The sequence below is a fragment of the Parachryseolinea silvisoli genome (genome assembly GCF_021190955.1).
GTDB lineage: Bacteria > Bacteroidota > Bacteroidia > Cytophagales > Cyclobacteriaceae > Ohtaekwangia > Ohtaekwangia silvisoli.
Genome location: NZ_JAIOAO010000001.1, coordinates 2249191 through 2306861, shown reverse-complemented (window position 1 = coordinate 2306861; position 57671 = coordinate 2249191). Strand labels below are relative to the sequence as shown.

General features: G+C 46.5%; 53 protein-coding genes (2 of these 53 only partly in view). 34 read left to right on the top strand and 19 right to left on the bottom strand.

Features of this window, described 5'->3' with window-relative positions:
• From K7P01_RS09565 to K7P01_RS09495, 15 genes are all read left to right on the top strand, one after another.
• Window positions 1-310: the 3' portion of a DinB family protein gene (locus K7P01_RS09565; RefSeq protein ID WP_267292239.1), read on the top strand. The gene continues 185 nt to the left of window position 1, outside the view; the window shows 310 of its 495 coding nt (coding positions 186-495); the start codon falls outside the window, past its left edge; the stop codon is at window positions 308-310.
• Window positions 311-476: 166 nt separating this feature from the next.
• Complete coding sequence (locus tag K7P01_RS09560) at window positions 477-1502, top strand: sensor histidine kinase (protein WP_267292237.1); 1026 nt, start codon at window positions 477-479, stop codon at window positions 1500-1502.
• Window positions 1499-2191 (top strand): LytR/AlgR family response regulator transcription factor, encoded by a 693-nt coding sequence (locus K7P01_RS09555; RefSeq protein WP_267292235.1) that lies wholly within the window; start codon window positions 1499-1501, stop codon window positions 2189-2191. The genes K7P01_RS09560 and K7P01_RS09555 overlap by 4 nt, the downstream gene beginning before the upstream one ends.
• Before the next feature lie 130 nt (window positions 2192-2321).
• The gene (locus tag K7P01_RS09550; RefSeq protein ID WP_267292233.1) at window positions 2322-4643 is read left to right on the top strand and encodes a TonB-dependent receptor; all 2322 of its coding nucleotides are present in this window, start codon (window positions 2322-2324) and stop codon (window positions 4641-4643) included.
• 3 nt (window positions 4644-4646) lie between these two features.
• Entirely contained in the window at window positions 4647-5438 is a 792-nt protein-coding gene (locus tag K7P01_RS09545; protein ID WP_267292231.1) for a DUF4249 domain-containing protein, read from the top strand.
• A 19-nt stretch (window positions 5439-5457) separates the two neighbouring features.
• Window positions 5458-5667 (top strand): hypothetical protein, encoded by a 210-nt coding sequence (locus K7P01_RS09540; protein ID WP_267292229.1) that lies wholly within the window; start codon window positions 5458-5460, stop codon window positions 5665-5667.
• A 211-nt stretch (window positions 5668-5878) separates the two neighbouring features.
• Window positions 5879-7819 (top strand): TonB-dependent receptor plug domain-containing protein, encoded by a 1941-nt coding sequence (locus K7P01_RS09535; protein ID WP_267292227.1) that lies wholly within the window; start codon window positions 5879-5881, stop codon window positions 7817-7819.
• Window positions 7820-7937: 118 nt separating this feature from the next.
• Window positions 7938-8267: an ArsR/SmtB family transcription factor gene (locus tag K7P01_RS09530; RefSeq protein WP_267292225.1), complete on the top strand. Its 330-nt coding sequence runs from the start codon at window positions 7938-7940 to the stop codon at window positions 8265-8267.
• A gap of 46 nt (window positions 8268-8313) precedes the next feature.
• The gene (locus tag K7P01_RS09525) at window positions 8314-8940 is read left to right on the top strand and encodes a low molecular weight phosphatase family protein (RefSeq protein WP_267292223.1); all 627 of its coding nucleotides are present in this window, start codon (window positions 8314-8316) and stop codon (window positions 8938-8940) included.
• Window positions 8937-9986, top strand: coding sequence for an ACR3 family arsenite efflux transporter (gene arsB, locus K7P01_RS09520; protein WP_267292221.1), 1050 nt, complete (start codon window positions 8937-8939; stop codon window positions 9984-9986). The genes K7P01_RS09525 and arsB overlap by 4 nt, the downstream gene beginning before the upstream one ends.
• Window positions 9987-10051: 65 nt before the next feature.
• On the top strand, window positions 10052-10552 hold the full coding sequence (locus tag K7P01_RS09515) for a GNAT family N-acetyltransferase (protein ID WP_267292219.1): 501 nt from the start codon (window positions 10052-10054) through the stop codon (window positions 10550-10552).
• A gap of 61 nt (window positions 10553-10613) precedes the next feature.
• The gene (sigZ, locus tag K7P01_RS09510; RefSeq protein WP_267292217.1) at window positions 10614-11147 is read left to right on the top strand and encodes an RNA polymerase sigma factor SigZ; all 534 of its coding nucleotides are present in this window, start codon (window positions 10614-10616) and stop codon (window positions 11145-11147) included.
• Window positions 11148-11200: 53 nt separating this feature from the next.
• On the top strand, window positions 11201-12100 hold the full coding sequence (locus K7P01_RS09505; RefSeq protein ID WP_267292215.1) for a phosphatase PAP2 family protein: 900 nt from the start codon (window positions 11201-11203) through the stop codon (window positions 12098-12100).
• A gap of 149 nt (window positions 12101-12249) precedes the next feature.
• Window positions 12250-12795 carry a sigma-70 family RNA polymerase sigma factor gene (locus K7P01_RS09500; protein ID WP_267292214.1) on the top strand — a complete coding sequence of 182 codons (546 nt, stop codon included), beginning with the start codon at window positions 12250-12252 and terminating at the stop codon, window positions 12793-12795.
• 58 nt (window positions 12796-12853) lie between these two features.
• Window positions 12854-13765: a phosphatase PAP2 family protein gene (locus tag K7P01_RS09495; protein WP_267292212.1), complete on the top strand. Its 912-nt coding sequence runs from the start codon at window positions 12854-12856 to the stop codon at window positions 13763-13765.
• A 278-nt stretch (window positions 13766-14043) separates the two neighbouring features.
• Here K7P01_RS09495 and K7P01_RS09490 read toward each other — a convergent pair whose 3' ends face one another.
• Both K7P01_RS09490 and K7P01_RS09485 read right to left on the bottom strand, forming a co-directional pair.
• Entirely contained in the window at window positions 14044-15381 is a 1338-nt protein-coding gene (locus tag K7P01_RS09490; RefSeq protein ID WP_267292210.1) for an NAD(P)-binding protein, read from the bottom strand.
• A gap of 190 nt (window positions 15382-15571) precedes the next feature.
• Entirely contained in the window at window positions 15572-16867 is a 1296-nt protein-coding gene (locus tag K7P01_RS09485; RefSeq protein ID WP_267292208.1) for a spondin domain-containing protein, read from the bottom strand.
• Between the two features lie 117 nt (window positions 16868-16984).
• Between K7P01_RS09485 and K7P01_RS09480 the strand changes: the two genes are divergently transcribed.
• The 5 genes from K7P01_RS09480 to K7P01_RS09460 all read left to right on the top strand — a co-directional run bounded on the left by K7P01_RS09480 (window position 16985) and on the right by K7P01_RS09460 (window position 25303).
• On the top strand, window positions 16985-17695 hold the full coding sequence (locus tag K7P01_RS09480; RefSeq protein ID WP_267292206.1) for a response regulator transcription factor: 711 nt from the start codon (window positions 16985-16987) through the stop codon (window positions 17693-17695).
• Between the two features lie 10 nt (window positions 17696-17705).
• The gene (locus K7P01_RS09475) at window positions 17706-19211 is read left to right on the top strand and encodes a HAMP domain-containing sensor histidine kinase (RefSeq protein WP_267292204.1); all 1506 of its coding nucleotides are present in this window, start codon (window positions 17706-17708) and stop codon (window positions 19209-19211) included.
• Window positions 19212-19507: 296 nt separating this feature from the next.
• The gene (locus tag K7P01_RS09470; protein WP_267292202.1) at window positions 19508-20476 is read left to right on the top strand and encodes a hypothetical protein; all 969 of its coding nucleotides are present in this window, start codon (window positions 19508-19510) and stop codon (window positions 20474-20476) included.
• A 118-nt stretch (window positions 20477-20594) separates the two neighbouring features.
• Window positions 20595-22568 carry a PKD domain-containing protein gene (locus tag K7P01_RS09465; RefSeq protein ID WP_267292200.1) on the top strand — a complete coding sequence of 658 codons (1974 nt, stop codon included), beginning with the start codon at window positions 20595-20597 and terminating at the stop codon, window positions 22566-22568.
• Window positions 22569-22576: 8 nt separating this feature from the next.
• A complete protein-coding gene (locus tag K7P01_RS09460; protein ID WP_267292198.1) occupies window positions 22577-25303 on the top strand; it encodes a CHAT domain-containing protein in 2727 nt (908 codons plus the stop codon).
• A 12-nt stretch (window positions 25304-25315) separates the two neighbouring features.
• Here the strand turns inward: K7P01_RS09460 and K7P01_RS09455 are convergent, their stop codons facing one another.
• From K7P01_RS09455 to K7P01_RS09445, 3 genes are all read right to left on the bottom strand, one after another.
• On the bottom strand, window positions 25316-26041 hold the full coding sequence (locus K7P01_RS09455) for a tetratricopeptide repeat protein (protein ID WP_267292196.1): 726 nt from the start codon (window positions 26039-26041) through the stop codon (window positions 25316-25318).
• Window positions 26042-26043: 2 nt separating this feature from the next.
• The gene (locus tag K7P01_RS09450; protein ID WP_267292194.1) at window positions 26044-26619 is read right to left on the bottom strand and encodes an RNA polymerase sigma factor; all 576 of its coding nucleotides are present in this window, start codon (window positions 26617-26619) and stop codon (window positions 26044-26046) included.
• A gap of 339 nt (window positions 26620-26958) precedes the next feature.
• Complete coding sequence (locus tag K7P01_RS09445) at window positions 26959-27768, bottom strand: hypothetical protein (RefSeq protein WP_267292192.1); 810 nt, start codon at window positions 27766-27768, stop codon at window positions 26959-26961.
• A gap of 233 nt (window positions 27769-28001) precedes the next feature.
• Between K7P01_RS09445 and K7P01_RS09440 the strand changes: the two genes are divergently transcribed.
• Window positions 28002-28751, top strand: coding sequence for a ThuA domain-containing protein (locus K7P01_RS09440; protein ID WP_267292190.1), 750 nt, complete (start codon window positions 28002-28004; stop codon window positions 28749-28751).
• Window positions 28752-28848: 97 nt separating this feature from the next.
• On the opposite strand, the gene K7P01_RS09435 is transcribed toward K7P01_RS09440, so the two are convergent.
• The 8 genes from K7P01_RS09435 to K7P01_RS09400 form a co-directional block, all read right to left on the bottom strand.
• The gene (locus tag K7P01_RS09435; protein WP_267292189.1) at window positions 28849-29274 is read right to left on the bottom strand and encodes a DUF1801 domain-containing protein; all 426 of its coding nucleotides are present in this window, start codon (window positions 29272-29274) and stop codon (window positions 28849-28851) included.
• Window positions 29275-29550: 276 nt separating this feature from the next.
• A complete protein-coding gene (locus K7P01_RS09430; protein WP_267292187.1) occupies window positions 29551-30456 on the bottom strand; it encodes a helix-turn-helix domain-containing protein in 906 nt (301 codons plus the stop codon).
• Window positions 30446-31729, bottom strand: a complete 1284-nt coding sequence (locus tag K7P01_RS09425) for an MFS transporter (protein WP_267292185.1) — start codon at window positions 31727-31729, stop codon at window positions 30446-30448. Before K7P01_RS09425 ends, K7P01_RS09430 begins: the two co-directional genes overlap by 11 nt.
• Before the next feature lie 22 nt (window positions 31730-31751).
• On the bottom strand, window positions 31752-32531 hold the full coding sequence (locus K7P01_RS09420) for an SDR family oxidoreductase (protein ID WP_267292183.1): 780 nt from the start codon (window positions 32529-32531) through the stop codon (window positions 31752-31754).
• A 24-nt stretch (window positions 32532-32555) separates the two neighbouring features.
• Window positions 32556-34907: a TonB-dependent receptor gene (locus tag K7P01_RS09415; RefSeq protein WP_267292181.1), complete on the bottom strand. Its 2352-nt coding sequence runs from the start codon at window positions 34905-34907 to the stop codon at window positions 32556-32558.
• Window positions 34908-35105: 198 nt separating this feature from the next.
• On the bottom strand, window positions 35106-35915 hold the full coding sequence (locus K7P01_RS09410; protein WP_267292179.1) for a lipopolysaccharide kinase InaA family protein: 810 nt from the start codon (window positions 35913-35915) through the stop codon (window positions 35106-35108).
• Window positions 35916-36476: 561 nt separating this feature from the next.
• Window positions 36477-37535, bottom strand: a complete 1059-nt coding sequence (locus K7P01_RS09405) for an LLM class flavin-dependent oxidoreductase (protein WP_267292177.1) — start codon at window positions 37533-37535, stop codon at window positions 36477-36479.
• A 79-nt stretch (window positions 37536-37614) separates the two neighbouring features.
• Window positions 37615-38268, bottom strand: a complete 654-nt coding sequence (locus K7P01_RS09400; protein WP_267292175.1) for a hydrolase — start codon at window positions 38266-38268, stop codon at window positions 37615-37617.
• A gap of 438 nt (window positions 38269-38706) precedes the next feature.
• On the opposite strand from K7P01_RS09400, the gene K7P01_RS09395 reads away from it, so the two are divergent.
• From K7P01_RS09395 to K7P01_RS09345, 11 genes are all read left to right on the top strand, one after another.
• A complete protein-coding gene (locus K7P01_RS09395; RefSeq protein ID WP_267292173.1) occupies window positions 38707-39291 on the top strand; it encodes a Crp/Fnr family transcriptional regulator in 585 nt (194 codons plus the stop codon).
• A 516-nt stretch (window positions 39292-39807) separates the two neighbouring features.
• Window positions 39808-40110 (top strand): GNAT family N-acetyltransferase, encoded by a 303-nt coding sequence (locus tag K7P01_RS09390; protein WP_267292171.1) that lies wholly within the window; start codon window positions 39808-39810, stop codon window positions 40108-40110.
• Between the two features lie 241 nt (window positions 40111-40351).
• Window positions 40352-41719 (top strand): alginate export family protein, encoded by a 1368-nt coding sequence (locus K7P01_RS09385; protein WP_267292169.1) that lies wholly within the window; start codon window positions 40352-40354, stop codon window positions 41717-41719.
• Window positions 41720-41835: 116 nt separating this feature from the next.
• Window positions 41836-43638 (top strand): amidohydrolase, encoded by a 1803-nt coding sequence (locus tag K7P01_RS09380; protein WP_267292167.1) that lies wholly within the window; start codon window positions 41836-41838, stop codon window positions 43636-43638.
• A 569-nt stretch (window positions 43639-44207) separates the two neighbouring features.
• The gene (locus tag K7P01_RS09375) at window positions 44208-44570 is read left to right on the top strand and encodes a nuclear transport factor 2 family protein (protein ID WP_267292165.1); all 363 of its coding nucleotides are present in this window, start codon (window positions 44208-44210) and stop codon (window positions 44568-44570) included.
• Between the two features lie 186 nt (window positions 44571-44756).
• A complete protein-coding gene (locus K7P01_RS09370) occupies window positions 44757-45389 on the top strand; it encodes a Crp/Fnr family transcriptional regulator (RefSeq protein ID WP_267292163.1) in 633 nt (210 codons plus the stop codon).
• A gap of 132 nt (window positions 45390-45521) precedes the next feature.
• Window positions 45522-45905, top strand: coding sequence for a YybH family protein (locus K7P01_RS09365; protein WP_267292161.1), 384 nt, complete (start codon window positions 45522-45524; stop codon window positions 45903-45905).
• A 67-nt stretch (window positions 45906-45972) separates the two neighbouring features.
• Window positions 45973-46941 carry a zinc-binding alcohol dehydrogenase family protein gene (locus tag K7P01_RS09360; RefSeq protein ID WP_267292159.1) on the top strand — a complete coding sequence of 323 codons (969 nt, stop codon included), beginning with the start codon at window positions 45973-45975 and terminating at the stop codon, window positions 46939-46941.
• 12 nt (window positions 46942-46953) lie between these two features.
• Window positions 46954-47208, top strand: coding sequence for an L-histidine N(alpha)-methyltransferase (locus K7P01_RS09355; RefSeq protein ID WP_267292157.1), 255 nt, complete (start codon window positions 46954-46956; stop codon window positions 47206-47208).
• An 85-nt stretch (window positions 47209-47293) separates the two neighbouring features.
• Window positions 47294-47509 (top strand): hypothetical protein, encoded by a 216-nt coding sequence (locus tag K7P01_RS09350; RefSeq protein ID WP_267292155.1) that lies wholly within the window; start codon window positions 47294-47296, stop codon window positions 47507-47509.
• A 207-nt stretch (window positions 47510-47716) separates the two neighbouring features.
• The gene (locus tag K7P01_RS09345; RefSeq protein WP_267292153.1) at window positions 47717-48244 is read left to right on the top strand and encodes a hypothetical protein; all 528 of its coding nucleotides are present in this window, start codon (window positions 47717-47719) and stop codon (window positions 48242-48244) included.
• Between the two features lie 24 nt (window positions 48245-48268).
• Here the strand turns inward: K7P01_RS09345 and K7P01_RS09340 are convergent, their stop codons facing one another.
• Entirely contained in the window at window positions 48269-50155 is a 1887-nt protein-coding gene (locus K7P01_RS09340) for a hypothetical protein (protein ID WP_267292151.1), read from the bottom strand.
• Window positions 50156-50825: 670 nt separating this feature from the next.
• Here K7P01_RS09340 and K7P01_RS09335 point away from each other — a divergent pair.
• Window positions 50826-52376 carry an alpha-L-fucosidase gene (locus tag K7P01_RS09335; protein WP_267292149.1) on the top strand — a complete coding sequence of 517 codons (1551 nt, stop codon included), beginning with the start codon at window positions 50826-50828 and terminating at the stop codon, window positions 52374-52376.
• A 188-nt stretch (window positions 52377-52564) separates the two neighbouring features.
• On the opposite strand, the gene K7P01_RS09330 is transcribed toward K7P01_RS09335, so the two are convergent.
• The 5 genes from K7P01_RS09330 to K7P01_RS09310 form a co-directional block, all read right to left on the bottom strand.
• Window positions 52565-53815, bottom strand: a complete 1251-nt coding sequence (locus K7P01_RS09330) for a styrene monooxygenase/indole monooxygenase family protein (RefSeq protein WP_267292147.1) — start codon at window positions 53813-53815, stop codon at window positions 52565-52567.
• Complete coding sequence (locus K7P01_RS09325) at window positions 53812-54276, bottom strand: nuclear transport factor 2 family protein (protein ID WP_267292145.1); 465 nt, start codon at window positions 54274-54276, stop codon at window positions 53812-53814. The genes K7P01_RS09330 and K7P01_RS09325 overlap by 4 nt, the downstream gene beginning before the upstream one ends.
• Window positions 54277-54300: 24 nt before the next feature.
• Window positions 54301-54822 (bottom strand): YybH family protein, encoded by a 522-nt coding sequence (locus K7P01_RS09320; protein WP_267292143.1) that lies wholly within the window; start codon window positions 54820-54822, stop codon window positions 54301-54303.
• A gap of 67 nt (window positions 54823-54889) precedes the next feature.
• Complete coding sequence (locus K7P01_RS09315) at window positions 54890-55711, bottom strand: helix-turn-helix domain-containing protein (protein WP_267292141.1); 822 nt, start codon at window positions 55709-55711, stop codon at window positions 54890-54892.
• 358 nt (window positions 55712-56069) lie between these two features.
• Window positions 56070-56204 (bottom strand): hypothetical protein, encoded by a 135-nt coding sequence (locus K7P01_RS09310; RefSeq protein ID WP_267292139.1) that lies wholly within the window; start codon window positions 56202-56204, stop codon window positions 56070-56072.
• 1372 nt (window positions 56205-57576) lie between these two features.
• On the opposite strand from K7P01_RS09310, the gene K7P01_RS09305 reads away from it, so the two are divergent.
• Window positions 57577-57671, top strand: the start of a protein-coding gene (locus K7P01_RS09305) for a hypothetical protein (RefSeq protein WP_267292138.1). Its footprint extends 838 nt past the window's final position; 95 of the gene's 933 nt are visible here — the first part of the coding sequence; its start codon is at window positions 57577-57579; its stop codon lies beyond the right edge, outside the window.

Here is a 57671-nt window from a genome sequence, read left to right as displayed (position 1 = left end):
TGCCAGAGGTGAGATGAATGAGTTTAACACGCCGGTAAGAGAGCATGCAGTCGACGAGGTTATGGCCGATCTTGTTATAAGCTCACAGCAGTTGGTGGATAGCCTTTCCGTACTAAATGAACAACAGTTGATTGAAAGTATTCAGGTTTCTGACAGCACGCAAAGCCGGTACGAATATATCCTGCACGTCGTCAATCACAGTTCGTACCACCGGGGGCAGGTCGTTACCATGTGTCGTGCGCTGGGAGTAACAGTAGAAATACCCGTAACGGACTATGACGCATACCTTTGGTGGATAGAAAATGTCTAATGGACGGGCATCCGTTCAGTGATCTCTATGGTTTTGTTAATCTGTTGAAATTCAGTTTATTGAATGGCCTGTTGCGTCATACTTCTTCAAACTATCCTCCTTTATCTCAAATTTTTTGAGACGAAAGAAACATACCTTTGGTTTGTACATTACTTACCAGGTAGTTATGAAAATTAAACGGCTCGCCATTGCTGTACACATCTTAGTTTGGGTATTGTTGCTGGTTATTCCCTACGTTTCAACCGATCAGATTTTTAGTTCGTTGGATCCCGAGTCAGACACAAAGTATCTTTTGCTTTGCTTTGTTTTAAGTGCTGTGTTGTTGGTAATTTTCTATTTCAATTATTTCCTGCTCATACCCCGGTATCTGCTGGCAAAGAAATACTGGCGCTATTGTTTATTTCTATTGCTGGCAATAGTGATCGCATTTTTGCTTTTAAGTACCACATTTTTGCTTTCTGATTTTAATCCCGAGACATTGGCCCGAAAACATCCGGCGAGTGAAAAGATTATTCCGGTTATCATCATCAATGCCCTTTCGTTGTGGCTCCTGGCCATTGTTTCATCTGTTTTATGGACCGTATATAACAGATTAAAACAGACGGAAAGTGAGAAGCTTTCTGCGCAAATAGCGTCGCTGAAGTCACAGATCAACCCGCATTTCCTGTTTAATACCTTGAACAACATCTACGCGACGGCCATTGATGACTCCCCCAAAGCGGCCGACATGGTGGACAAGCTGTCGGAGATGATGCGTTACACCATGAAAGACATACAACAGGATTTTGTTTTGCTGGAGGACGAAATAAATTACATCAGTAACTTCATTGAATTACAAAAGATTCGTCTCGACAGAAGTGTCAGGCTGGAGTATCATAGCCTGGAAACCATCCCGCCCTTGAAAATCGCCCCCATGCTACTGATTCCTTTTATCGAGAATGCCTTTAAACACGGGGTGAACTCCGAGCAGAAAAGTCGCATCAAGGTGAAGATAACCATGAACAACAACGAAATTCAGTTAAAGGTGTTGAACAATAAAGTGAATGTTCAGCGTGACATTTCTGAAAGGAGCGGGTTGGGGATAGAAAATACAAAACACCGGCTGAATTTGATTTATCCTTCCAAGAATTTGCTGGTTATTAACGATTCTGAAAAGGAATTTTTCGTTTCTTTATACATCAACCTACAATGATCAATGCGATTGCCATAGACGACGAACCGTTAGCACTGACCGTGATTCAATCGCTATGCAATAAAAGTAACATCATCAATCTGCAAAAAACATTCACCCAGCCCAACGAAGCATTAAAGCACCTACGGAAATTTCCGATTGATCTGATCTTTTGCGACATACAGATGCCGGCCATGACCGGCATTAGTTTAGTAAAGTCGCTGCAGCAGAATACGATGGTGATCTTTACCACTGCGTTTAGTGAATACGCCGCCACCAGCTACGAGCTTAGCGCCATTGATTATTTACTGAAACCTATTAATCAAAAGCGCTTTACCCAGGCTATTACCAAAGCACGGGAATATTTTGAATACATTCATAGCAAGAATCAAAGCGCGGATAAAAACATCTTTGTTCGTGCCGATTTTAGTTTGGTGAAAGTTCCATTGGCTGATATTCTATACATCGAAGGGTTGGCAGACTATCTCAAGATCTACATCAAGGATCGAAAAACCATCGTGGCGCGGATGCCCATGAAGGATATGATGGAAAAGTTGGGCTCTGTAGATTTTGTTCGTGTTCACCGTAGCTTCATTTTGCCATTCAGTAGAATCGAAGCCGTAAGAGGAACTACGATTTTTCTCGGCGACAAGGAGTTTCCAATCGGCAGAACGTATGCCGACGAGTTTTTTAATCGCTATTCCCACTAAGCGATCTGTGCCGGAGGCTGCATTCTTCGCATAACTCTTCCTCTTCTTCTCAAAAAATTTTACAGGGTTTCTTTTGATCCCACCTTTGTGTCATGATCATCATGCACATCCATTATTCTAATTCAAGATTATGTATAGGAAAATTGTAATAATCGCGATAATAGAGCTTCTTATTCTTTTAGGCAGCACGACGCTATTGTTAGCGCAATCGAAATATACCGTCAGCGGCACGGTTAAGCAGAAATCGTCCGGCGAGACACTCATAGGGGCAAGTGTGGTCGTGGTTGAGAAGCCTGGTGTTGGCGTCATTGCCAATACCTACGGCTTTTATTCGTTGTCACTGCCGCAAGGCAGTTACACATTACTCGTGTCGTATGTTGGATACAAACAGGAACTGATCCCCGTTGAGTTGAACTCAAACGTTATGATAAATATCGATCTTTCTGACGAGGTCTTGTTGGAGGAGGTAGTAATAAGTTCCAAAAGAAACGATGAGAACCTGACCACAGCAACTATGGGGACGGAAGTGCTGGATATTCAAACGGCCGCAAAGATTCCAGTGGTGTTTGGTGAAAAGGATTTAGTGAAAACCATCCAGCTGTTGCCCGGCGTGAAGTCGAATGGTGAAGGGAGTAACGGGTTTTCGGTAAGAGGTGGCGCTACCGATCAGAACCTTATATTATTAGACGAGGCGCCCGTATACAATGCGTCGCACATGCTGGGCATTTTCAGCACGTTCAATAGCGATGCCATTAAAGATGCCACCATTATTAAAGGCAATAGCCCGGCACAGTTTGGTGGCCGTCTCTCTTCTGTGTTGGATGTAAAAATGCGGGAAGGGAATAATAATAGCTATCGGGTGAGTGGCGGCATTGGGTTAATAAGCAGCCGATTGACGGTGGAAGGGCCTATTCAAAAGGAGAAATCATCGTTTATAATTTCAGGCAGGCGCACGTATGCGGACCTTTTTGCGCGGCTCTCATCTGATTTTAAGGGAATTCAATTATACTTCTATGACTTGAACGCCAAAGGAAACCTGCAAATCAATAGTAAGAATAAGCTATTCTTCTCGGGTTATTTTGGAAAAGATGTACTCGCTGTATCCAATTTTCTGGGGAGTAAGTGGGGCAACTCTACAGGTACGTTGCGGTGGAATAGTTTGGTGAGTAGCAAGTTGTTTTCCAATACTTCGTTCATTTACAGTGACTATGATTTTAATGTGAGCTTCAAGAGTGATGGTAACGAAGTGAACTATAACTCCAATATCAGGGACCTGAACTTGAAACAGGATTTTTCGCTCTACCCAAATTCTAAAAACACCCTGCACTTTGGCTTTAATGTGATACACCATACCATTACCCCCACAAAGGCGGAGGGGACGGATATTGTACGCGATAAGAAAGGACGCAAGGCGCTGGAAAATGCGGTGTATGTGAGCAATTCGTATGAGGCTTCGGACAGAATCAACCTCGACTATGGCGTACGGTTTTCATTTTACAATATTTTGGGCGGCGATACATACCATATTTACCGGGATAATCGGTCTGTCGAAACTATAACCTTGGACGACGGGGAAGTCGGCAAGACCTATTACAATTGGGAACCTCGACTATCCATGAATTTTATCGTGAATCGTACTGCAAGCTTGAAAATGGGATATGCCCGTAATACGCAAAATCTTCATCTCATGAGTAATTCTACCGGTGGCAGTCCAACAGACCAATGGATCGGCAATAGCTACAACATAAAACCGGAGGTGGCCGACCAGGTGAGCTTAGGATTCAGTAAGAACTTTAAGGACAATGCTTATGAGCTAAACGCGGAGACCTATTACAAATCGATGAAAAACCAAATAGACTTCAAAGATGGAACAGACATTAATACTGTTCCCGATATAGAAAGCGAATTGCTGTTTGGTAAGGGCCGGGCCTATGGCCTGGAGATTTTGTGGAAGAAGAAGGAAGGAAAACTCACAGGATGGATCGGCTACACCCTTTCCAAAACGGAAAGAAAGATCAATGGAATCAACGACGGTCAGTGGTACAATGCCAAACAAGACCGAACCCACGACGTATCAATCGTCGCGGTTTACGAGCTTAAGCCCCAATGGACACTATCGGGTACATTTATATACACCACGGGGAATGCCGTTACATTTCCCACCGGCAAATATGTGTTGAACGGCATGACGATGTACCAGTATGGAGGGCGCAATGCAGATCGCATGCCGGCCACACATCGACTGGATCTTAGCGTTACCTATGAAAGGCCGGCGAGAAGAAAATATCAAAGCTCATGGAGCTTTGGTCTGTACAATGTTTATGGGCGCCAAAATCCTTACAGCATAAGTTTCGAAGAGAATAAGAAGAATCCACAAAAAATAGATGCTGTACAAAGCTCACTCTTTCGTTGGGTGCCCAGTGTAACGTATAACTTTAATTTTAGAGAATAAATCATGAGAGATGTCATCAGCATACTATCCGCCGCCTTACTTTTTACAAGTTGCGAGAAGGTAATAGAGTTGGATTACAAGGGTAATCAGTCCCGGGTCGTGATCGAAGGTAATATCACCAATGAACCCGGTCCATATTTCGTGAAAATATCGAAATCCATTGGTTTGTCAGAATCGGGAACCTATCCTGCAATCGACAATGCTGTAGTTGTTGTTCGCGACGATTTTGGGAACAGCGAAACCCTCACTCGTCAAGGAAGTGGCGTGTACGCGACCAACACACTGCAGGGAGTAGAAGGCAGGACATACACACTACTTGTGGAAGCGGAAGGCCAGTCCTACACGGCGCAAAGCACCATGCCTCCGCATGTTCCATTCGATTCTATTAAAGTCGGTGAAGTTACGATTGGTGGCGATATAGAATATCAGCTGATACCGGTGTACAAAGACCCGGCTGTAAAAGGCAATAATTACAGGTTCGTGTTATCGGCAAATGATAAGCTCGAAAATCAGCATCTCGTTCAAAATGATGAATTACGAAATGGTCTTGTAAATACCATCCGGCTGGAAGTAAATGACGATGATCTGAAGTTAAAGCCCGGCGATTTGATCACCCTAACGATGCAATGCGTAGATGCGAATGTAGCAATGTTTTATACAACGTTGGCATTAATGGGCGATAGTGGACCTGGTGGTGGCACCACTCCCAGTAATCCGCCGGGTAATATTTCGAACGGGTCATTGGGCGTGTTTTCCGCGCATACTGTCGAAGTGAAAAGTGTTACGATTCCCTAAATGACCCGAAGTATTTAGGATGGATATATTTCTTTTCACTACGAACATACAAAAGTCGGATCTGGAAAGACTGCGTGCTTTGCTGGAAGGTACTTCCGGCATAAAAAAATGGACGATCGACCTGGATGACTGTGATCATGTGTTGCGCATTGTCTGCCAGGGAATTGATTCAGACGCGCTGCAGGACAAATTGAATGAAATGGGTTTTAACTGTCAGTGCATGCTATAGGCGTGGTGTCGCGATGACAGTTAATCCTTTCCTCAGGTGGTGATTATCTGCTTTACGTAGTCAGTTATAAAACAACAGTTCTATCGCTTGGAAATTGATCTCCCAAATTGGACATACAGCGCGTGCTTTTGTTGCTTTAAACGGTTGAGAACGCATAATTATTTGGCGGACCAAAATTTGGAAGGTATCCAAAAAAATGTAATCGCTGAATATGAAAAGAATTTTGCTCGCAAGCTGTTTGATACTGCAGTGTTATCTGGTGGGATTTGCGCAGGAAGAAATGTCTCTTGATACGCTTTATTCGCTCTCGCTCGAAGAGCTTATGAACATGAACATTGTGACGGCGTCGAAGGTCGCCGAGAAGGCTTCGGATGCGCCCGGCATTATCTCGACCATTTCGGCGCGCGAGATTGAGCAGTTCGGAGGGTTAAGTCTGGCTGAGATCCTGGAACGGGTGACAGGTGTAGTAAACGTGAGTACGAACTCGAATCCCCAAAACATCGTTTCGTTTCGAGGCGATCTTTCCGGAGAAAGTAACAACCATACATTGCTTTTGATCAACGGTCGGCCCAACCGCGAGAGTATCTATGGCGGGATAGACTACGCGGTGCTCCTCGGTATACCGGTAACCGCTATTGAAAGAATAGAGGTTATTCGTGGGCCAGGCTCAGTGCTGTATGGGTCCAATGCATTTTCGGGCGTTGTGAATATCATCCTGAAAAAAGGTGGCGACCAAAACAAGGTGAGCACGTATTTGGGTTCATTTGGTGGCGCCAGTGTCGACGGCTCTGTGAATATTGATAAAGGCGGCGTCAATGTTATGATCGGTTACAAAAATTTTGAAGAAAAGGGATGGAGCTTCAAGGCTACCGATGCCATGGGCGCAAAAGATACTGCCAATTATGAGGAAAAAAACAATGGTCTTGCCGTTCGGGTGGGCTACAAGGGGTTAACGATCAACAGTCTGATTACCGAGAGCACGCAGACAATTTTCGGGTTTGGCAGTCCGATTTGGTTTAATATGCCTAACAAAACAACCTTTTCGCGAAGAGTGTCGACCGATATCGGGTATGAATTGAAATTTTCCGAAAAGGTCACGACAAAAGTAAATGCCACGTTGAACAGCTTTGACCTGAAATTAATAGGGCCGGCGGTGGCCAGCGGCAACAGTGATGATATCATCCTGGAAGTGTCCAACTTCATTCGTCCGACAGACAAATGGAATATAGTGTTTGGCGCATCAGGTTATAAGCAAACCGGTGAGCTTGTAGGATCAGTGCCGAAGTATAACAAAGGATGGTACAACGGTTATGTGCAGGCAGATTATCGTCCTGTTGCACCTTTAAAATTGATTGGCGGATTCCAGGTGAATAAAATTCAAGGAGTCGATGTAAACCTTGTCCCCCGTGTGGGCGCCATCTACAACTTTACGAAAAACCTGGGTACGAAAGTTCTGTATGGGCAGGCATTCCGTGCTGCATACGCCATTGAAACCAATATTAAATCAGCCGTAATCGAGGGCAATCCGAACCTGAATCCGGAAATTCTGAAAAACCTCGATGTGCAGGTGTTCTATTCCAGAACAAAACTGGAGCTGGCGGCCACCTATTTTGACAATCGTAAGGAGGATAACATCACTCGCTTAAATGGAAAATTTGTCAATGCAGGCCGTAACGAAGCCCATGGTTTTGAGCTGGAGGGTAAATATGTTCCCAATGCCAGTGTGTATGCAAACGGCTCTTATGCCTACCAGACCAATAAGCTGGTGGCCGACAACGGTGCGGTTACAGAACATGCGTCGTTAATGCCGAACCATGTTGCTAAGCTTGGCGTCGGGTTTCAAAATCGCCGGGGGCTTTCACTAGGGCTGTATAACATGTATGTATCGAAGTTTCATTCGTTTACTGGTCAGGATGCACTGCCGGGGCATAACGGCGAAACCAAAAGTTACAACACCTTATCGGCAAACGTAAACCTGAGCATCCCCAAGATCTTCGCATTGGATATGCAGGAAGAAATAATTCTTAGCGTCTACGGTACGAACCTGCTGGATGAAAAGATCAACATTCCCGATGTTGCGTCCAGGATGGTGTATTCTCTGCCAGGCAAATCCGGCAGAGCAATATATGCGTCTGCGATAGTGAAATTCTGATGATCGGGGCACAAAAGAGATGCTTAAACATAGGCCCTAAACTTGGCCTGTGTTTAAGTATCATTCAGATACAATTTGGCAATTTGGAGTAAGTAACGTAATATTGCGTTATAACGATATGGGAATAACCAAGTCTGACTTATTTAAGAAGCGCCAGAACAGGGTAGCAACACTGGCGAAGGCTTTCGATCACCCGGCACGGGTGGCGATCCTGGAATATATACTGGCGAACGAGACTTGTATCTGTAACGACCTTGTGGACGTACTACCGCTTTCGCAATCGACGATCACACAGCACCTAAAGGAGCTGAAGCAGATCGGGATCATCAAAGGCGAGGTCGAGGGACCGAAGGTGAACTACTGTATCGATGAAAAAGTATGGGAAGAGGCGAGGGATATATTTATCAATATGTTTTCCAAGTATGTAAAAAAGAATGACTGCTGCTGAGTCATTTTTTTTGCTTAGTCGTAACGTAATATTACAATAATACAATATGAACCTCCATACCGACTTATCGAAGACTGTATCGCAGCTTACTGCGGAATTTAGCGAGATACCTGCCGCGCGTAGGCCAGTGATTAATGAGCTGACGCAATTTGTGCAGGAAAGAGTAAACGCAAAGTTGCCGGTATACCTGAATTTCATCTGTACGCACAACTCCCGCAGAAGCCATCTGTCACAACTTTGGGCTCAGGCGGCTGCGTACTATTACGGTATACAGAATGTGTCTTGTTATTCGGGCGGCACGGAGGCAACGGCTTTTAATCCACGTGCAGTAAAGGCGATGCAGGATGCTGGCTTTAAGATCGTGACACAGAAGGATGGAGAAAATCCAATATATGAGGTCAGGTTTGCTGATGAGGCACCGCCGGTTATTGCTTTCTCGAAAACGTATGGCGATCCGTTTAACCATAACCAGGACTTTGCGGCGGTGATGACTTGTTCTCATGCTGACGAGAACTGCCCGCTGGTGCTGGGCTCGTCAGCGCGTATAGCGTTGCGGTATGACGATCCGAAGGCCTTTGATGGGACGGCACTTGAAACTGCTAAGTACGCGGAGCGCGTACGGGAGATTGGGCGGGAAATTTTATTTGCGTTCTCACAAGTGAAAAAGTCATGAGCAATAAAAAACAACTTAGCTTTCTGGATCGATATCTGACGCTGTGGATCTTCATAGCGATGGCGATTGGCGTGGCACTGGGAAACTTTCTGCCGGTGGAGCAGCTGATGGGCGCCTTTCAGGTGGGAACGACGAATGTATTGATAGCGGCGGGGCTGATTGTAATGATGTATCCGCCGCTGGCGAAAGTGCGGTATGAGCATTTGGGAAAGGTGTTTAGGAATGTAAAGGTGATTAGCCTGTCGCTGGTGCTGAATTGGGTGATAGGCCCGGTGCTGATGTTTGTGTTGTCGCTGGTGTTTTTGAGCGACAAGCCGGAGTATATGGTGGGATTGATCCTGATCGGGCTGGCGCGCTGTATTGCGATGGTGCTGGTGTGGAATGACCTGGCGAAGGGTGATAAAGAATATGCGGCGGGGCTGGTGGCGTTGAATAGTATCTTTCAGGTGATCTTTTACAGTGTGTTTGCCTGGCTGTTTATTACTGTGCTGCCTCCGCGATTCGGTATAGCGGGGTCGGTGGTAGACGTGAGCATGAGCGATGTGGCGGAGAGTGTTTTTTTGTACCTGGGCGTGCCGTTTATAGCTGGCTTTCTGACACGTTACTTCTTTAAGAGAGCAAAGGGTGAGGCGTGGTATGTGCAGCATGTGATACCGAAGATCAGTCCGCTGACACTGATTGCGTTGCTGTTTACCATTGTGGTGATGTTCAGCTTCAAGGGCAAGATGATCGTGGATATACCGCTCGACGTGCTGCGAATAGCCGTGCCGCTGGTGATCTATTTCATCGTGATGTTTGTGTTGAGCTTTTTGTTGTCAAAGCGGCTGGGCGCGAGCTATGCAGAAAACGCCTCGGTGTCTTTTACAGCAACGGGTAATAATTTTGAGCTGGCCATAGCGGTGGCGGTGGGTGTATACGGTATTAACTCCGGCCAGGCGTTTGCGGGGGTTATTGGGCCGCTGATCGAGGTGCCGGCGTTGATCTTGCTGGTGAACCTGGCTTTTTGGTTTCGGGATAAATTGTACGCGTCGAAAACGACATCGTGATGGCGGAGAACAGGTACGGGCCGTTATTGGAGGGCACTACAAAATAAGATTACTGGTTTTTAGATATGATTTCAGGTTTTAAAATTCTGGCCTTTGAGCCAGCGCATTGGAATGCCGTTCGCGAGATATATCGCCTTGGGCTGCTTACACGCAATGCTACTTTTGAAACAGAGGTGCCGGATTTTGAGGCGTGGAGCAAGAAATTTCCGGCCCGCTGGTTTTGGGTCATTGAGCAACAAGGTGAGGTTGTTGGTTGGGCGGGGTTGCAGCCGACATCTGTTCGGAAGGCCTACGAGGGGGTGATGGAGGTGACGGTGTATGTGCACCCGGACCACGGTGGGAAGGGCCTGGGAACCAAGTTGATGCAGCACCTGGTAGCAGAAAGCGAAAAGAGCGGTATTTGGACGTTGTATGCTTCGATTTTTGAAGAGAATGAGGCGAGCATTCGCCTGCATACGACGGCCGGTTTCCGACAGATAGGTTTTCGGGAAAAAATAGCTCAATTAGACGGAAAATGGCGGAATACCGTACTCTTTGAGCGAAGAAGTAAAATTATCTGCCTTTAATCTGCGTCTTTTTTAAACAGGTTTCGTCATCGCTACGTAATTAGAATTGTATTTCATTTCTATGGCACCATTAGCAAACGCAAATTTGAGCTTCTTTCAGAACGAGTTGAAAGGCTTTGTTCAGAAGAGAGTCAAGGATAAGACAATTGCGGAGGACATTCTTCACGATGTGTTCCTGAAAGTTCAGGGGAAGATTGGACAGCTCCAGGACACAGAAAAGATTACGAGCTGGATCTATCAGATTACCAAGAATACGATTATCGATCATTTCAGAAAGGAGTCTAAAACGATTCATGCCGGTGACCTGGATTGGGAAAACGACGCGCCCAATTTCAATGCTTGTGTATCGGGGTACCTTCATCGGCTGCTACCGACGCTGCCTGATATGTACCGCGAAGCCTTGCAGCTTACCGAGATTGAGAATCTTTCGCAGACAGAATTGGCTGAACGTTTAGGGATCTCTTATTCGGGCGCCAAGTCGCGCGTGCAACGCGCGCGACAGATGCTGAAGGAAAAGATGGACGAGGTACTTATCGTGCAAACAGATGCTTACGGTAATGCTATAGTTTGTGAAGATCGTAGCAACTGCTGTTAATATACCTGCGTCTTTTTTAGAGCGTTGTCGTCTTGGAAGCAAATCTTCAAGACATGAAAAAAATATATTTTTTGTTTTTCTTTCTGGGTTTAATACACCTTGTTATTGCGCAGAATACCAAGCGTGTACTGGCTCCCGTTTCCGATCACTATAAATCCCTGCAAGCGATTAGTGCAGTGGCAAACCCACAGCGCGCGTGGATGGATACTGTTCACTATCCGCCTGCTGAATACGGATCTTCCTTTGTGTACATGTTGGTCAAGCCGTATTACTTGTCAGATGCGCAAGTGAAAACGCTTAGTGAGAGCGTGAAATTTCCGGCAAACAGTTCAGACCAGGTGCGGAAGGAACTGGATTATATGCTCGAGCTGCAAAGCAAGCGTACTCCGGAACAAATTAAGCGCGTTGAATTCTTAGGTGATATTGGCTATTGGCCATCCATCAACATGGTGCCTTCTCATCTTTCGTATGAAGAGAATTTGCGCAATCTGTTTTTTGAAGGTAGCGAGCTGATGGGTGAGAATATCAATGCAAAGAATTTTCCTAAAATGACCCGGCTGCTGCAAGGTGTTATGCAAGATATGCGCATCATGGAGTTTACGATTAAATACAAATTGTTCCGACCGAGGCCTTATCACTTGGAGCCAAAGCTTCAGCCGCTTACAAAAATCAATTCTCCTTCTTTTGCCAGTGGCCACACGTTGTGGGCCTTTGTTCAGGCATTCACGTGGAGTGAAGTAGTTCCGGAGAAACGACAAGACTTCATTGCGTTGGCGGAGGAGATCAGACGGTCGCGGGAGATCATGGGGATCCATTATCCCAGTGACAACGAGGCATCGCGCGAGGTGTCATTTGCAATGCTCCAGTATTATCTTAAGAACGAGGCATTTCAGAAGGACCTGAAGGAAGCGATTGCTGAATGGAAAACGGTTTCGGCAAAGTATATTCGATAGGCAAATGGTGGACCAAGCTATTTTCCATCCCCGCCTTGAAATACGATCGGAAAACCACTTAAAAACCATTATTTTCACGGAAGCGAAACAATTTTGCATCATTTTGGGGCGCTGCCCGTCTTTGTTATGTTAAGCCAAAACACTTGAGTATGCAGGAATCGCCCGCCATTTCCTGGAACGAACTTCATTCGGAGCTGATCGCTTTTGTGTATCCGAAAGTGAAGGACAAAGCGACGGCTGAAGATATTGTCCAGGATGTATTTGTCAAGGTCCACACGAAAGCTCATCAACTTAAGGAAGCAGATAAGGCTTCGGGTTGGATTTATCAGATAACCCGGCACGCGATTACTGATTACTTTCGTAAGAGTTCAAAGTTGGTGGATGTGCAGCATTTTGAGGGGCCTCAGGTCGATAATTATCTCAATGATTGTGTGGCTAATTGTCTGAAGGAATTGATGAAGGGGCTTCCGGAAAAGTACCGGGTAGCGCTGGAACTTGCTGACCTGGAAGATCTGTCACAATATGACCTGGCGGAGCGGCTGGAGATTTCATATCCGGGGGCGCGATCGCGTGTGCAGCGTGCAAGAAAGATGTTGCGGGATAAAATCGAAGCCATGTACGTGATCACTACGGATTGCTATGGCAATATCATTGCGTGCGATAATCATCCTGGTGGATGTTGTAAGAAATGCTGAACGTGCTTGCATCATTTTAGGCAAGCTGCCGTCATACGGGTGTAAATTCAAAAGTCACATGAGAACAATACACCTGATCATCTTTGCATGTTTATGCTGTGGAACCGTTGCCCTGGGGCAAAAGGGGGAATTGACAACGGCGCTTACGCCTGCGAGGGGACATTACAAATCGCTATCTGTTATTAGTAAAAGCCCAAAGTCGCCCGGTGAAGAAATTGATAAACAGAAATTTCCGTACGACTCAGCTATTGCTTCCCGGAGATTAAGCCTGAAACCTATTTACCTGGAAGGCGTCACGATACGTGATTTCAGGTTTCCAGATCCGCCAGCAAATAGTTCTGCACAGACGCGTGCTGAAATTAATTACCTGCTGGCCTTGCAGTCACAACGTACAACGTTGGATGTACAGTCAAGTCTGTACATGGCGAACGTGTATTATAACCCGCGTGTTAAACCGACAGATTCGACGTATACACGTTTTCGTAGTAACCTTTTTTTTATTGGACGCTCTATCGGTAGCTGGTTTAATCCGATGGACCTGCCTGTGACAGCCGATGTGATGGCGAAAGTCTGGCAAGATGCGAGCTTCTTTATGTGGTCATTCAAATATAAATTTTTACGTATACGGCCATACGTGATAGAGCCGGCGTTGAAAAATTTGGAGAACACTGATTGGGCAGCTTACCCGAGCGGACACGCGTTTAATTCGTACGTGAACGCTTACATCTACCAGGAGCTTGCGCCTGAGTTTACGGACGTCTTTGTAAAGGATGCGTATGATATGGCGCATTCACGCGAGATCATTGGCGTGCATTATCCGTCTGATTCGGAATCATCGCGGATACTGGCCCGGCAGTTTGTGAACAAATTGTTTGAAAACGAGAAGTTCCGGAAAGACTTTGAGCAAGTGAGAAAGGAATGGTTGTTGAAAGCGAAAGAGACATTCCTTTTGCCGTCCGTAACGAAATAACTTTTTGCAGTAGGTAGTAGCCGCAAGAGGTTTATCTCTTGCGACTATTACATTTCTCTACTTGTCACAGCAAGCGGAACCGTCTTGTGGTTGAGCGCAGCATTTGCCGTTGTTTTCTTCCGGCGTTTGGCTCGGCTCACAGCACGCTGTGTTTTCGACTTTTGGAGCGCAGCACGAAGCTGCTGGTGTCTCTGTCTTCGGCGTTGTTGTTTTAGCCTTTTGGAGCACGGGAATGTTTTCAAGGTGTCTGTTCATTTGTCCTGGATTAATATTGTCAGTTACCCGCAGCATGAAGTGGCTGCCTGTTTTTTCTGCACCTCTGTGGCTGTGCCACAGCATGCAGTTGCTTTTACCTTGTCGGCTGTTACGCTGCAGACTCCTGTCTCAGGAAGGTCGAGCTCTACCTTGCGCGCCGCTTCCAGGTCGCCGTCGATGGCGGCGGCAATGGATCGTACTTGCTCATAGCCTGTGGCCATGAGGAACGTGGGCGCGCGGCCATAGCTTTTGGAGCCGGCGATGTAAAAATCATGATCGGGATGGCGGAGCTCTTTTTCGCCATGTGGCCGGACCGTTCCGCAACTATGGATGTTGGGATCTATGAGCTCTGCCAGTTCGGTGACGCATTCGAGTGAGGGATCGATGCTGATACGTACTTCGCGCAGGATACTGAGATCAGGTCGGGAGCCGGTGTTGCTGATGATCTCATCGATGCCGGGGAGTGCAAACTTGTTTTCGGTTTGCAGGCCGACGACAGTAAGGTTTGTGCCGGTATTGACAACTTGCAGGATGTGGAAGGGTGTGTATACGCTGACGCGATTCTGTTGGACGAGCTGCTCGATTTTAATGCCGAGGGCACCGCGTGCCTCGAGGGCATCTTTCTCCTGGCCACCATAAACGTCGTGGATGTTTTGCTTCCGCAGCACCCAGTGAATTTGGGTGTCGGGGTATTGTTCTTTGAGCTTGTCGAGCTCCAGCACGGCATTGATGGACGAGTGGCCGCTGCCGACGACAAGTACGCTTTTGTTCTTGTAACGCCCGACGTGCGTGTTGAGAATGTCGGGAATGCCGTAGAAGATTCTGTTGCTGTTTTCTTGCTCGCCGATGGCGAAGGTACCTCCCGAGCCGATGGGGTTCGGGGAGCTCCAGGTGCCGGAGGTATCAATGACAGCCTTGACGGTGAACTGCTCGACCTGGTTGTTGTGAAGTACCTGGACGGCGTAGGGCAGCCGCTCACGGCCGGAGGTTTTCATTTTGTCGAGACCAACACGGCCGATGGCAATGACCTTACTTTGCAAGTGGAGGTGCGGGCGGAGTGCCGGGTGCTCGGAGAGCGGCTTGAAGTACTGTTCGTACAGTTCTCTGCCCGTGGGCAGGCCTTCGTCGCGGGGTTGCAACCAGCTGGTTTGCGCCAGGAGTTGTTTTGCGGCCTTGTCGATATTATAGCGCCAAGGCGAGAATACGCGGATGTGCTGCCAGGTAAGAATATTGGCCGCTACAGTGTTGCCGGCTTCAAAGAGTAAGAATGGCTGATTCCTGACTGCAAGGTGAGCCGCTGCCGCAAGCCCAACGGGGCCGGCGCCGATAACTGCTACCGGAAGTGAATTTGACTTTTCCATAATCGTGATATAGTTCCGTGCTTAAGACGGGGGATTTAAGAAAAGACGCATCAGTCGAGAATATTGCAGCACTTTGTGCCTGTGCTATGTTAGCGGTTATGAACATTTAGTGGATAAGTTTTGTCCAGCTTTAGAAAGGGTAACCAAGGGGAATCCTTTCCAGGAAAGATTCCCCTTGGTGCTTTTCGATTTACTGTAGTGTGACCTTAATAATACTACTTGTTGCCGGTAGCATTGTAAATTCATTCGTGCCTGGCACGGCAACGATATCCTTGTTCTCCACCAGCGGTGTGCCCGCCAGATTGAACTGGGTAATGCCCGCACCGGGGTATTGATTGATGGCGGTGCCGTTGTCAAACAACCCTATGTTGGAAGAGACGTCGCCCTTCTGCATTGCATCGAGGTCCGCTCCCGTAGTCGCAAAAAACCAATCGTTGGAAAATCCATACATGGTCGCCAGAGCAATCCGGTCGCCTTTGGCAACGGTAAGTTGCTGTGAGACCTTACCACCCGCAGCACCATTGATCCTGGGTAGCAACACCGTGTTGTCTATGTCCTTCAAAAGGTATACTTCCTTCACGCCGGGCGTCATTTCTAACACAGCAGCGAGCATACTCCCATCTCCCTTCTGCGCCAGCTCTTTCAAACCCATGCCCCTGTCTTTCTCGCCGGTTTTATAAAACGGATTTTCAACTCCATTGTACACCACTACAAGCACAGGTGATAACGGTGTGAATGTACCGGTCAATCCGGCGAGGTAAGTATTCAATGCCGCATTATCACCGGCTTCGGCAATGTTGGTAAGACCATTTGCAGCAAGTTTATCCTTCGAATAGACCGGCTCCGGCAATAATAAGTTTCCGCCGGCAACATAGGAGATGGCCCATACGCCAGGGCTAAACGGCGTTTCGTTGTTTGTGCCGCCCGAATTATTCATGATTGTGAGCGTAAACATTGAATTTCCATTGTAGTTCAGCGTTAACTTCATTAGCTGCGAAGCGGGCAGATACGCGTGACCATAGTCGTCGGTGCCGTTTACCTCTTTAATATTCTTTGTGGCAGTCTCGGCAGCACCAGGGTGCGACACATCAGCGCCCGGAGCCTGATTTACGCGAGTTCCATTATCCCACAACCTGACGTGTGATGATACATCGCCGGTGATGGGAGTTCCGTTGTCATTGTATAGTGCAATACCGGGGTTCTCGGGCGCGAAGAAAAGGTCATTACTCCATCCATACATCGTAGCGAATGTGAGCCGCTGGTTCTTCGCGGCGGAAAACGAGAAAGATACCGATTGCCCAGGCAATATCACCGGGGGTGTGCCCGTGCCCTTGAAGCTGCCCGATTCGACAAGTGGTTTACTGTCCAGCACATTTTCTATCGTAATCGTAGTGGACTCCGTCATAGCGTCGTCGTCGTCACTGCACGATGCTCCGGCAAGTGCCACCATAAGCACCGCAATTGATTTAACTATGTTTTGTTTCATGCGTGATTGATTTAATGATTAATGACTCAAAGCAAAAGAAACAGTATCCCATCGCGGTTGCGGAATTGTAACAAAAGTATCACAGCCTGCTATTGCTTTTTTTATCAATTTTGTCGTATGGCCAGCAAGCAGATTTTAATCGTAGAAGACGACAGCGACATCGTAGAGCTGCTCACCATTCATCTTCGCGACCTTGGTTGTGAAGTAACCGCAGCATCATCCGGGCACCTCGGGCTTAATGCCGCAAAAAGCAGTGCCTTCGACCTGATCATTCTCGACATTATGCTACCCGGCCTCAATGGCATGGAGGTATGTCGAAAGATCAGACAGGCCGACCGGCAGACGCCCATCATGATGCTGACGGCACGGTCGGAAGAAATCGACAAGGTTATGGGGCTTGAAACGGGTGCCGATGACTACCTCACAAAGCCGTTCAGCATCCGGGAATTCATTGCACGGGTGAAAGTTATCTTCCGCAGAAGCGAAGGCCACCATAGCCCGGAAGGCGGCCCTTCAGCCTCTTCCATTATGACGTACGGCGATTTAAAAATAGATGCCGATAAGAGGAAGGTGACACTGAACAATGTGCGCATCGAGCTATCACCAAAAGAATTCGATCTCATTACGCTGTTGGCATCAAATCCTGGCAAGAGCTACAGTCGTAAGAATTTATTGAACCTGATCTGGGGCTATGACTTCGAAGGATACGAGCATACCGTAAACAGCCACATCAACCGCCTTCGCAGCAAGATCGAGGGCGATGTTTCGAACCCGAAATTCATTTTAACAACCTGGGGCGTGGGCTACAGGTTTAACGAAGACCTTTAACAACATACCTATGTCGGTCAAAACAATCCGGGGAAATCTTCTCTTCTGGAAAATTGCCGGAGTGTTCACCTTGCTGCTCATCATACTGGGCATTGCATTCGTGGCTATCGCCTCCGGATTTTCAAAGACCTATTACACCACGGCACACCAGCAACTTTACGGCGACCTGGCGCACCATTTAGCGGTATTCACGCAGCCTTTTAAAAACGGCAAACCCGACACCACCGTCACCCACGACATCATCCATTCCACTATGGTCGCGAATCCCAGTGTGGAAGTTTATCTGCTTGATACAACGGGCCGGATCGTGGACTACGTCGTGCCTGATACAACGGTACAGATACATAACGTTGATATGGCCACTATTAGGCAATGGCTTACTACACAGGATAAGGTGTATCCCATGGGCGACAATCCCAAAGACCCGGGCGAGCCGAGTATCTTCTCTGCTGCGCCGGTATATGAGAACAACCACCTCGTTGGGTACGTATACGCTGTGTTGTCTAGTCAAAGGCAAAAGGAGATATTAAGCGCCCTCAATGATCATTTCTATACCCGCCTCAGTATCTACATTTTCTTTTCTGCTCTGCTCGCGGCATTCATTGTAGGTGTCGTGACCTTTTTTCTCATTACCGACAGCATCTGTATCATTGCGGGCACAGTCAAGCGTTTCAAGGAGGGCGACTATTCAGCCCGCATCAAAGGATACGCGCAGGGGAATCTGGGTATGCTAACGTCCACATTCAATGACATGGCCGATGTGATTGTCGACAATATCCAAAAGATCACAGCCACCGACAGGTTCCGTCAGGAACTGATCGCCAATGTTTCGCACGATCTCAGAACGCCGTTGTCAATCATGCAGGGATATGTCGAAACGCTGATGATGAAAAAGGATGTGCTGACACAAAGTGACAAAGACAAGTATTTGGCGGTAGTGCATGACGGTGCGAAGAAACTCTCGGGGCTCGTTGAGCAACTTTTCCAATACGCCAAGCTGGAGGGCAACGTAATTATACCACAAAAAGAGCCTTTTAGACTTGATGAGCTGGCATCCGATATATTGATGGCCTATCAACTCAAAGCCACGGAATGTTCCATCAACTTGCGCTTGAACTCGCCCAGCAACTTAAGTCCCGTGTTTGCCGACATCGCCCTTACCGAACGGGTGTTTCAGAATTTACTTGACAATGCGTTCAAGTTTACACCTGACGGTGGCGATATTACCATCCAACTTACAAGAGATAATAGTGGAGTAAAGGTTCAAATAGTAGATACGGGTATCGGAATTTCATCTGAAGACCAGTTTTATATTTTCGAGCGCTATAAGCAATTGGACGGAGTTCCGACGCCAAAAAAAGGAATGGGAATCGGACTGGCCATCGTCAAGAAGATTCTGGAACTGCATCAGTCGGCTATCGAGGTCATGAGCCAGCCCGGCAAGGGGACTACTTTCAAATTTGTTCTACCGTTCGCTGACAAAACGTTGCCTTCGGCCCCGCTATTACCTCAATAGCAGGAGCGGCTTTCGTAAGGTGTGCATTACGGCATACCTTGGCTTCGGTTGTCCATACTCACGAATTCTAATTGCTTTCATCATACTGCTTGCCATGCTGCAAAGATGATTCGTATGCGAGAACGGAAAGCAAATATGGACCGTCGAAAAGCTTTGCTGCGTTGTTTGAACGCGAAATAAAACTGCTTATTTCACTCAAATTCGCTCCTTTTTGAAGAAATGAGAAGATGGCACACAAAACAGGGGTAACAATTTTCAACCGGTTTGATCTAGGGGTGTAATCAAAAAATCAAACCATGAAAAAGCACAACTATTTTACCTCCTTTTTATTCGCAGGCCTCGTTGCCATGGGCAGTGTAAGCTGCGATGATAATAACGATGACACCTCCCCCGTAATCATCAAGCCAGGAGAAAATGATAAGATCAGCACCGTACATCAGGATCAGGTCGCTGCACTAAAACAGACCTTTACACTCGATGCCGGCGGCGGAGAGATAGAAGGCGAAGATGGTACCATTGTTTCTTTTTATGCCAATACATTTTTCAAATCAAATGGAGATGCAGTAACCGGTAACGTAACCATAGAGTTGGTAGAGATTTATAAGAAATCACAAATGCTGCTCACAAACATGACTACCCAGGGCATAGATGCTTCCGGCAATATAGCCACGCTGATTTCAGGCGGCGAGTTTTTTGTCAACGCAAAGCAAGGTGATGAGCAGCTGGTATTAAATGGTACATTTCAGATCGAGGCCCCTGCCGATAAAACAGGTGGCATCGATCAGGAAATGAAACCTTTTATCGGGGTGGAGCAATGTGAGGATGGAGTTTGCAAAAACGTATGGAGACAGCAAGATCGCGATATGAAAGTTGGCCAGACTACCTATAACATATTCCAGAATCAATTTGGATGGACAAACATTGACCGCTGGTACAGCGATCCACGCCCCAAAACCACACTCTTTGTAGACGTGCCCGAAGGCTATGATAATACCAACTGCTCGGTCTACCTGTCGTACGACGGAGAACCTACCGCGCTGGCCTCGTTCGATCGTTACGATTCAGCCACATCCCTTTTTACGGAACACTATGGCCAGGTTCCGATTGGTCTTGAAGTGCACTTCATTATGGTGTCGGTCATAGACGGGCAGTGGTACTACGCCATCAGGCCTGCAACGATCGGCGCCGAGCATGTAGAAACGTTTACCGAGCTTCAGCCCACTACCGAGGCCGCATTAATCACACTGATCGACGCGCTTCCCTAATACCACCCACTGACTAGTGCTGGCTTAATCAAAAAAAGTCCCTTCTCTGTTTGGAGAGGGGACTTTTGGAATTGGAAAAAATGGAATAACTTGCATATTGCACAATAAAATTATTCTGATGAGAATTACAGTGGTCATCAGTATTTGCCTTCTCTCGTTTTCTGTTTTGGGACAGCATGCTGTCAAACAAGATACGGTCAAAAGAGAAAGTCGCATACAGCCCGCGGGTGACGATAACAAAGTAAAGTTTTCGGCTATAACTCCGCCGCTTCAGCCTATTCCGGGAGCGCCGGCTCCCTTCTATACATTCTATTGGGAATTCGGCGATGGAGCGTATAGCAAAGAGGCATCGCCTGAGCACGTGTATAAAAAAACAGGCGACTACACGGTTCGACTATGGACTACGAATAACTACGACAATGGAAAACCACCGCCAAGCCGGCCGCAGAAGGTGCCTGTAAAGAAAATCACATTTAATGACACCAACCCGGTGCAACCAGTGCTGCCCGATGGATTTGACTTAAAGAGCAATCGAGCGCCGGTACCCGGTGAGGAAATGGTGGTTATCGTACGTTATCAAAATGATAACGACTATCCGGCCCACGGTAAACTATATCTGTTCTTCAACGAAAGAAAATATAAGGCCGATAATTTTCAGCTCACGGAAGTCCGCACACATCACGGGGAGACGGAAGTGCAGGATGTGGTACGAGTTGCTTCTCGTATGGATACAAATGATCCCGGTGCGCTGTGGGCGAGCAATAAGATAACGCTTTTGCCAGAAGCGGATAAGAAATCCGACGAGGGGTCATTATTACAGCTGTCCCTGGCGTTAGAGGCCGCCCGGGCGGAGTATCGCACAGTACATGCACTCGAATTCAACGATATGGGAGCACGGGAAAGTCGCAATGTGTTTTATTCACTCACAACGACGCCCGAAATGCTGAAAGATACCAGTGCAATCATTACCGTAAAAGGTATCTACGTGCCCGATAGGGGAGCGGACAATCATAAAAGCAAAACGCTGGAGATGGAAATCGTTACCTCACACGATCCGAATAAAATGTCTGTATCCGACACCCGGTTAAACTATCGTTTCTATAAGAATAAAAACATCGATTTTAAAATTCGTTTTCAGAATAATGGAGAAGGCCCGGCACATTCAATCAAGCTGCAGGTAGCGGTGCCCGAAGCATATGATCCGCACTCACTCCAGGTAACGGATATGTATCCCGTCTGCCCCGTTTGCCCAGACAAACAATCGACCATCAGCTGCCTGGATACAACTTTTAGTAACAACCAGATTCTGTTTCATTTTAAAAACATTTACCTGCCCGGCAGTAACCAGAAAGAAGAAGTCGATTATGATTCTACGAAGGGGTTTGTAAAATATACGCTGCGCTTCCGCGAATCGATCGCTAAATCGAAAACGCAGAGCCGTACAGCAATCATCTTCGATAAGAATGATCCTATTTTAACGAACCGGGCCACCACGCGTTTTAAACCAGGTCTATCCCTTGGGGCAAAAGCCGGGTATGTATATTACCCAACGTTAAAGAATTCAAAAGGCGGTTTTGTAGGGGTTACACTTTCTCCCTTCAAATCACAGCATGGCTACCTACAGGCCGAATTGATGGTGGGTATTCACACCCATTCCGATTCACTTTATCGCGCCGATACAGCGTCGGTAGACAATGGGGTGGCTAGTGTTTTCGATGTATCGCAGCGAAACAAATTCACCAGCGTACAGCTTTATGTCGTGCCCATATCCTACCGTTACACCATCAACTCGTTTATTGGTGTCGGTACGGGGGTTCAGCTCAGTGTTAATCTTTCGGAAAAGACAAAAGAGGAGGCAATTCATGAGAATTATTTTGTGAGGCAAAAAGAAAATTTCAGAGAGCCAAGGCCCGATCTGAATTTTAATAGCACAGAAGAGACGACCGCTTCCTTCACCAACCTCCGCCCGGCCGTGTTTGCCGATATGACACTGGGTGCTGCCCGGATTGGGCCCACGGCGGGTGTTCGATATGCGTATTATTTCACCGCCCCCAGGGAGCAGTGGCAGTTTTACGTACTTTGGAAGTTTTAACTGCTGCCATGAGATTATCCTGGTATTTGTTGTTGTTGGGTTTTTCAATTACGTCGGGATTGGCCCAATCCCCACCAGCAGCAGATCAAGCGTTTCAAAAAAGCCTTTCGGTGTTGCGCCAAAAAGACGATGTTGAAAATTACACCTATGCGTTTGTCGACGAATATTTAAAGAATCCTACAGAAGAGAATCTTATTCTTTTTACCACCTACGAAAAAGAACGCTGGAGACCGTTAATTTCCCGCGAAGAATACCTGGCCTATGTTGTGCTGCTTTGCAATCAGGGTTATTACCTTACAAAATATGGCAATGTGTATGAAGGCATTTATGCGTACGAAAAAGCCTCCCGTTTATTTTCCAGTCAGGCGCTTACCGGTTTTGATATTATCGAATACTGCCTGAAACCACTGGGTAATAATTATAGTATACTGGGAGACTATACCAGTGCCGCGAACATTGTGAAAGGCTATCTTTACCTGGCCGAACAACAAAGGAATGACGGGCAGCGAATTTCTGCCTGTATTAATCTGTCCATTATTTACCACGACACAGGTAAGTACCAGCAAGCAATACTGTTGTTACAGCAGGCGCTAACCATGTCTCCCGTGCCGGCCGAAAAGAAGATGCTGATTTATTACAACCTGGCCAGAAATCATGCAGATCTTCGAGCGCACACAAAGGCCCGTCAATACGCAAATCTCGCGACTTCAGTATTCCAGCAACACCAGTGGCCCGATGCGCTCCCCACCCTCGTCAATGTGTACACGCTCCTCGCTGCTATTAGCCTTGCCGATGGTCAGTCCATAAAGGCCCTTATGTGGATAGAGAGAGCACAGACGCTGGGCGCAGCCAACAGCAAGCTTTTTAAAAATCGCGAGCTGGCTAAACTCGCCAATACTCATGCAGGCATTCTGGTGGCCTGCGGCCAATACCAGGAAGCGCTCGTCAGATATCAGCGATCATTTACATGGCTCATTCCGCAGTATGATCCAGAAAAAAAAGAATTACCGGACGCAAGCGCTTTCTATGCAGAGAATGCAATAAAAGAAACGTTGGACGGTATGGCTGTGGCATACACGAAATTGAATGCCCCGGGAAAGTCCCTGGCCTGTTACAAACTGCGGTTTAAAGCCGAAGATCTGTTACGCGATACCTATAATTACGATGAAGCCAAATTGATTCAGCAAGCCGAAAATAGAAATGTGACCGAAAAGGCGCTGGAACTTTTGCATGTGCTGTTGGAAGAAACGAACGATAGCCGGTATGCAGTAGAGGCCTTTCAATTTGCAGAGCGAACAAAAGCAATGATACTTCGCGAGAACAGCGAAGATCGTTATTGGCGCCAACGTCAGGAGCAGGATACGCTGGTAAAAGCGGAAACTAAATTACGGTATAAGCAGGCAATTCTCGCCAGCGAGATCGTAACCGAGCAAATGAGGCAAGAACAGGCCGATGTAGCCTATATTCACCAGCTCACAGCGCAACAGACGGCAAATGCCGTCACGCAGAAGGAAATTGCGCAAGCGCTTGAAAAAAAGTATCCAGCGCGGACGTTAGCCGACTCGTTTCAGCCTGAAATAATACAGAATATTCAGCACCGGCTTCAAGCCGACGATGCTACGGTAGTGGAATATTTTTTCGGTACGCGTGCACTCTACATATTTCGTGTCGATCAGAACTCGGTGCAGATGAGTAGAGTAGAAACAATCGGATTGCTGAAACAAAATGTGCTCGCACTGCATGGTTGTTTTGAAAACGCTTCTGTTATCAATAATCAGGTTGAACAATATAAAGATCTGGCGCTTGAAGTAGCCCGGTCGCTTCACCTAACGAAGCCATTTTCCACCCCGCACCTTATCCTTGTGCCCGATGGTGTATTGAGCCTCATTCCGTTCGATGCACTGCTGTACGAAAAGACATCCGGCACTACCTACCAAAATTTTCCGTGGTTGCTGAAAAAATACACGATAGCCTACCAGCCCTCAGCATCTATCTACGCGAGTACCGCCAGGCCTCCTGTTGCGCTCAATAGGAAAAGTGTACTGGGTGTTTTTCCTGTTTTTCACAACAGTGCGCTGCAGCTGGATTATTCCGTAAAAGAGGCTGATGACATTCAGGATCAAACGGATGGCTTGTTTCTACTCAACCGGGCGGCCACGCAACATGCATTTTTAGAACAGGCCAGCCAGTTTCAAATCATCCATCTTTCCACGCACGCCTCATCGGGCACGGGCGCCGCACCGCCATCCATTATGTTTAGCGACAGCACCCTATACTTGCCACGCATCTATGGCCTAAGCCTAAAGGCCGATCTGCTGGTGCTAAGCGCATGCGAAACGGGAGTCGGTGTTTTGGTAAAAGGAGAAGGTGCTATTAGCCTGGCACACGGCTTCCAGTTTTCGGGTATTCGCAATGCCATCTTCTCCCTCTGGAAAGTAAACGACAATTCAACGGCGACCCTCATGGGTAATTTTTATCGTCAGTACTTTTCCAGTGGCAACAAAGCGGAAGCCCTGCGGTTGGCAAGACAAGATTATCTACAAGACGATGCCATCGACAATGCAAGTAAATCACCTTACTACTGGGCCGGCTTTGTGTACTATGGAAGCTTGGAAACGCAACCTATAGATACCGCGTTTACGCCACTGATATTTATATCACTGGCAGTACTCCTCCTTGTTATTTTTGTTTTTATATATAGAACATACAAGCGCAGATACAATACCGCAGCGTGAGATGTATTTTCGTCACAGTTTATCTAATAAATCCTGCGCCTGTTTGTGTTCTGGCGACCCTGCGGGGATTTTATTAAGGAAGGCCTCACACGTTTTATAGTCTTTCTGTTTCAGGGCACTAAGAGCGAGCATCCACAATGCCTTGTCTTTATAGATGGATGATGAATTGCTTACTTCCGTAAACAGGCTATTGGCTTCTGCTACGCGGTCAAGTTCAAGCAGCGAAATTCCTTTGTATATCTTGAGCGCATCATTTTTGTCATCATGTTTCAAGAGGGCGTTGATTGCCTCCATGGCGTCCGCATATCGCCGGGTGTTAAAAGCTTGTTGTGCCTTTAGGATAGATGCGTCTTCATTACCTCTTTCTACCAACGCCAGCGGTTCGTAATGTGCATAGTCACTGTATTCCGGCGTTGAGAAGGAAGTATAAAAGAAGAATGCACAAATGAGCGCAATACTGGCAGCGGCAGCGCCTATATACCAGTTCATCTTCACAGTCCGCCCCGTCCTTTCCACGAGCTCTTCGCTGCCGATCGATGCCAGGTTTTTTCGGAAATCAAATTCCTGTTCCTGTCGCTGGTAGCGAGGTCCCACTATTTCCTGCACCTCCTGATAGATGCGCAGCTTTTCGGCAAGCGTCGTATCCGATTGGAGGGTTAACTCAAAAGCAGCTCGCTCGTCCGCAGGCATTTCATTGGCCAGATAGCGATCAAAAGACAGGTAGGTTTCCTCGTTCATACTCAATTACTTTTTAATGCCTTGTAGGCCGGAGAATTGTGAATCAGTTCCGTCAGGGCTCCCATACACAGCGATTTCTTCTTTCGGACATACCCATAGGTCACGTTTAGTTGACTGGCCACCTCTTCCAGTGAGGATAAGGCAAAAGACAAACGAAGCAATTCCCGGCATTTCTCTCCCAGTTCCTCGAATTTGGACTCGAAAAGATCTTTTTTGGCTTCAAAGGTCTCGGTTTCCAATACATGTAGCAGGCTGTCATCATGAACAGATAAAGCCTCCTCGGTGATTGTTACCCCTTTTTTCTCTTTTAATTTATTGAACCATTTGCGTTTGCAAAGCAGGAAAAAGTAGGCATCAAACGGGCACGTTAGCGTTAGGCTGTTGCCCGCTTGCTGATAGATGGTAATCAGGGTTTCCTGTATAATGTCTCTGGCCTCATCGGTATCTCCATTGTTTTTATGAATAAAGGCGACCACTTTACCGGAGTATTTTTTATAGATTTCCCGAATCACGTCACTGTTATTTTCACGTATAGCGTCGATATAACGCTGGTCAGCGTGTGGCTTCTTTCCGTCCATAAAAAAGTTCTAAATTGAGGCGATATACATCGCGTATAAAGATAGATTCAGTCTCCTTCAGAACCAAATTGTAGATCAATAGATCGTTTTAGGGAATTCTGGTGGATCCCAGTCCTTTTTGACAAATTTGTCTGATTTTACTACGGGTGTGCTATGCGGGGGGAGTGCTACTATAACAAGAGATTGTTGTGGTGAGCTTTGACGATGCGTGCAAAATCCCCGACCATTTTCGGCCAATCAGCTTCATCAGCGATCACCAAGCAAAATGTAGTTCTTCATCGGCTTACCTCGTAGATAAACGAGTGGTTAGGATAAGATAGCGCCCAATTGTACCCGTCTTTATTTTAGTCTTACTTCCACTAGACGTCCATGGATATCCAAATCTCTCCTTTCTTTTTTCTTACTATCGCTGACTAAAGGATATTCATGTGTTTGGCCTTCTAAAACAAGACTTTTCTTTGCAAGGTCTTCGGTATCGATCTCGTAGGGTTTATCTCTTTCTCCTGGCCCGCCATCGCACCAGTTATCCCACATGGTAATGAGATTGTCTTTGACCTTTGAAATCACAGACCAATGGGCCAGATCTCCTGCCGTTTTTACCTCATGTGTTGATCTTTGCGGTACATTTAAGAGCGTATGACCTATTAGCACCGGATTCTCTGCGGTTTTTTCCAATGCCGCTACCAGCTCGGGGCCATTTTTAAATTCATGGACTACTCCCACAAAATTGTAATATTCTATCGATACTAATAGTTCGTGGATTGTACATATTGAGGTAGCATCATTTGCCAAAATTGTAGGATTCGTTTTTTTAAATTCACTCCAATCTTTTCCACCAAAGTAAGCAGGGTTTAACGCTGTGAATGCAGCGTGGAGTGCCATATAACCGCACACCCCAGAGATATCGTTGGAGATATGATTGATTTCTTTTACAAGTTGTTTTACCTTACTATTATTGTTTCGTAGCGTAGCATAATTGGCAGCCATAGTACGCAATTGAGCCGCCTTCTTAGCCTGTGGACTGTTGTTTGCCATCTCTTGCAGTTTTCTTTGGGCAACAGTGGGGGCATCAATATTTTTATTTTGGAAAACGGGATTGGCTTGCGGTGTGCTTTTGTTTTCTTGCCTTTTACTAACGTGAGTATTCATAATTTCCTTTTTAGGTTTGTGAAATTGCCCATGGTTTGGAAAACTCCGCAGACTTTCTTTGCTGCATTTTTAAATATAGCTCATTTTAAAATGAGGTGGTACTTTTGAACGGAAGTATTCGTTATGATTTAATGGGTTTCGAAGGAGTTTGATCTCCTGTTGGTCAGGTTGCATTTTTAATTATTCCTATCGCCTCCTGATTATTTGGAGTGATTTTTTTGTAGTTTAACTGGATGGAAAAGATTTCATCTTCTGTGGCCGCCTTCATATTCCTCGTTTTGACCGCAGGATGTACCCACTTTTCGTTCGCACAGCAACAAAAGATCAGGGTGCTTATCATCAGCGGCGGGCATGGCTTTAAACACGAAGCATTTTATGATGTTTTCAATTCCATCCCGTCCATTACATACGATACAGTGGTTCAGCCACGAGGCAATGCGCTCATCGCTTCATCCGATGTAAATAAATATGATGTCCTGGTGTTTTATGATATGCTCGATTCCATCGCTCCCGCGCAGCAGGAGGCCTATGTCAGCTTACTAAAAAAAGGCACATCCATGATCTTCCTGCATCATTCGTTGGTGAGTTACCAGAACTGGCCTGAATTCCTACAAATCGTAGGCGGACAATACCACACCCATCCGGTAGTGGTAAATGGCGATACATTAAAAACCAGCTACGAACACGATGTGAACATTCCTGTGAAAGTAGAAAACAGAAAGCACCCCGTGACCCGGGGCATTTCTGATTTTGACATAGTTGATGAAGTGTATGGTGGCGTGGAGATATTACAGCAAGTAAAACCGTTGCTGAGTACTACGCATCCCAAAAGCATGCGCTATCTTGCCTGGATCAATCATTACGGTAAATCAGATGTCCTATATATACAATTAGGCCACGGCCCATCGGGTTATTCCAATCCGAATTTCCGGAAATTGATACAGCAAGCCATTGAGTGGTCTGCCAAACAATCTAAAAAATAGACAGCCCCACGGATGGAATTGCAGCACGTATAGCGATGCCGGTAGTAGCCAACTCCGTTGGGACAAGTCTTGCGCCCGGTGTTGTATACTCCCGATATCAGGACTGTGCCTCAAACCCATCTCGTATTGCCGCTTCAAGTATTTCGATGTTTATATCTTTTAGCGTTTTGAACTTAATGCAATATCCTGTTACACTCGCCTTACCTATTTTTTTGCCATACGTTTTGGCTAAGTATGTCTTATCATTGATACCGAGGATATAGACGGAGGTTCCGGTTGTGTTTGCACTGACACCAATTTGATAAAACTCTTTAGTTTTTCCATCAGCGTATTTTATGGTGTAAAGTCCATACCCTATGTTAGGGTTAGAAACAGTTTTATTTTCACTGTTTTTGCCATCCAGGAACCATAATTTACATCCTGGCATTATTTCGAGAATGATGCGGTGCAACGCTTGCATGTCGCTGCGTTTTGGTTCAGGTTGATTGGTAATATACTCTTTGATTTGTCCTTTTACGTTCATACAGAATGTAAATTAAAGGTCGCTTTGTCCGTGCTGTAACCTTGGCACTAACGTGCATGCATATTTCGCTGGCTGCTGAGGAAGAAATTTAAGCTGTCCAATGGAAAAATAAAGTTGAAAAGCAAGGTATTAGTTACCAATATATCTCACGGAATTCAGGAATCCAAACGCACCCACGTGATCGCCAACGATAAGCATCAATGGCTTCCTGCATATCTACTTCCGTAATTCCGGCTTTCGCAGTCTCGCCGATTATGTTTAAACGATTTCCCTTGTTTAATTGAAAGACTGTCTGAACTCCAAAGGAGAAACGTTTGCTTTTGCTTTGAAAAATTTACTAAACGATTGAGGATGTTCGAACCCGAGCTGATATGCAATTTCACCGACTGACAGGTTTGTCGTAGAAAGTTTTTCTTTCGCTTTTGCAATTAGTTTTTCGTGAATGTGCTGCTGCGTGCTTTGGCCTGTCAATACTTTTAGTAAACTACTCAGGTAGCCCTGCGATACGTTGAGGCTGTCTGCGATGTATTGCACAGACGGCAACCCCTTGGTAACCAAATCGTCACTATTGAAGTAGTCCGAAAGTAGTTTTTCCAAGCGATTCAGGATTTGATGACTCGCTTTCTTCCGTGTGATAAATTGGCGATTATAGAAACGCTCCGCGTAGCTGAATAATGTTTCCAAATGGGCGATGATGATCGTTTGACTGAAGTTGTCAATATTCGCATTGTATTCATGCTTTATATTCGCAATGATTTCATTGATGACAGCTTCCTCTTTTTCTGAAAGGAACAATGCCTCATTTGTCGAGTAGTTGAAGTATTCGTACTCTTTAATTTTTGTTGCAAGCGGTGTGTTCCACAATAAATCGGGATGCACGAACAGCATCCAGCCTGTCATATTAGGGTTTGGACCGCCTTGTCTGCCCTGTGCAACCTGGTTAGGGGCCATAAATGCCATTAGTCCCCCGTCAAAGTCATAGGGTTGGTGCCCGTAGATGAAGCCGTCACTATTTCTTTTCATGGAGATGGTATAAAACTCCAATACCACGCTTACTCCCGGAGCGCCTTTCAGGTCCGCAACATCAATAATGCTAATCAGCGGATGTGCAGGCATCGGAAGTTGCTGCATCCGGTGGCCTTCCGTTATTGTTTTTACTCTGATGATTTTTTTATCCTCCATATGAGACCTCGTTAAAATGCGTTCTTAATTTTCTGCTTATGACAAAGCAGGCGATGCCCGACAGCAGGCTGAAGACGGGCACCACCAACATACCTAACTGCAAGCCGTTTTTATGATTTGCTGCCGTAGCCGCGTCACTGATCATTCCCACCAAAAGTGGCGATAAGGCTGCCGGCAAAAGCCCCGAACCCAACATCAGCAGTCCGGAGGCTAAAGCCTGCTTTCCTGGCCCTGCAACCAAATGACCTGCTCCAAAAGCATGTGGCAGCAAGAAGGCAAACGAAAACATACCGGGAACAAATAGTGCAATAGATACCCAGCTTACCGGTACAAACAACGCCAGCAGGGTAGTGATGGCTGCTACGCTGAAAGCGACAGCCGGCGGATCCAGTAGCCTGTTGGAACGGCGGTTAACGGCGTTGTCAAAAATTCGTCCTCCCAGGAGCGTGCCGATGATCCCCATCAATCCCTGTAAAAGTCCAAATGAAATGCCCACTTCGCTTGCAGTAAGTCCGTGTGTTCTCATTAAAAACGGAGCGCCGAACGTGTAGAAAGGGGCCGATGCAAATCCCAGCAGGTTGGCCGCCAAAAACATCCAGACGAATGCCGGCTTTGATAACAAAGCCCTGCTTGAAACGAAAAAGTTTTCATCGCTACGGGTATGTTTTCTTACCTCACTGGTTTTGCCGATTAACAGCACCACCAAAATAGCCACGATCAACCCGAAAGCGCCTGCAAGGAAGAGCGCATTGCGCCAGCCGATCGTATCACTTGCGCGCCCGCCAATGGCAAACCCAAGCATTGTACCCAATGGGATGCCCATGGCAAACAAGCCGATGGCGCGGCCGCGGACGTGGGGTGCAATTCGCTGCGCGATCAAAGCATGACTCGCAGGTGTTCCGCCGGCTTCGCCAAGGGCAACACCGAGCCTGGACAGTGCCAGTGTCACCAATCCCGTTGCCAGCCCGCCGAGACTCGTCATTGCGCTCCAAAGTAAAACACACCCTAGCAGAATTCTTCTGGCCCACCCGTGGTCCGCTAATCGGGCGAGTGGCAAAGAGGCCAGTGAATAACAAATTGAAAATGCTACCCCCATGATTAACCCGAGTTCTGTGTCACTGAGTTGAAGATCCTTCTTGATGGACTCTGCCAGAATAAATGGTAATATCCGGCCTATTTGGCTAAAAATACTTACAAACAGAAGCGCAGTCAATAATGCCGTTCTGCGCCAGCCGTACAACCAGACTTGTTTATTCGCAGCGAACGTTTTCATACAAAATAATTGAAGTAAATAACTATTGTTTTCCGTATATAAAAGACGCGCCAATCTTGCCGGCTTGCGAAACCAGAAATCTTGGCGCCAGCCGGCTCATAACACGGGCCACTTTTGAAAAGCCCGGAAAGATTTCATCCTTATCATTCATGATTCCCTGGATGCCCTCATCGACAACCTTTTCCGGCGCCATCAGTCGGTTCGGATTGAAGCCGACCTCATTTCTGAACTTATCGTTCAAGGGCGTGGAAGAACCAGGCGCGACCAGTTCAATGACTTTGATAGCGGTATTCTTCAATTGAATCCTTAAAGCCTGGGTGTAGGAGCGAAGCCCTGATTTACTGGCACTATAAATAGGCGCTATAGCGAACGGCATCAGCGCGATGCCTGATGTCACATTGATGATGGCAGCGTTTTTCTGTTTTTTCAAATGTGGCAGGAATTCCTGTATCATCCGTATCGGTCCTATCAGGTTAATCTCTATTTCACGGCTGATCTCATCCAGCTTGTGCTCGTGGTGGACGCTTAGCTTTCGCATCTCTCCTGCATTGTTGATCAAAATATTGAGTTTCGGAAATTCGTGCGTGACCTGTTCATACAGATTGACGATGTCATCGGGGTTACGTACATCGCTCTGTATTGCATGCACCGCGGGAAGCTTGCGTTTTGTCTCCTCAAGTTTCAGCGCATTTCTGCCGGTGATAATCACGGTATTTCCAAGGGTAATAAGCCGTGATGCGAACTCAAAGCCAAAGCCACTTGTTCCGCCTGTTATTAAAATTGTGTTGTCGGTTAATTTCATTTTATGTGACATTCAGATGGGAAACTAAAGCTCTACCCGTACCCCGAACGTGGGGAATACACCCAGTCCTAAGTTGAAAGCCCGACCTGTCTCCGGTAAAAAGATCTCTGAGTTGACGTTGAATCTGTTGGAAATGTTAACCAAATCGAGAAAGGCGGAGAATGTGCCCCTTTTCATCGGAACGTAGTAGTCAACTCTCACATCCAAGCTCACATAGTCGGGAAGTCTATCGCCATTGATCGATGTTATTTCCTGCCCATATCGAAGCTTATCCGGGTTATTAAGAACGTCGGGGTGAACAATATACTCGTCGGTAGGACGGCCTGTGCTATAGCGGAATTTTCCGGAGAAGATCCACTTGTCGTTTGGTTTGTAGCTCAACAGGAGGTTAATGGTATGTGGTGTATTGAATATGTAATCATATTCTCCGAGGTTGTTATTGTCGTCGCGGTTACTGACCATATACGAGTACCCGACCTGACCATAATATTTTCGGGATAATCGTTTAACCAAGCTGACGTCGGCGCCGTAGGCATAACCGTCTCCGGTGTTCATCAAAAAACTCTCCACCCGGTTGGGTTGAACAATGAGATCGTCGAATTGCTTGTGCCAGCCTTCCACCACCAGTTTCAGGTCGGGTGAAAATTGAAGCTTATACCCCAAAATGGATTGTATTGTCCTGCTGTTTTTTAGTTTATTATCTTCGCGCTGCCCCCCGATGTCGGAATACGCTGGGTCCTGGTAATAAACACCTGTTGCGAAATTGATGCTGTGCTTGTCATTCAACTCAACGGCTCCACTCAACCGGGGCGACACAGTATGCTGTTCGGCAAAACCTGTATAATCATAGCGTACGCCGGGGTTCAGCGTAAATCGCTGTGAAATTCTCCACGAAAATGTTACGTATGCTGAACCGCTAAAGGCACTGTTTTCGTAGCGGGAATTAAAACGATCAGGGTCCAGTACCTGATAATATTGCGATGGACTCGGCCTGAAATCGGTGCTTCGGAATGTGTAGATCGTATCAACACGACCAAGGTTTCGCTCATAATCGAGGTTCAGTATCATGGCATCTATGCCACCCGTAACAGTGAGTTTATCGTAGTGTTTTGTGTAAATCGAGCGGTAGCCGATTTCTTGTTGGTTGTTTTTAATCGTCCTGAGATCGTCTTCGTATCTTCCGTACGATGGATCAAGGATCAGGCCTTCCGAATTGAGCGATGGTGTGAATCTTCCAAAATTATTGTCTACGGTGGACGATCGGTAATACAGGACATTCTTCCAGTAGCTGTCGGTGCTGGTCAGTGTTTGTAAATTGACGCCCAGCATGGCTTTGCTTCCGCGATGATTCCAAAGTACGGTGCCAGCGCTGTTGTCCTCATTAAGATCGGTATCCGGGTTGATATCGTCTATGCCTCGACTTGTACTTTCGGGGTTATACAGGGCCACCACGGAAATCTTGTTCTTCGTGTTTAGCTGTGTAGTAGTTTTGAGAAGGTAGTCGCCAAAGCTTACTGCACTGGTATTCTGGATATCCAGGATGTTCTGCAGCGCGGCGAAATTCTGATACCGCGCGGAAGCAAACAAACTTGTTTTTCTTGACACCGGACCGTCCGCAATGATGGTCGGCCCCAGTAAGTCGAATTGACCGCTTACGGACCACGATTCCTTATTGCCTTCCTTGATTCCAAGACTCAGATACGATGAAGACTTTCTACCATACACGGCGTCAAAACCTCCGTTTTGGAACTGTACATTGTCAATAATTCGCGGCGCAAAAATACTGAACCGGCCACCGTTGGGGTCGTTGAAGCCGGAAGCAAAACCTTCGGCCTCCAAATGGGATAGGTTGAACATCGGAATGTCATCTACCATGTAAACGTTGTCCTGCGTACCCTGTCCTCTGGCGGCAATAGCCGAAAATTGCGCTCCGCTGCTGACCACACCCGGCAACACAGAAAGCGCACGCATAATATCTCCCTGGGAGCCGGGATTACGAAAAATTTCCTCTCTGGAAAATGAATAGGATGAGACAGGCGTTAACGGATTATTCTCGCCTTTGAAAGAAACTACGGTAACTTCATCCAGTTGCCCGACGCCATCCAAGAGCTCGATTTCTGAATAATATGTTTTGCTCGGAGAAATCGTAATCTCCGTAATATTTTTCGTTTGATAACCCATCATCGAAATGGTAACCGAGTACGTTCCGATTGGAATATTCACGATCGAAAATATCCCGGCAGTATCGGATACTGCTCCTGATTGCGTATTGTCCAGCAGCACGTTTGCCCCGACAACGGGCTGTTTCGTGGATTGCTCAATAATTCTACCTTTTAGATTTCCGGTTGACTGCGCGACCGATAAAGTACTAATCATGACAAAGATTAGTGTGATTGTTAGTGTGTTCTTCCTTTTGAGCATGTGTATTCGTGTATTTTGCTATCCAAAACTCGGATATATTTAAGCGGCGGATTTAGTCACATCTGATTTTGTTGTAGTCGGATCTGCTTTCGTTGTCGTGGGTACGGTGCTCGGTCTACAGAAAGCAGCACTTTGCTTGGCGTATTGCCATGTCTATACGCTTCGCGGGGTATTAACTTCGTTGCGATCAAGGACCGCCAGCCTTCCGGAAAAAAAGATGCGCTTGAAAAATCGTTTCACTTTGCGGGTGTTGGTCCTCTGATCGCGGACACGCTGGATAAACTGACGTGCATCGCTAAAGGATCGACCCCACAACCGTGTATACATCCTGAGCACATCCTCAAAATCGTCTTGCCGGATGCCAAGCTTTGACAGACTTCGGAGGCCGGCCCTGTAGTGTACGCGGCGGAATTTGACGCGATTAAGATCAATCAAGGAAAAATATATTCTGTTCCCATCCACAACGCATAGGATGTTGCCTTTTGAGAAATCATCATGACAAACGCCGGCCTGATGCAGTTGAAAAGCAAAACCAGCAAACAGTTTTGCCAATCCATGCGATAATGAATGGCAGGAAAGAGCGTTTTGAAGATCTTTGTGGTTTTGGTGCAACGAAATAAAGTAACTCGCCTGAAGTATTCCCAACTTGTAATAGTCGATATAGGCTACCGGCATCGGCGTATGGAACGACAATGATTGCAGACGCAAGGACGTTTCAAAAGATCGTTGGGCTTTTGATTTTCGAAATAGTGAATAGGCCAGCCGGTTAGGTAAGTACATACCTTTGAAGGATTTGATCACCAGACGGTGCCCATCTATGTTGTCGAGACGTATATCATTGCGTTTGTTTTGGATGATATAGGTCAGCGAAGGAAAAACTGCATGTACCCTTTGCACATAGTCTGCAATATCCCTGAAGCGAGGATGTATTCTGATTTTTATGTCGTAGCCTTCAATTTTCATTACTATGATATTTGCATTATATCCACGGATAGACATAGGAAAGCCAAGAAGAAGTGCCCGCCTGGCGTCAGTGCGACGGGCGCTGGAACGAACCCTTCAACGTCCCTTCTATCTTGGTTAAATCGTGAACACCTTGTGCTAAGATGTGAGAATCGTGATGAGCGCAAATGTGAGGGGTGAGAGACATTCATGTATCCACTATCTAATTTTGAGATAGCGATAACCCGAGCCCATACTTTGAAAAAAATATCCACGCTCTTTAGGCCTTGCTTCGTTTGTACTGTTCAAAATTGCAAGTTGCCCGGGACGAAAAAGTAACCAAATCCCATTTTGTTGTAGTCTAATCTGCTGGCGATATAGATGGAATGTGCTGCAGATAAGGTAATTGGCCTGACTTCTGGTAATGGATGTCTATAAATCTGACCGGCTAGTGTATGGATATATAGCTTTTGTGTGGACGAATTCGCTTAACGGCCGGCTTAATCATAAGGCAATATTTGTAGATGGGCCCGGTTGTTTTTGACTCTGTTCGAGGTGATAAAAGAAAAGACTTCTATACCCTTAAAGTTTGGGTAAACATTTGGGTGGAGACTGCCTCCCGATATTTTGATTGACCAATGGGATAACCTTGCTGCCGATCAACTGGATAGACCGCATTAACTGCTGGTGTGTCAGGCCGGCAATGTCCATTTGGAACGTAAACAGGTCGACGCCGCCGAGTGCTTCACTATGCCTTTTCAGCTTTTCAGCCACCGTTTCTGGCCCTCCGACTACCAGGACACCTTTTGGCGAAACACCTGCATCGAATTGAGCTTTGGTAACCGGCGGCCAGCCGCGTTCCCGGCCTGCTTTCGTCCAGTTCTCTACGTAACCCGGATAATAATCTGCGATCGCCGACTGATCGGTATCGCCTACGTAGCCCGGCGAATGCAGCCCTACCTTCAATTCTTCCGGCTTAAAACCAGCCTCTTTGCCGGACTTCCTGTAAAGATCGACCAGTGGCCTAAAGCTCTCGGTCTCGCCGCCGATGACGGCTACCATTAAGGGAAGCCCCAGCATACCAGCACGCACAAATGATTGTGCCGTTCCGCCGACACCAACCCACACCGGTAACTTCTTTTGCACGGGGCGCGGATAGACCGGCTGGTTATGTAATGCGGGCCTGAACTTTCCCGACCAGGTAACGAACTCCTCGTCCCTGATCTGTATCAGCAACTTTAATTTCTCCTTGAACAGCGCGTCATAATCATTCAGGTTGAATCCGAACAAGGGGAACGCTTCGATTGCAGAACCACGGCCGGCGATGATATCTGCACGGCCTTTAGAAATGATATCCAGCGTTGCGAATTGCTGGAACACCCGGACAGGGTCTGATGTGCTCAGTACAGTCACCGCGCTCATCAGCCGGATCCTTTTAGTTCTGGCTGCCGCAGCTGCCAGGATCACCGCCGGAACGGAATCCAGAAACTCTTTTTTATGATGTTCGCCGATGCCGAAAACATCCAGCCCGGCTTCATCGGACGCAACTATTCTATCCAGCAGCTGCTCCATCGCATCGACACTATTCAGTTCGCTGCTGCCGTACATTGCCGAGGCGAAACTGTCTATACCTATTTCCATCCTATTATCTTTTGTTCTTTATGGTCGTAAAAGCGACATCCTGAAATGATCGGGATGTCGCCTTTGCCGGTGGTTCTGATTATTGTGCCGGTACAGGGGTATTTAATAACTGCTGTTCCCATGCGTACGCTACGCCGGTCGCTCCGGTATGCTCGATCATCAAACCGGCTAGCTGGGCAACTGTATCAAGACGCGCCCAATCGCGCTGCCATTCCGATACAACCGCGAGCCAGTTAATTGGCGTAATACCATGCTGCTCCATGCGGCGTACAGCCATATCGTGCGCTTCCACAGAAGATGACCCGCAGGCGTCGGTTACAACAAATACGTCATAGCCTTCAGCTGCTGCCTGGATGGCAGGCATAGCCACGCATATCTCAGTCCATAAACCGGCAATGATCAGCTGCTTGCGGCCGCTTTTTGCAACAACATCGGTAACAGCAGGGTCCTGCCAGGTATTGATCCAGGTACGGTTGATGGGTTTTTGCTCCGGAAATACATCCTGGATTTGTTTGATGATCAACCCGCCGCGTTCCTCGAGCACCGTGGTCAGAATGGTTGGCACATTAAAAATCTTTGCGGCTTTTGAAAGGCCTGCAACAGCGTTAATGATCATAGTAGGCTCGTGGCTGTTCAGGTTAGTGAACTGGAATGGCTGGTGATCGATCAGTACAACGATACTATCTTCCGGACGCAACAGGGCATCGAGGCCTTTTTTTTGATTGTTTGACATGTTTTGATTGTTTACGATTGAAAATTGAAAAATGAGTTGCAAAAGCAAGGGGAGACCTTCAGCTTTTCGTTGAAAGCCCGACCATTGGCAGATCATACCCGGCAGGCCGACAATGATGTATAGACGAATTCTCTGACGTTGCGGTATTGCGTTCAACTATACCTGGCCCTGTTTTTACACTAGCTTGCTTGATGTAGAAAGGACAAATGTCACAAACCTGATAAATTGAAAAGAAGATATTTGTCGCAAAATAACGTAGACATTTGTCTATAAATTTCCGCTAAGGATACGGTCGGATATCGAATCTATTTGTTTAACTATACAGGGGATCAATTGATTATAGCATCGCTACCGCAACGGAATTGACAATCAATTTCAGTTAATCGTATATTGGGCCGGAAAAAATGCATACTATTTTAAGAGATACGTAAAGCTTATATGTACGAAGCTTATTTTAATTATCTGAAAAAATTTAGCGCTGAACCACTTACACACGGCGACAAGGCATTGATAAGGCAGAACTTTACGCCCGTCAGATTAAGGAAAAGACAATACTCGTTACAGGCCGGAGAGATTTGTAAAAAATTTGCATTTATTGTAAAGGGCGCGATGCGCATGTACTTCGTAGATGATAAGGGCCTGGAACATATTGTGAGGCTTGGGATTGAAGATTGGTGGATGGGCGACCGTGAAAGTTTTATAAATGTGACGCCAAGCCGATACCATATCGATGCTTTGGAGCATTGCGAACTGCTTTGCATGACTTTAGATAACGCTAACGAGTTGCAGAAAAAGCTTCCTGTCTTTCGTCAAATGATGAACAAGCTCGACGAACGTAACATCATGGCCAACAACCGACGCCTCACGTCTGCAATAAGCTTCACTGCAGAAAAGCGTTATACCGAATTTGTTGAATGCTATCCCGAGCTTGCTGATCGTTTTCCTCAGCATGTCATTGCTTCTTATCTCGGTGTCAATAAGGACACGCTAAGCCGTGTAAAACGCCAGCACAATTTAAAATAATACAGTGTTATTTTTTGTCTGTAAGCCGCAGAAAATGCTTTTCTGCCTATCGCCGAATAACGAACAAGCTCGACGAACGTAACATCATGGCCAACAACCGGCACGTAAGATCCGCCATAATCTTTACTGCAGATAAGCGTAATACGGAATTATAGAACGCTATCGCTCGCCAGTCGGTTTCACAAGTATGTAATAGCTTCTTAACCAGGTATCCATAAAATGATGCGTTGACCGTGTCAAATGCCAGCACGCGTTACATTAATACAGTCTTAATCCTTCTCTCACGTAAAACAGTAGACATTTGTCTACTTCTTTTTTATACAAACATCATCTTCCTGATGCATTCCGGTTGCAGAAATTTGTGTGGCAACGTATAACGATCGTCATGCAACACGCGGAATCTGTATCCCCATTTGAAGTCTGTTCTATAAAGCTGCAAAATAGATCTGAACGACATGGAAATACACGGTGCATTAGGATCAAAGGAAAACCGAACATGATCTATAAACGCAAATAATGGAAAGTACAAAAGTTGTTTTTACAGGGCATGTCCATGGTGAGGTCCAGCTCTTTTCGGATGAGGTACAAATAGGTAAAATGAGCCTGGCCATGACGGGTGGCAGGCTGGCGGTATTCCATACCGAGGTTGACCCGGCGTTTGACGGCCGAGGGTTTGCGAAATTGCTGCTTGCCGAGCTAGTCCGCTACGCCAGGGAAAAAAATCTGAAGGTCGTTCCGCTTTGCCCGTATGTGAACGCGCAGTTCCAGCGCCATCCCACAGAATATGAAGATGTGTGGAGTAAAGACTGGCATCAATGAAATACATATCGGACCATCCTGCTAAGGGATCACTGGCACATTGAACGCCGCATAGCCATTCCGGAAGTTGTAGATCCGGAACTGTAACAGCGACTGATCCGCTTGGCGGAGAACTGTCCGAAAATTCTGAAAAAAAATATCAAGGTCACCTCAGAATTCGGGGCGGCCAGAACGGTGATTGCCGAAACGGAAACGCCCAACGAAAACGGATCGGGAGATCAATTACTAAAATGCACGGTTGATGAAATTAAAAACTGTACTACTTATAAGTCTGTTCATGTTGGCGAAATTTTCGCATGCCCAAAATTTCAGGCTGTTGCGTTATGATGAGGACTACTCGGCATTAAAGGACAGTGCACGTACTTTATATCACCGCCTGAAATACTTGCCCCTCTCTAAAAGCGGCCGCACCTTTCTTTCTTTTGGCGGCGAGGCCCGCCTTGAGGGCGACCGCGCGCAGAATGAGGACTGGGGCGGCAGGGGCGTTGGCATACAGGTTTTTCTCCTGCAACGGTATCAGCTACACGCCGATCTGCATGTAGGTGAACGCGTGCGCATCTTCGGTCAGCTGCGTAGCGGGTTGGAGAACGGCAGGAAAACAGGCCCCCGCCTGATAGACGAAGATCAGTTGAGCGTGCAGAATCTGTTTGTGGATCTTATTGCTTACAAGGGGCAGACCGAGAAGATAACCGTGCGGTTGGGCAGGCAGGAACTGCAATATGGCAGCGGCCGCCTCATCGATGTTCAGGAAGGCCCTAATCTCCGGCTGTATTTTGACGGTGTTAAGGTGGCTTACAGTTCTGCCAAACTGAAGGTGGACGGCTTTGTGATGGCCAACGGCGGGATAAAGACCGGAATGTTTGACAACCCGGTAAGCCGTAAGGCCAGTCTATGGGGAGTTTATAGTACTTGGTATGCAGCGAACAAGGTCAATATTGATATGTCTTATCTCGGGATCCGCCGGGCTGATGCCAGCTTTGACGAGGGTATCGCCGATGAATTGCGACATACCGTCGTTGCGCGGTTCTGGAATTTAGGCGGCGGGTTACTGTATAATTTAGAAACGAGTTACCAGTTCGGGTCGTTCGGCAAGGGTAAAATTCGCGCCTGGGGTGGCTCTGCCGATATTGGCTACAAGTTTGGAAACCTGAAGGGCTCACCAACGCTGAATCTTCGGAGCGATCTGGTATCGGGTGATGGTAAGAAAGGTGACGGTAGATTAGGTACGATGAACGGGCTGTATCCCAACGGTGGTTATTTCGGTGTGTATCCGCAGGCCGGGCCGGCTAACCTAATGTCCCTCCACCCCAGTGTGGCCTGGAATCCGGCCGGAAATGTACGCCTGTCCCTGGAAATGGTCTGTTATTGGCGACAGTCGCTTGAGGACGGTATATATCGCCCAAGCGGCGCATTCAACCTGTCTTCCTCAGGTTCGGCCAGGAGGTATATCGGCACAACGTATATGACCATGGTCATTTGGAACATCAATCCCTATCTGAATTACATATTCGGCGCGCAGTATTTCGATACGGGAGACTATATAGACGATATCATCCATCAGCACAAGAATGGATTCTTCGTCGCTTCACAATTGGCGTTCAAATTTTGAGTATTAGCCTTTTATCTGTAAAGCGTACGTACGGTGTTTGAAAGCTGTTCCTAACTGTCCAGGATTACAGATATAATGTTTAAACAGCAGATTATTTACATCACTAAGATACATTTATGAAAAAAACTATAGCATTGCTCATAGCTGCATTTATCGGTTTAGAATCACATGCGCAAACCGGAACTCCATCAGCCGGTGCGGACCTGATCGTTTATCATGCCAAGATCACGACCCTGACGGCAGCACAGTCGCAGGCATCGGCACTTGCTGTGAGATCCGGCAGGATCTACGCCGTTGGCAACGATGACGAGATCCTTGCTCTTAAAGACGCACACACGCGCCTGATCGATGCCGACGGCAGACGACTGATCCCCGGACTGGAAGATTCGCATATGCACCCGCTGAACGAAAAGAATTTTACGCATAAGGTACGATGGGACAATGTGCCAACGCTTAAACGGGCACTTGAAATGCTGACCGAGCAAGCGGCGAGAACACCGGAAGGCCATTGGGTAAAGGTGCACGGCGCATGGTCTCCCTACCAATTTAAGGAACAACGTTACCCGACCATTGAAGAATTGAACAAAGCCGTGCCAAACAAGCCTCTTTATGTTCAGTATGCTTACAACAGGGTATGGCTCAACAAGCCGGCAATCGAATTCTTTGGGCTCGGCACGTCAAAATTCCCCATGCTGCCCGGCACTGAACTTCAAAAGGACAAAAAAGGCAATTATACGGGAGTGATAGAAGGTTATACATTCGTATTTCTGGCAATGGATGCCATGTTGCCGACAGCGACACCGGAGGAACAGGTCAGCTCGCTTGAATATCTTATCAAAGACCTAAACCGTTTTGGGATGACTTCTGTCATTGACAACTCCAGCCTCATTGGTTACCCAGAAGGTCATGCACCCCTTCAAACGCTCATTAAAGAGAACAGACTGAATATCCGTTTTCCGTTCGCTGACCTCGGGTTCAGTTATGATCCTAAAAAAAATTGGGTAGATACTGAGATCGAGAGGATCACGAAGATAGCACCTTTGAGTCCTGGCCAAAATCTGCACCCGACCCTGGAGCATGGCTACGAGTATGAAGGGACCGGTGAGGTGCTTCGTGCCGAGACCCATGACCATGAGAATTTCGACAGACCCACGGTGATTATTCCGGAGGAAAAAATGAGGCAATATGCGGAAGAAGATGTGCGCAAACTTATACAAAAGAGAATCCCGTTCCGTATCCACATAACGTACAATGAAAACCTTACGCCCTTTCTGGATGCAATCGAAAAAGTGGTCAAGACTACACCACTGGATGGCATGCGTTGGAGTATAGAACACGCAGAGACGATCAGTAACGAAAATATCGCAAGGGTGAAAAGGTTAGGCGGCGGTATCGCACTTGATGCTAAAATGGCGCTGCACGGAGAAGCATTCGCAAAGACCCATGGCAAAGAAAAAGCTTTGTACACGCCAAGGTTCAGAGCCCTGATGGAAAGCGGCATTCCGTTGTCGCTGACATCCGACGCGTTCCGCGTATCTCCGGGTAATCCCTGGATCGGGATCAGCTGGGCCGTAACGGGCAAAGCCATTTCCGGTAATGTCATTCTGGCTGAAGATAACCGCCTGACACGTGAAGAAGCCCTGCGATTATACACCATCGGCGCCGCCTGGTTCGAATATCAGGAAAACGACAAAGGGCGCATCGCACCCGGAAATCTTGCAGACTTTGTGCTCCTGAGTGATGACTATTTTTCTGTGCCCGACGACCAGATCAAGAACCTGACATCTGTGCTGACCATCGTGGGTGGAAGAGTGGTATACGGTTCAGATGAATTCAGTGACCTTTCACCAAAGATTGCGGATCCGCTACCCTCCTGGTCGCCCGTAAAATATTTTGGCGGCTACCATTTTGGAAAATAAATATAATCCGCGCACAGTTCAGGCCGACCGATTTTTAGTTGTGTAATCCATATTCCTTAATTATATATAACAATTCCCGGCGAAAGGAAAATCATAAAGGTTCTCAAATGGACCGGGATGGTTTCCTTTTACCGGGTATAGCAGCAAGTATACTTGATATGGTTCATAACTTTGCTACGGTGATTCAGTGAATGCTTCTTTGGTAAAACAAAAAAGCCCCACCGTTTGCTGCGGCCTTAAAGTCGCCCTCCCTGTACAATTTTCGGACCACTTCCCGATTGATTTAAAACAGCTCACGAGCATAACCACCTGTTAGTGGACACTTGTAGTTCATTCTTGAACATATTAAGGATAAAAACATCCTGATTAAGGCGTTTGTACGAGATATTTAACGGCACGTCAATTGATTACCAGACTGTACAAACCAACTACTAGACACATGAAACTAAGAGCTATCTCCATTGCGATCTTATTTATTGTACTCACTACGTTACTACACCCTAATCAGGTAAGCGGGCAAAGCAGTCAGAGTTTATCAATACAGGCGTTGACAAAAAAAAATAGCAAGTATGGACAGTATTTTATTTCATGCCTTTAACACATGTGACGTCAATACGTCCAGGTCATTATTCACAGAAGATCTCGAATTCTATCATGATGCGGGTGGCTTTACAAACTATGCTCAAAACGTTAACTCAATACTTCAAAGATGCAATAACAAGGAGCTGAAGGTTAGAAGAGAACTAGTGAAAGGTAGCCTTGAGGTTTTTCCAATCCACGATTTCGGCGCTATTCAAATCGGAAGTCATCGTTTTTATTATGCAGAAACAGGACAAGAGGAAAAACTAGATGGTACGTTTAAATTCGTTCATATTTGGAAGAATACAAACGGAAACTGGAAGATAGCGCGCGTGATCAGCTATGACCATTAACGCTCCACTCTTACCACAGCAGCGTTCACCGGAAATGGAGACCGAATTAAATACCCTTGACAATGTACATCTATTGCCATTGTAAGCGGGTAAGCAAAAAGCTGCTTTTGAGGGTTTGTTTCGGCCTTTTTTTTTGCGCAAATTTGATTAAAGACAGCCTACGTGCCGTCTTTTTACTGTGAGACGATGAGGGCTGCACTTGATAAAAAATCGGAAGTTGCTTCTGAAGAAGCGTTGAAGAGTTTGTTTGATTCCTTTAAAGAAATTCTGCCTTTAAAGCAGCACGAGAAAGATGAGATAAGGTTCATTGCACGGCAGAGAACAATACGAAAGAGGCAATTCATTCTCCAGGAAGACGATATCTGTAAACATTATACATTTGTGGTCGCCGGCTGTTTCAGGATGTTCAGTGTCGACAAGAAAGGTGGGGAGCATAATATCCAGTTCGCTGCAGAGAACGACTGGATTAGCGACATCGGGAGTTTCTTTTCTGAGAAACCAAGTAGACTTTTTATCGAGGCGATAGAGCCTGCAAAGATTTTGCAGATTGAGAAGAAAGATCTTCTGAAATTATATGCGGAATCACTTAAGTTTAACAGAAACTTTCGGGTGATAATTGAAAATAAGTACGTAGAGCTCCAAAATCGCGTACTTCAAAATATAAGCTCAACAGCGGAAGAACGTTATATTTTCTTCATTGAGCAATACCCACACCTTTCAAGCCGGCTGCCATCTACCCAGATTGCATCTTACCTGGGCGTTACCCCTGAATTCTTAAGCAAGGTCCGGAAAACGATTTCAACCAAGAGGCGGTCTTAATCTTAATGTAGGTTAAGGTTATTTATTAAACTTCTTTATAGGGCCGTGCGGCCCAAAGTGTTCAATTTTGTACCGTTTGAAACATTAGCGTTAGTTAATTCGGTTTCAGGAACGGATAAACGAATAACAGATATGAACACACAAAATGAAATAACCGCAGTCACAGCACTGATTCGAGGTTATGCGGATACATTGAATTCCGGCAATGCAAGCGCGATAGGAGGCTATTATGCGACTGACGGTGCCATCCTTCCGAATGGTTATAAAACCATAAAAAAAGAACAATTAGATCAGGTTTCCGGTGAGTTTTTGCGGAGGTCAAACTTTAAGATTGATTTTCAAACTGAGCGTATATCCATTGATGGCGACTATGCATTTGTGGACTCAGTCGCAACGGCTAACAGCACTGCGGCAGATGGCAAGCTACTAACCAAAACTACCCGCGACTTGTTCATTCTTCGTAAAAAGGCGGCCGCATGGAAAATTTATCGATACATTTTTAACGATATAAAATAGCCACGGTGGCGTTGCAGTTGGCAGGAGCGCCAACGTTGTTTTGTTAAAACGAATTTTAAAATTAACAATGAAAGCAGCAGTCATATACCAGCCAGGCAGTCCTCAAAATTTTGTTATTGAAGAGAGATCAATACCGATTGTCGAAAGCGGAACCGTTCTCGTAAAGGTAAAGGCATTCGGGCTAAACAGGTCGGAAGTGATGACCCGGAGAGGTTTATCGCCCAGTGTGAAATTTCCCAGGGTGCTGGGTATTGAATGTGTTGGTGAAGTGGTGGATGATCCTACAGGTGAATTTCCAAAAGGTCAGCAAGTGGCCGCGCTGATGGGGGAAATGGGCCGGCAGTACGATGGAAGCTATGCGGAATATACAGTTCTTCCAAAGCGGATTGTCTTTCCGTTTACGAGTCACCTGCCATGGGAACAGCTTGGCGCATTTCCAGAGATGTTTCAGACTGTGTTCGGCTCACTGCATTTGGCGTTGAATATTGTCAGAGGCGAGATAATTTTGATAAGGGGAGGAACGTCCTCAATAGGAATGCTGGCAACACAGCTGGCAAGGAATTTTGGGTTGACGGTGGTTGCAACCACGCGGAGCGTTGATAAAGAAACAGTACTCAGGCAAAACGGTGTCGACGAAGTTCTGATAGATGACGGACAACTGGCGTCAAAGATTAGAGCAAGATTTTCACACGGTGTTGATAAAGTATTAGAATTGATTGGTACGTCTTCACTGAAGGACTCTCTGCAATGTGTGAGGACCGGCGGTACGGTTTGCATGACCGGAATGCTTTCAGAGCAATGGTCATTTTCGGACTTCGCTCCTATGGATGACATTCCCTCCACTGTAAAACTTACAGTCTATGATAGTGGACAGGTAATAGTAAGTCCCAATCATTTTCAGGATTTCATTACAGATGTCGAGGCTGGGCGGGTCCGCCTAAACGTTAGTCAAGTGTTCTCGCTTGACGAAATTGCGCAGGCGCATGAGTTGATGGAGAGTAATAGAGCGTCTGGAAAGATTGTTGTTATACCGTAAACCAGAAAAGCATTGAAGGATACAAAATATGATTCAAACATTGAAGCCGCTTCAACGGACGATCTGGATAAATTCCGCATCGACGTCTTGTCCGGCCTATCGTTGATGCCAAAGCGGTTGAGTTCGAAGTATTTCTATGATAAGAACGGCGATGAGCTGTTTCAACGTATTATGGAATGTCCTGATTATTACCTGACGAGATGCGAGCTGGAGATCTTTCAAAGCCAGGCAAACCAGCTGGTCATGGTTTGCTGCGCTAGATTTTAAGTATTACAATAATGTAGTTGCTAATACCAACATCTTTTGGGTTCTTCATAAGGACGAAAGGAACGCGTACAAACTCTCAAATTCCATGGTTATCGGCTATAAAGAGCTTGTTCACAAAGGGGGCGGAGCGAAAGACTTTGGTGTGAAAGCCGATGAAAAAAAGTTAACTCGCGGCGAAAATGTGGTATTTCTTAAAGACGGAAGCGTTGAAATTGAGGAGGATTTGACCAAGCGCAACTACCTTCATTTGAAATCGGGTACTTTAGGGGCAGATTTAGGTGCTGGGTTATTTTCAAAATGAAAAACGAAACCAACTTGATTTATATGAAAAAGCTGTGGCTTGATATTCTAAATATCGTGTGTGAAGAAAGACGATTAATTCTTCCATTGTCTGTGCTTCTCAGTATTCTAGGTTTAACCGCCGCGGCGCAGACCATTCCCTTAAAAGGGGATCGACTCCAAGCAGTTGGAGTTACGATGTTCGCACAGAAAATGGGGAAAGGACGTAGTGCTGGTGGTAAAGGATTCTGCTGTCCAAGGAGCTGATGAACCGACCTTTGTAAAAGTAGCGGGATCGAGCTTTAAGGATGGGACGATTGAAGTAAACGTGTTGAGTAAGTTGCGCCCTGATGCGCCGGCTGATGCAAGAGGATTTATAGGTTTGGCTTTCCGAATTAATGAGACAAATTCAAAATTTGAGTCTATCTATATCAGGCCTACTAACGGGAGAGCAGATGATCAGATCAGGAGAAATCATTCGGTACAATACTTCTCTTATCCGGATTTCAAGTTTTTTCGACTGCGGAAGGAGTTTCCGGAGAAATATGAGTCTTACGCGGACATGGGTCTGAACGAGTGGATAAAAATGCGGATTGTAGTTAGCGGGAGTCAAGCAAAATTATATTTAAATGAGAATAAGGAGCCTTCCCTCATAGTCAACGATCTGAAGTTGGGCTCAGAGGCGTCGGGGGCAATTGGGCTATTTGTTGACATTGGCACCGAGGGCTATTTTAGCGACCTGAAAATTTCAAAATAGGCTTTTTATGTACGAACTGTTCTTTCATATTTTTTCTAATCTCAGCATCAAATCTTTCAACGCATCATTGTAAACATTGCGGGGCTTGCCGCTGTGCTTAAACAAATGAGTGCCATAGTGCATTATAAAATGTTCGACCTCGTCTCTGGATATTCCTGCAAACCGGAGCCAGGCTGTAATATTCATCACCTCGTTGCTCGGTGGGGCTTGTATGTGGCGTTGGTTGGAGCTGGGGGTTTGGTATAGCGTAATAAGTTTCTGAGTAATGGCGGGGGTATATTCTTTCAGCGCCATGGGCACGAATATCTCCACAAACATTTCCTGCAGCATTTTGGGGTTCGTTATTTTGCCGTGTTCGTTGAAAAAATTGTTGATCTTGAGTCGCCACCAGAGTTTCTCGGAGCCTTCAGCATCCAGGTCGGCAATGCCCACAAAAGCATCTTTGGGAATAGTGCTGTGAAGTCGGTCGCGTTGCGGGCTTCGGAACCCACCCGGTTGTTTTATCCCTTTCAGATAATAGCGCAGCTTGGTATAGAGTTCAAATGCATTGTCTTCCTGGCGACTGCTCTTCCCTTCCTTGTTCCTGGAACCGTACATCATGTATTGCCAGGAGCGCTCTATATTCATCAGAAAGTTCTCGTCGTCCACGCCAAGAATCTCCCTTTCCCGCTCGCCGGCGGCAAAGCTTTCCAGGCTTACCCAATCTTTTCCTGACGCCAGTATTTTTGCCGCATAGTGAAAGGCTCCCGAGTTGCCGCCCGCCACATATATTTTGAGCTGATCCTCATTCTGAGGAATAACGCGGTTGCCCATTACCGTAGCTGCCATCACGTCGCATGCCCGATAAAACATCGGCGTCCCTTCCTTCATAGACCGCCACATCGCTTGCTGATAGCTTGCCGAATGAATCAAGATCAGGTCTACCGGAATACCTTGGGGGATTGCCTTACCCAGCGCACCGGCAAACTGTATACAATCGGATAATACATCCATCAGGTACTTATCATCGCCCATGGTATGTTTGATTTCACCGGTTAATGCCTCCAACATATCGTCGGTTGCCAGGATATCATCTTTAAGGGCCGCCTTGCTGTAGATCTGGTTTTCTATCGTGTGGATAAAGAGGTACGGGGCTTCCATCGTTGTTCCCTCGTCCTGGTAAGTTTCTTTGGCCTGATTGGCAATCACCAGCTTCTTGAACAATTCCAGGCTTCTGACAAGTCTGTTCAATGGCGCCTGAATATTCTTAAAATCCTTTTTCCACGGCGTCTTATCCACCTTACCCATCACCGCATCAAACTTCTCCTGCGTTAACCGTTTTATACCTGGTACAATTTTAGAATTATATTCTTCGTCCAGATCAACAGAATGCGTCTTCGTTTTCTCCTTCCCTTCGGGAGGTGTTGTAAACTGGTATCGTTTAAAACCTACCTTTACTTTTTCGTACGGCTTCTTGAACAACTTATGCGTACCATCAATTGAAAAGTCTAGCATACTAGCCTCTGTAGCCGCATGAATCTGCGCAAGCAATCCGTGGTTACCGATATACAATTCATGATTCGGAGTTCCCATCCCGGTGATCATCTCCCGGTCGTCTGATACGGAATATAAGCGTTTCAGTGCGGGTTCTCTTTCGATCGCATAGCGCTGCGTCACCGTTTCGTCACTCACGGTTGAATCTTTCAACTTCAGAGGATCGAGTAACCCAGTGGTGCTTGGTTTTCGGCGAAGCGTTTGGTCTTGCGTGTTGGAATATTGATTGGCCAAAGCCTGGAGCTTACGCTGTGCAACCGCCTCCGTGCGGTTATCTTGTATGTGAAGCGCTGTGCCGGCACCGCTGCCTCCGGTTGATTGATTATATATTACCCTATGACTTTTATTCTCCTGGCTTTTATCAACGTGCGAATGCATACATTCTGAGTTTATACGGCAACCATATCGGTTTTATATGGGGAATATACACAAAATATTAAGCCCATGAAGAGAATAATTGTTTGCATTTATTATAGTAGCAGGAACGGCATCGTTCGCACAAGTTATCGAGAGTGTAGGGACCGCTCTTTTGGCTTGATGCCACAGAACAAATCACGGATGGCCTCGGCGGTAATTTCTGCCTTCTGATACTGTTTGCCGTGCGGGTGTCTTCGCGCGTGCCTTTTGCTCGGCCGCTCGGTATGTCATGGACACAAAGTGGACACAGAGACTTGAGTTTAGAAGTGCTTGTTTGAGGGTATAAAAACGAAAAACTCCTTAATTCACATGATTTGAGGGTTCCGATTGCGTTTGATTACCCTATAGTCGCCCTCCCTGTACAATTCTCGAACCGCTTCCTATTTGATTTAAAACAGCTTGCCGGTTTAAGGATCTGATAATCAATCGTATGGAAAACGGATGTGCTTGTAAACGGAATAATAAAGTAAGTGGACTTGGGTTGCGTACCTCGATCAATCAATGATATTTTCTTGAATGCGTAAGGGTAGAACAGCGTGCGGCTGTATATAATAGAGGACATGTGAAGTTCTGGCGGGGGACATCTTGCGGAGATCCTATTTAATTTTAAATGAATAGTCTTTGAAAATCAATGTGTACACCTAAAAAAAAATCGATGCATTGTAAAATTAGAACAGTCAAACTGGTTGAGCGCCTTGGAAAAGATGTATTAAAAAAGTGCACAACATTCATCCTGACGATGGCTTTTTTGCCACTCGTTGTTAATGGTCAAACAGACCCTAAGCCCGTTGGTCCAACGCCGAATGCCCGGCAGATCGAATGGTATCACCGTGAACTGATAGCCTTCTTTCATTTTGGTATGAACACGTTTACCAACGACAACGAAGGCGATGGAACGGCAAGTCCTCAACGTTTTAATCCCACGGCATTGGATTGCAATCAGTGGACAAAAGTGCTGAAGGATGCCGGCATCCCTGCCGCTATCCTGGTAGCCAAGCATGCCGATGGCTTTTGTAACTGGCCGACGAAGCATAGCAATTACTCGGTTAAGAATAGTCCGTGGAAAAATGGCAAAGGCGATCTTGTAAAAGAATTCACCGACGCGTGCAAGGTGGCGGGAATAAAAGCCGGTATCTATCTGGGACCTCACGACAGACATGATTCGCGGTATGGAACTCCTGACTACAGCGACTACTATTCCAGCCAGTTATCAGAGTTGTTAAGGAACTATGGCCCCATCTGGGAAATATGGTGGGATGGAGCCGGTGCTGACCAGCTTACTACGGCGTTTTATACGCGTTGGTATGATACCGTGCGCACCGTACAACCTAACTGTGTTGTCTTTGGAACGAAGAATTCCTATCGTTTTGCGGATTGCCGTTGGGTTGGAAATGAGTCGGGAATAGCGGGCGATCCCTGCTGGTCAACGATCAACCCTGCTTCTATCAGAGATGAAGCGGAGCATATCACGGAATTGAATCAAGGTGAAGTCAATGGAACAGCGTATGTTCCGGCGGAAGTGGATGTCTCCATCCGTCCCAGCTGGTTTTATCACTCGGAAGAAGATGCACGGGTGAAAAGTGTTGCCGCGTTATGGGAGCTCTATTTCAACTCTGTAGGCCGCAACAGTGTATTGTTGTTAAATTATCCCCCTAACAAGGAAGGATTAATCTCCCCGATCGATGCGCGGCGAACGGATAGCCTTCGTTATTGGATCAACGGCACCTTTAAAACCAATTTGGCCAGCGGCGCTACAATCAAGAGCCTTCATCCGCGCGGCGATAAATATAAACCGTCTAACCTGGTCGATAATCTTGAGAACACCTACTATGCAACGCCGGATGCTTTTAAAACCGACACGATCGTTTTTGATCTTGGTGCAGCAAAAACATTTGATTGCCTGATGCTGCAGGAGGTTATTGAATTGGGGCATCGCACCACCGGCTGGTCAGTGGACTACTCGACGAATGGCAAAACGTGGACTCCGATACAGGAGGCAACAGGAAAACAGACTATTGGATACAAGTGGCTTGTTAAATTTGAACCGGTAACGGCTAAGCAAGTCCGGTTGCGTATTACGAGCGGGAAAGCATGCGCTGCTATTCATACTTTTGGACTTTATAAACAGCAGGCTGTAAAGCCTGATGCCGTTAATACTACTTCGTTCAGGAAGAAGAAGTAGGTGTTGGTGTAAAAGGAAATCTTGCAATGATGGCCTTGCACGTCTATGGGCATCGTTAGCAAATACGGGAGAGGAGTTACTCTTTGTTACTTATAGTGGGACGACAGGATTGCTGACGTGACGCTGATGGGGCATTGCTCCATCAAGAAAAAGAATAATCCGGACAGACGGTCCGGACTATTGCAATTTTACAGAATAACACCCGGGGCCGCTACTGCTCCTGCTTTGCGTTCCAGGTATGCCGTGCCCGCCGCTGGCTCGTCAATCCAGGGAAAAAGATCGGGTGGATGATTAAAGCCATTGACGAGATCTGCTGTAATAGACGGATTAAATCGTGCTGCATCTATGATCCGCATAACATGGGGCGAAGGCGGTAACAAGAATATGTCGCAGAATTGGTTTACGTATTGTGAATATTGCCAGAACGAGTCGAATGTACGCTGCATCCATGCTGCGTCGTACGGTCGGTCGCCATGGGCGAGAATAGATGTGGCATAGTGATGCGCCATTTTGGTTGCGTTGTTTCCTCCCTGTCCTACAATCGGATCGTTAAGTATAACGGTGTCGCCCAGACCGAGAATAGGAGCCTTGTTCGCCAGCGTGGCCACGGGGTGGCGCACCACGGGAACAAACGAGCCTTTGAGGAATGCGTTGTCGTCTACAAGCATTACATCATCAAAAGCGGCTGCCTGCCAGGGCATATACCGATTGATTACCTCTTTGGCCTTTGCCAGCAGCGCGGGGCCGCCCTGCACGTCATCAAATACATCCAGTATACTGCCTGGAATCACTTCCATCAAAAGCCATGCGCATTGCAGACCGCTCTTATGATAGAACGGCGCGGTGATAATCTGTCCCCCTTCCATGATATTACCGAGGTTGATGGATTTGAACGGCAGATCGTACCGGCTGGTGATATGGAGCTGCACGAGCTTGCGCGCCACCATATCCCAAGTGGAACGGGCATCATCGCGTGTGAACAAACCGCACAGCGGGCCTTTACCGGTAGATATTATCACCAGGTCAAAAGTTTGTGTCCAGCGCTCTACAGCCGGTATGTCGACATCGCCGACCACAAACTTACCACCGCGCTGCTGAAACAGCTCTATCCAGTGATGGAACTTGAGGCGCTGGTCGATCGACACACCCGGCTGCCGGAGGTCGGCATGTAAACCGAATGCGAAGGCACCATCGGGTGTACCGAAATTGATATCGAATGCTGTTGAATAAAAAGCACGGTGTTTCCATGCATTTATGCCGAGCGCATCTTCCAGCTGGAGACTGCTGTGAAACAGATAGGTGCCGCCTGTAGGAGCGCTGTTAAATATCTGGTCCGCGGTTTTATCGGAGAACAGGGTCACATCATAACCAGCTTGCAGCAATGCCAAGGCCAGGTGCAGGCCGGACTGACCGGCACCGGCGATTGCTATTTTCCTCATAGGTCAGCCGGGGTAAGTTGTTGTACGAACTTGTCGTGATCCCACAACACGCGCAACTCGGTTACGAGCGCCTGGTCGTCAAACTTGAAGATAAAGATGTGCTCGGAATCGAACCGAAGGCCATGCTCGGGAATACCGGCAAAGTCCTTTCGTTGCGTGCCGAAAATAGATACCCGGCATTTTACCGCATGCTGCGCTTCGATCCATTCCAGCGATGTCACCGTGTTGTCGAGGTCGGGGAAACATTCCATCAGTGCAGTCCAGATGTTTTTGCCAAGCTCGTGAACACGACCTGTACCGGTCTGATCCAGTGGCTCGAAGTAAACGATGCTTTCGGGGGTGCACAGATTCAGCATCCGTTCAAGATCCATTTCCTGATACGCGGAAAAGAATTCGATACAAGTTCCCTTCCTTTGCAGCACGGAGGTTGCTTCCTGCTGCTGCGTTTTTGTTTCATTCATACGAGAGGTTGTTTTATATTCTATTTACTTCTTTGTCTGGTTCGATTCGGTTCCGCCATCGAGGAGCCACCCTGCGTATACGATTTTCCAGTGTCCGTCCTGTTTTTCGAGTATGCGGGTTTCATAGCTCAGACCGGGCATGTCCATGGCTGTCTCCCCAGTATCGGTACCGTATTGCTCGAAGGTTACCCAGGCCATGTTTCCGGAAACACGTATGTTTATATTTTCACGGCGCACTTGCTGATGGTTCTTTTCAGGATTGTCTGTAATAAGCTTCTCCATCCGGCCGCCGATAACCGACCACCCTTTCATTACGGTTACACCGCCACGCGGCCACCATCCAACTACACGCACGTAGTTGCCGTGTGCCCATTGGTTCGCAAGGGTGCTGAAGTCTTTATCCCAGAAGGCTTCGGTCTCGGCAATGATCACTTTTTTAATAGCATCCTCGTCTGCGCTTATGCGTGCCACTGGCCGATTCGGGGCCATAAAAGATAGTGCAGCGAAAGCTGCCGCCACAATCCCTTTAATCAGTAAAATTTTCATAGGCCTTGTTTTTTTAACAAAGCTATGGAGCGCAAACCGGCGACGATAGTAAAAATGCGGTTGGGTACTATTCTTTCTTTTTCTCCAGCAGTCGTGTAAGCTCCTCGTGTTCCTGTAGGTAGCGTGCGGGGCTCAGATCGTTCAGGGCTTTGAAATCTTTTATGAAATGGTTCTGATCGTGAAAGCCGCCCTGAAAAACCATGTCCTGCCAATCGACGCGCGAAGCATGGGCCACCTGGTTCGAAATGGGGGCCATTCGCACAATGCGGCAATACTGTTTGGGCGTAAGACCAGTCTTTTCAAGGAATTTACGTTCAAGGTGCCGGCGGCTTACGCACAACTCCTCCATCAGGCGTTCAACAGTTATATTACCGGTGTTTTTTAGAATAAGCTCTGCGGCCATATCCGCAACATTGACTCTTTTTTCATAGCCGTCCACCCGCGTTGCAAAATATCTGTTCAATATATCGAGCCTTTCGGCGACATCCATGGCAGCTTTCAGAGATGTATAAAGCACCCCTGCCTGGTCGCCCAGCAGTGCGTCGAGGCTTATACGTTTGTTTACTACGGTGCGCATTGAAAAATCGAACAGCGTGAAAATGGCTGTAGGTTTAAACACAATGCCTACCTGGCGTACGGCTCCCGAAAGTCGTATGCGATAATTTTTTGTTTGTTGTCCGGCTAATATACAATCTGGTAAGGTCTGGAAGTCCTTTTCGGCTGCTGTGCGCACGGCATATGGATCGCCCAGGTTAAAAATTATGGCTGAGTAGCCACTGGGCGGCGACTGGATAATCTGTGTTTCACCATGGGTATAGGCAAGATCGTAATAGCACACAATAAACGGTTCCAGTATCGGTGGGGAGCTATGTTTCTGATAACTGAGCATAGTCGCTGCTTATACGTCGTAAGGAAAGATAATAAAAATTACGGACAATCACCGCGTCAAATGAATGTAGCGAATATGTATTTCACGACTTGAATGTTAAAATGTCCGCGGGATATATTGTCGTGGCACGGTAGGGAGTAAATGCGATGGAATTAGCATTAAATGTTCTTCTGATTAAGAACTTTGCGCTAACCCTAAAATGGCTGACAGTCCCATGATCATAAACGCCAAGACGTTGCTGGATAGATCGGAAACTGTATGGCGTAACTTTTGGAAGGAGGGAGATTGACCTTCTATGAATAAAAGTATATCAGGCCTATTTTATAAAATAAAAAAATGCGTGCAGGGCGATGATGGTCTAAGGTTGATAGTTGAGAGGCAAATCGACTGAACTGGTGCCGTAGGCAATGCGGACGTATAATGGTGCGAGGTTGTCTCTGGCTTTGTCTTTCTTGATGATGAAACGGGTACGGAGGATGTTTGAAACACTCATGGTTTTAAGGTTTGAAATGAAGCGTGTTGATCAATTCGGCCTTCCGTGCCCTAACCTACCGTTAAGAGGCGAGGGCACAAATAGGGCACAGAACCATTGAGTTTATAAGTGATTGAATGATTACCTGGATCATCCATTGGGTGGGCGTCAAAACAAGAAAGCCTCCGTTCGCTGTCGCTCACTCTCGGGCCTTTTTATTTTATGGATGCTCAAGCGGGACGCTTGGACATCCATAAAATAAAAAAGCCCGTTCCGCCAAAGGCGGAAAAGGCTTTTTTGTATTGGTCGCCCTGAGTGTACAATTTTCGGACTATTTCCTGCTTGATTTGAGACAGATAATTAATGTAGCAGTCTGATTTAAATTAATTGAATCTAGTAATTCTAGGCAAGGACGTGGATTTTAAACTTTTCAGGCCACGCCAGACAAAGGGGCCAAATGCCAGGGATTATCTGAAGTAATACAACTACCAAGGCAACAGCCCCAGAAAATAGTAAGGAACAGCACCAACCGGTTTTAACCAATTATGTCCCAAAACGAATTCATCCGGCGAGGAAAAAGTGCAGGTCTGTCGCCAGACAAATCCAGGGAGAAGTCCCCGAATGTCTTGGCGTAGGCTTGTAGCTCACACGTATGAAAGCAAAGTGCGTGGATTCGGTCGCCTTGTCTTTCGGCGGCATGCAATCAACCGGGGCGATATTAACGGAATTTAACTCCGATGGCAAGTATTGTGATATCCTGGCGAGTCGGTTATATGCACTCCTTTGACAATCCCACAAATTTAGGAATCATTCCTTAAGACAATCGTTATTGTAGTGAGATGGGTATTAGCAATTTGATGCAAATCTTTAACTACATACCCATCTTCTAGCAGTTTATCTAGTTCGGGCGTATCTAACTTTTTAATTAGGCCGCCACCTTGGCCCCCTTGAGGAATATTTAGAATAATTACTTTTTGATGAGACATAATATATATTTAATTTTTGAAATCAACTTGCCCATTACAATTAAGACACTTATTCTGGGGCACGGTATAAGAAAAGATTCATTTATTAATCAGCATAGCCATTCGGTAACAGATTTCGACCATCTGGAGTGTGTAGTTTTTCAGCTATATCCTGTCAGATGTGAAACCATTTTCGATATTTAGATTACTGCAAACCATTTATAACCAGAATCTGCAGGCCAGGCGGTAAAAATCTAGCAACTTATGATCAATTATAACTAAGAAAGATTGTTGGCAGTGCCTAGAACGGAATAAGGTAAGAAAAAATCAATTTCTCATTTTCCTGCGCAAATAGGTTGCGCAGTCCGCAATTTCATTGCACATGAGCAATACACAGAATTTATTAATTTAAACAAAACCGCGTAATTATGATTTTCAAAGATAAACTTGTCATCGTGGAGAAAGCTTTGAATCCGGAGATTCATCGCCTGTTCACAGAAGCGCTTAAAACACAAAGCCACGA

Bases quoted from the DNA above. Each gene is read 5' to 3' on its own strand.
- K7P01_RS09505 (WP_267292215.1), top strand. From the start codon at position 11,201: ATGAAAAAAATATATTTTTTGTTTTTCTTTCTGGGTTTAATACACCTT.
- K7P01_RS09375 (WP_267292165.1), top strand. From the start codon at position 44,208: ATGGACAGTATTTTATTTCATGCCTTTAACACATGTGACGTCAATACG.
- K7P01_RS09385 (WP_267292169.1), top strand. From the start codon at position 40,352: ATGAAATTAAAAACTGTACTACTTATAAGTCTGTTCATGTTGGCGAAA.
- K7P01_RS09380 (WP_267292167.1), top strand. From the start codon at position 41,836: ATGAAAAAAACTATAGCATTGCTCATAGCTGCATTTATCGGTTTAGAA.
- K7P01_RS09495 (WP_267292212.1), top strand. From the start codon at position 12,854: ATGAGAACAATACACCTGATCATCTTTGCATGTTTATGCTGTGGAACC.
- K7P01_RS09500 (WP_267292214.1), top strand. From the start codon at position 12,250: ATGCAGGAATCGCCCGCCATTTCCTGGAACGAACTTCATTCGGAGCTG.
- K7P01_RS09515 (WP_267292219.1), top strand. From the start codon at position 10,052: ATGATTTCAGGTTTTAAAATTCTGGCCTTTGAGCCAGCGCATTGGAAT.
- K7P01_RS09485 (WP_267292208.1), bottom strand. From the start codon at position 16,867: ATGAAACAAAACATAGTTAAATCAATTGCGGTGCTTATGGTGGCACTT.
- K7P01_RS09405 (WP_267292177.1), bottom strand. From the start codon at position 37,535: ATGGAAATAGGTATAGACAGTTTCGCCTCGGCAATGTACGGCAGCAGC.
- K7P01_RS09450 (WP_267292194.1), bottom strand. From the start codon at position 26,619: ATGGACGGAAAGAAGCCACACGCTGACCAGCGTTATATCGACGCTATA.
- K7P01_RS09420 (WP_267292183.1), bottom strand. From the start codon at position 32,531: ATGAAATTAACCGACAACACAATTTTAATAACAGGCGGAACAAGTGGC.
- K7P01_RS09475 (WP_267292204.1), top strand. From the start codon at position 17,706: ATGTCGGTCAAAACAATCCGGGGAAATCTTCTCTTCTGGAAAATTGCC.
- arsB (WP_267292221.1), top strand. From the start codon at position 8,937: ATGAGCAATAAAAAACAACTTAGCTTTCTGGATCGATATCTGACGCTG.
- K7P01_RS09490 (WP_267292210.1), bottom strand. From the start codon at position 15,381: ATGGAAAAGTCAAATTCACTTCCGGTAGCAGTTATCGGCGCCGGCCCC.
- K7P01_RS09370 (WP_267292163.1), top strand. From the start codon at position 44,757: ATGAGGGCTGCACTTGATAAAAAATCGGAAGTTGCTTCTGAAGAAGCG.
- K7P01_RS09430 (WP_267292187.1), bottom strand. From the start codon at position 30,456: ATGGAGGATAAAAAAATCATCAGAGTAAAAACAATAACGGAAGGCCAC.
- K7P01_RS09440 (WP_267292190.1), top strand. From the start codon at position 28,002: ATGGAAAAGATTTCATCTTCTGTGGCCGCCTTCATATTCCTCGTTTTG.
- K7P01_RS09480 (WP_267292206.1), top strand. From the start codon at position 16,985: ATGGCCAGCAAGCAGATTTTAATCGTAGAAGACGACAGCGACATCGTA.
- K7P01_RS09390 (WP_267292171.1), top strand. From the start codon at position 39,808: ATGGAAAGTACAAAAGTTGTTTTTACAGGGCATGTCCATGGTGAGGTC.
- K7P01_RS09360 (WP_267292159.1), top strand. From the start codon at position 45,973: ATGAAAGCAGCAGTCATATACCAGCCAGGCAGTCCTCAAAATTTTGTT.
- K7P01_RS09470 (WP_267292202.1), top strand. From the start codon at position 19,508: ATGAAAAAGCACAACTATTTTACCTCCTTTTTATTCGCAGGCCTCGTT.
- K7P01_RS09315 (WP_267292141.1), bottom strand. From the start codon at position 55,711: ATGCTCAGTTATCAGAAACATAGCTCCCCACCGATACTGGAACCGTTT.
- K7P01_RS09435 (WP_267292189.1), bottom strand. From the start codon at position 29,274: ATGAACGTAAAAGGACAAATCAAAGAGTATATTACCAATCAACCTGAA.
- K7P01_RS09525 (WP_267292223.1), top strand. From the start codon at position 8,314: ATGAACCTCCATACCGACTTATCGAAGACTGTATCGCAGCTTACTGCG.
- K7P01_RS09335 (WP_267292149.1), top strand. From the start codon at position 50,826: ATGTGTACACCTAAAAAAAAATCGATGCATTGTAAAATTAGAACAGTC.
- K7P01_RS09320 (WP_267292143.1), bottom strand. From the start codon at position 54,822: ATGAAAATTTTACTGATTAAAGGGATTGTGGCGGCAGCTTTCGCTGCA.
- K7P01_RS09530 (WP_267292225.1), top strand. From the start codon at position 7,938: ATGGGAATAACCAAGTCTGACTTATTTAAGAAGCGCCAGAACAGGGTA.
- K7P01_RS09555 (WP_267292235.1), top strand. From the start codon at position 1,499: ATGATCAATGCGATTGCCATAGACGACGAACCGTTAGCACTGACCGTG.
- K7P01_RS09535 (WP_267292227.1), top strand. From the start codon at position 5,879: ATGAAAAGAATTTTGCTCGCAAGCTGTTTGATACTGCAGTGTTATCTG.
- K7P01_RS09455 (WP_267292196.1), bottom strand. From the start codon at position 26,041: ATGAACGAGGAAACCTACCTGTCTTTTGATCGCTATCTGGCCAATGAA.
- K7P01_RS09445 (WP_267292192.1), bottom strand. From the start codon at position 27,768: ATGAATACTCACGTTAGTAAAAGGCAAGAAAACAAAAGCACACCGCAA.
- K7P01_RS09340 (WP_267292151.1), bottom strand. From the start codon at position 50,155: ATGCATTCGCACGTTGATAAAAGCCAGGAGAATAAAAGTCATAGGGTA.
- K7P01_RS09425 (WP_267292185.1), bottom strand. From the start codon at position 31,729: ATGAAAACGTTCGCTGCGAATAAACAAGTCTGGTTGTACGGCTGGCGC.
- K7P01_RS09395 (WP_267292173.1), top strand. From the start codon at position 38,707: ATGTACGAAGCTTATTTTAATTATCTGAAAAAATTTAGCGCTGAACCA.
- K7P01_RS09465 (WP_267292200.1), top strand. From the start codon at position 20,595: ATGAGAATTACAGTGGTCATCAGTATTTGCCTTCTCTCGTTTTCTGTT.
- K7P01_RS09400 (WP_267292175.1), bottom strand. From the start codon at position 38,268: ATGTCAAACAATCAAAAAAAAGGCCTCGATGCCCTGTTGCGTCCGGAA.
- K7P01_RS09310 (WP_267292139.1), bottom strand. From the start codon at position 56,204: ATGAGTGTTTCAAACATCCTCCGTACCCGTTTCATCATCAAGAAAGAC.
- K7P01_RS09415 (WP_267292181.1), bottom strand. From the start codon at position 34,907: ATGATTAGTACTTTATCGGTCGCGCAGTCAACCGGAAATCTAAAAGGT.
- K7P01_RS09560 (WP_267292237.1), top strand. From the start codon at position 477: ATGAAAATTAAACGGCTCGCCATTGCTGTACACATCTTAGTTTGGGTA.
- sigZ (WP_267292217.1), top strand. From the start codon at position 10,614: ATGGCACCATTAGCAAACGCAAATTTGAGCTTCTTTCAGAACGAGTTG.
- K7P01_RS09365 (WP_267292161.1), top strand. From the start codon at position 45,522: ATGAACACACAAAATGAAATAACCGCAGTCACAGCACTGATTCGAGGT.
- K7P01_RS09550 (WP_267292233.1), top strand. From the start codon at position 2,322: ATGTATAGGAAAATTGTAATAATCGCGATAATAGAGCTTCTTATTCTT.
- K7P01_RS09545 (WP_267292231.1), top strand. From the start codon at position 4,647: ATGAGAGATGTCATCAGCATACTATCCGCCGCCTTACTTTTTACAAGT.
- K7P01_RS09410 (WP_267292179.1), bottom strand. From the start codon at position 35,915: ATGAAAATTGAAGGCTACGACATAAAAATCAGAATACATCCTCGCTTC.
- K7P01_RS09325 (WP_267292145.1), bottom strand. From the start codon at position 54,276: ATGAATGAAACAAAAACGCAGCAGCAGGAAGCAACCTCCGTGCTGCAA.
- K7P01_RS09540 (WP_267292229.1), top strand. From the start codon at position 5,458: ATGGATATATTTCTTTTCACTACGAACATACAAAAGTCGGATCTGGAA.
- K7P01_RS09460 (WP_267292198.1), top strand. From the start codon at position 22,577: ATGAGATTATCCTGGTATTTGTTGTTGTTGGGTTTTTCAATTACGTCG.
- K7P01_RS09330 (WP_267292147.1), bottom strand. From the start codon at position 53,815: ATGAGGAAAATAGCAATCGCCGGTGCCGGTCAGTCCGGCCTGCACCTG.
- K7P01_RS09350 (WP_267292155.1), top strand. From the start codon at position 47,294: ATGGTTATCGGCTATAAAGAGCTTGTTCACAAAGGGGGCGGAGCGAAA.